At 51.4% G+C, this 57,671-nt stretch carries 44 protein-coding genes (2 of these 44 only partly in view); 26 read left to right on the top strand and 18 right to left on the bottom strand.

Annotation, left to right across the window (positions count from 1 at the left end):
• On the top strand, nt 1–956 hold the 3' portion of the coding sequence (locus tag ABDW72_RS07330; RefSeq protein WP_347157856.1) for an IPT/TIG domain-containing protein. The gene continues 784 nt to the left of window position 1, outside the view; the window shows 956 of its 1,740 coding nt (coding positions 785–1,740); its start codon lies beyond the left edge, outside the window; the stop codon is at nt 954–956.
• Here ABDW72_RS07330 and ABDW72_RS07325 read toward each other — a convergent pair whose 3' ends face one another.
• Both ABDW72_RS07325 and polX read right to left on the bottom strand, forming a co-directional pair.
• The gene (locus ABDW72_RS07325; protein ID WP_347157855.1) at nt 957–1,934 is read right to left on the bottom strand and encodes a glycosyltransferase family 9 protein; all 978 of its coding nucleotides are present in this window, start codon (nt 1,932–1,934) and stop codon (nt 957–959) included. It lies immediately after the preceding gene.
• A gap of 66 nt (nt 1,935–2,000) precedes the next feature.
• The gene (gene polX / locus ABDW72_RS07320) at nt 2,001–3,704 is read right to left on the bottom strand and encodes a DNA polymerase/3'-5' exonuclease PolX (RefSeq protein ID WP_347157854.1); all 1,704 of its coding nucleotides are present in this window, start codon (nt 3,702–3,704) and stop codon (nt 2,001–2,003) included.
• A 137-nt stretch (nt 3,705–3,841) separates the two neighbouring features.
• On the opposite strand from polX, the gene ABDW72_RS07315 reads away from it, so the two are divergent.
• The 6 genes from ABDW72_RS07315 to ABDW72_RS07290 all read left to right on the top strand — a co-directional run bounded on the left by ABDW72_RS07315 (nt 3,842) and on the right by ABDW72_RS07290 (nt 8,672).
• Complete coding sequence (locus tag ABDW72_RS07315) at nt 3,842–4,249, top strand: hypothetical protein (protein ID WP_347157853.1); 408 nt, start codon at nt 3,842–3,844, stop codon at nt 4,247–4,249.
• Between the two features lie 176 nt (nt 4,250–4,425).
• Nucleotides 4,426–4,830, top strand: a complete 405-nt coding sequence (locus ABDW72_RS07310; protein WP_347157851.1) for an EVE domain-containing protein — start codon at nt 4,426–4,428, stop codon at nt 4,828–4,830.
• Between the two features lie 116 nt (nt 4,831–4,946).
• Nucleotides 4,947–6,425 carry a hypothetical protein gene (locus ABDW72_RS07305; RefSeq protein WP_347157850.1) on the top strand — a complete coding sequence of 493 codons (1,479 nt, stop codon included), beginning with the start codon at nt 4,947–4,949 and terminating at the stop codon, nt 6,423–6,425.
• Nucleotides 6,426–6,632: 207 nt separating this feature from the next.
• Nucleotides 6,633–7,181, top strand: a complete 549-nt coding sequence (gene pyrR, locus ABDW72_RS07300) for a bifunctional pyr operon transcriptional regulator/uracil phosphoribosyltransferase PyrR (protein ID WP_347157849.1) — start codon at nt 6,633–6,635, stop codon at nt 7,179–7,181.
• A 9-nt stretch (nt 7,182–7,190) separates the two neighbouring features.
• Nucleotides 7,191–8,114, top strand: coding sequence for an aspartate carbamoyltransferase catalytic subunit (locus tag ABDW72_RS07295; protein WP_347157848.1), 924 nt, complete (start codon nt 7,191–7,193; stop codon nt 8,112–8,114).
• 174 nt (nt 8,115–8,288) lie between these two features.
• Entirely contained in the window at nt 8,289–8,672 is a 384-nt protein-coding gene (locus tag ABDW72_RS07290; protein ID WP_347157847.1) for a hypothetical protein, read from the top strand.
• A 167-nt stretch (nt 8,673–8,839) separates the two neighbouring features.
• Here ABDW72_RS07290 and ABDW72_RS07285 read toward each other — a convergent pair whose 3' ends face one another.
• Together ABDW72_RS07285 and ABDW72_RS07280 are read right to left on the bottom strand one after the other, a co-directional pair.
• Nucleotides 8,840–10,210 (bottom strand): OmpA family protein, encoded by a 1,371-nt coding sequence (locus ABDW72_RS07285; protein ID WP_430438148.1) that lies wholly within the window; start codon nt 10,208–10,210, stop codon nt 8,840–8,842.
• 489 nt (nt 10,211–10,699) lie between these two features.
• Nucleotides 10,700–11,992, bottom strand: coding sequence for an aminopeptidase P N-terminal domain-containing protein (locus tag ABDW72_RS07280; protein ID WP_347157846.1), 1,293 nt, complete (start codon nt 11,990–11,992; stop codon nt 10,700–10,702).
• Nucleotides 11,993–12,429: 437 nt separating this feature from the next.
• Here ABDW72_RS07280 and moeB point away from each other — a divergent pair, with 437 nt between their 5' ends.
• Nucleotides 12,430–13,503, top strand: coding sequence for a molybdopterin-synthase adenylyltransferase MoeB (moeB, locus tag ABDW72_RS07275; RefSeq protein ID WP_347157845.1), 1,074 nt, complete (start codon nt 12,430–12,432; stop codon nt 13,501–13,503).
• Here moeB and ABDW72_RS07270 read toward each other — a convergent pair whose 3' ends face one another.
• Nucleotides 13,504–14,496, bottom strand: a complete 993-nt coding sequence (locus tag ABDW72_RS07270; protein WP_347158057.1) for a glycosyltransferase family 9 protein — start codon at nt 14,494–14,496, stop codon at nt 13,504–13,506. It abuts the gene before it with no gap.
• Between the two features lie 300 nt (nt 14,497–14,796).
• Between ABDW72_RS07270 and ABDW72_RS07265 the strand changes: the two genes are divergently transcribed.
• From ABDW72_RS07265 to ABDW72_RS07220, 10 genes are all read left to right on the top strand, one after another.
• Nucleotides 14,797–15,549 carry a hypothetical protein gene (locus tag ABDW72_RS07265; RefSeq protein WP_347157844.1) on the top strand — a complete coding sequence of 251 codons (753 nt, stop codon included), beginning with the start codon at nt 14,797–14,799 and terminating at the stop codon, nt 15,547–15,549.
• A 134-nt stretch (nt 15,550–15,683) separates the two neighbouring features.
• A complete protein-coding gene (locus ABDW72_RS07260) occupies nt 15,684–16,916 on the top strand; it encodes a M16 family metallopeptidase (protein WP_347157843.1) in 1,233 nt (410 codons plus the stop codon).
• 85 nt (nt 16,917–17,001) lie between these two features.
• Nucleotides 17,002–17,646: an O-methyltransferase gene (locus ABDW72_RS07255; RefSeq protein WP_347157842.1), complete on the top strand. Its 645-nt coding sequence runs from the start codon at nt 17,002–17,004 to the stop codon at nt 17,644–17,646.
• Nucleotides 17,647–17,928: 282 nt separating this feature from the next.
• Entirely contained in the window at nt 17,929–18,690 is a 762-nt protein-coding gene (gene tpiA / locus ABDW72_RS07250) for a triose-phosphate isomerase (protein ID WP_347157841.1), read from the top strand.
• Between the two features lie 121 nt (nt 18,691–18,811).
• Entirely contained in the window at nt 18,812–19,234 is a 423-nt protein-coding gene (locus ABDW72_RS07245; RefSeq protein WP_347157840.1) for a hypothetical protein, read from the top strand.
• Nucleotides 19,235–19,435: 201 nt separating this feature from the next.
• Nucleotides 19,436–19,807, top strand: a complete 372-nt coding sequence (locus ABDW72_RS07240) for a 7(1) septoil knot domain-containing protein (protein ID WP_347157839.1) — start codon at nt 19,436–19,438, stop codon at nt 19,805–19,807.
• Between the two features lie 7 nt (nt 19,808–19,814).
• Nucleotides 19,815–20,645: a 50S ribosomal protein L11 methyltransferase gene (gene prmA, locus ABDW72_RS07235; RefSeq protein ID WP_347157838.1), complete on the top strand. Its 831-nt coding sequence runs from the start codon at nt 19,815–19,817 to the stop codon at nt 20,643–20,645.
• Between the two features lie 29 nt (nt 20,646–20,674).
• Nucleotides 20,675–25,459 carry a hypothetical protein gene (locus ABDW72_RS07230; protein ID WP_347157837.1) on the top strand — a complete coding sequence of 1,595 codons (4,785 nt, stop codon included), beginning with the start codon at nt 20,675–20,677 and terminating at the stop codon, nt 25,457–25,459.
• A gap of 152 nt (nt 25,460–25,611) precedes the next feature.
• The gene (gene plsY, locus ABDW72_RS07225) at nt 25,612–26,256 is read left to right on the top strand and encodes a glycerol-3-phosphate 1-O-acyltransferase PlsY (protein WP_347157836.1); all 645 of its coding nucleotides are present in this window, start codon (nt 25,612–25,614) and stop codon (nt 26,254–26,256) included.
• Between the two features lie 92 nt (nt 26,257–26,348).
• Entirely contained in the window at nt 26,349–27,710 is a 1,362-nt protein-coding gene (locus ABDW72_RS07220) for a dipeptidase (protein ID WP_347157835.1), read from the top strand.
• Between the two features lie 57 nt (nt 27,711–27,767).
• Here ABDW72_RS07220 and ABDW72_RS07215 read toward each other — a convergent pair whose 3' ends face one another.
• The 5 genes from ABDW72_RS07215 to ABDW72_RS07195 form a co-directional block, all read right to left on the bottom strand.
• Nucleotides 27,768–28,421: a porin family protein gene (locus ABDW72_RS07215; RefSeq protein ID WP_347157834.1), complete on the bottom strand. Its 654-nt coding sequence runs from the start codon at nt 28,419–28,421 to the stop codon at nt 27,768–27,770.
• A 164-nt stretch (nt 28,422–28,585) separates the two neighbouring features.
• A complete protein-coding gene (locus ABDW72_RS07210) occupies nt 28,586–29,251 on the bottom strand; it encodes a porin family protein (RefSeq protein WP_347157833.1) in 666 nt (221 codons plus the stop codon).
• Between the two features lie 467 nt (nt 29,252–29,718).
• Nucleotides 29,719–30,306, bottom strand: a complete 588-nt coding sequence (locus tag ABDW72_RS07205) for a porin family protein (protein WP_347157832.1) — start codon at nt 30,304–30,306, stop codon at nt 29,719–29,721.
• Nucleotides 30,307–30,542: 236 nt separating this feature from the next.
• Entirely contained in the window at nt 30,543–32,081 is a 1,539-nt protein-coding gene (locus tag ABDW72_RS07200; protein ID WP_347157831.1) for a YifB family Mg chelatase-like AAA ATPase, read from the bottom strand.
• 131 nt (nt 32,082–32,212) lie between these two features.
• Complete coding sequence (locus ABDW72_RS07195) at nt 32,213–32,875, bottom strand: hypothetical protein (RefSeq protein WP_347157830.1); 663 nt, start codon at nt 32,873–32,875, stop codon at nt 32,213–32,215.
• A gap of 172 nt (nt 32,876–33,047) precedes the next feature.
• Between ABDW72_RS07195 and ABDW72_RS07190 the strand changes: the two genes are divergently transcribed.
• Nucleotides 33,048–34,898, top strand: a complete 1,851-nt coding sequence (locus tag ABDW72_RS07190; RefSeq protein WP_347157829.1) for a patatin-like phospholipase family protein — start codon at nt 33,048–33,050, stop codon at nt 34,896–34,898.
• Nucleotides 34,899–35,154: 256 nt separating this feature from the next.
• On the opposite strand, the gene ABDW72_RS07185 is transcribed toward ABDW72_RS07190, so the two are convergent.
• Nucleotides 35,155–35,439 (bottom strand): hypothetical protein, encoded by a 285-nt coding sequence (locus ABDW72_RS07185; RefSeq protein WP_347157828.1) that lies wholly within the window; start codon nt 35,437–35,439, stop codon nt 35,155–35,157.
• A 231-nt stretch (nt 35,440–35,670) separates the two neighbouring features.
• Between ABDW72_RS07185 and ABDW72_RS07180 the strand changes: the two genes are divergently transcribed.
• The 4 genes from ABDW72_RS07180 (at nt 35,671) to ABDW72_RS07165 (ending at nt 43,720) form a co-directional block, all read left to right on the top strand.
• Entirely contained in the window at nt 35,671–39,447 is a 3,777-nt protein-coding gene (locus ABDW72_RS07180) for a S8 family serine peptidase (RefSeq protein WP_347157826.1), read from the top strand.
• Between the two features lie 150 nt (nt 39,448–39,597).
• Nucleotides 39,598–41,808: a tetratricopeptide repeat protein gene (locus tag ABDW72_RS07175; protein WP_347157825.1), complete on the top strand. Its 2,211-nt coding sequence runs from the start codon at nt 39,598–39,600 to the stop codon at nt 41,806–41,808.
• Nucleotides 41,809–41,849: 41 nt separating this feature from the next.
• Complete coding sequence (locus ABDW72_RS07170) at nt 41,850–43,019, top strand: adenylate/guanylate cyclase domain-containing protein (RefSeq protein ID WP_347157824.1); 1,170 nt, start codon at nt 41,850–41,852, stop codon at nt 43,017–43,019.
• Nucleotides 43,020–43,120: 101 nt separating this feature from the next.
• On the top strand, nt 43,121–43,720 hold the full coding sequence (locus ABDW72_RS07165; RefSeq protein WP_347157823.1) for an HD domain-containing protein: 600 nt from the start codon (nt 43,121–43,123) through the stop codon (nt 43,718–43,720).
• On the opposite strand, the gene ABDW72_RS07160 is transcribed toward ABDW72_RS07165, so the two are convergent.
• The 6 genes from ABDW72_RS07160 to ABDW72_RS07135 all read right to left on the bottom strand — a co-directional run bounded on the left by ABDW72_RS07160 (nt 43,698) and on the right by ABDW72_RS07135 (nt 52,839).
• Nucleotides 43,698–44,150: a Crp/Fnr family transcriptional regulator gene (locus ABDW72_RS07160; RefSeq protein WP_347157822.1), complete on the bottom strand. Its 453-nt coding sequence runs from the start codon at nt 44,148–44,150 to the stop codon at nt 43,698–43,700. The genes ABDW72_RS07165 and ABDW72_RS07160 overlap by 23 nt on opposite strands.
• Before the next feature lie 9 nt (nt 44,151–44,159).
• Nucleotides 44,160–46,898: an NTP/NDP exchange transporter gene (locus ABDW72_RS07155; protein ID WP_347157821.1), complete on the bottom strand. Its 2,739-nt coding sequence runs from the start codon at nt 46,896–46,898 to the stop codon at nt 44,160–44,162.
• A 364-nt stretch (nt 46,899–47,262) separates the two neighbouring features.
• Nucleotides 47,263–47,835, bottom strand: a complete 573-nt coding sequence (gene lpcA, locus ABDW72_RS07150) for a D-sedoheptulose 7-phosphate isomerase (RefSeq protein ID WP_347157820.1) — start codon at nt 47,833–47,835, stop codon at nt 47,263–47,265.
• A 9-nt stretch (nt 47,836–47,844) separates the two neighbouring features.
• Nucleotides 47,845–48,180 (bottom strand): hypothetical protein, encoded by a 336-nt coding sequence (locus ABDW72_RS07145; protein ID WP_347157819.1) that lies wholly within the window; start codon nt 48,178–48,180, stop codon nt 47,845–47,847.
• A gap of 131 nt (nt 48,181–48,311) precedes the next feature.
• Nucleotides 48,312–50,150, bottom strand: a complete 1,839-nt coding sequence (locus ABDW72_RS07140) for an ABC transporter ATP-binding protein (RefSeq protein ID WP_347157818.1) — start codon at nt 50,148–50,150, stop codon at nt 48,312–48,314.
• A 1,009-nt stretch (nt 50,151–51,159) separates the two neighbouring features.
• A complete protein-coding gene (locus ABDW72_RS07135) occupies nt 51,160–52,839 on the bottom strand; it encodes a hypothetical protein (RefSeq protein WP_347157817.1) in 1,680 nt (559 codons plus the stop codon).
• 200 nt (nt 52,840–53,039) lie between these two features.
• Here ABDW72_RS07135 and upp point away from each other — a divergent pair, with 200 nt between their 5' ends.
• The 3 genes from upp to ABDW72_RS07120 all read left to right on the top strand — a co-directional run bounded on the left by upp (nt 53,040) and on the right by ABDW72_RS07120 (nt 57,276).
• On the top strand, nt 53,040–53,696 hold the full coding sequence (gene upp / locus ABDW72_RS07130) for a uracil phosphoribosyltransferase (protein ID WP_347157816.1): 657 nt from the start codon (nt 53,040–53,042) through the stop codon (nt 53,694–53,696).
• Nucleotides 53,697–53,914: 218 nt separating this feature from the next.
• Complete coding sequence (locus ABDW72_RS07125; RefSeq protein WP_347157815.1) at nt 53,915–54,322, top strand: hypothetical protein; 408 nt, start codon at nt 53,915–53,917, stop codon at nt 54,320–54,322.
• Between the two features lie 485 nt (nt 54,323–54,807).
• A complete protein-coding gene (locus ABDW72_RS07120; RefSeq protein WP_347157814.1) occupies nt 54,808–57,276 on the top strand; it encodes a LysM peptidoglycan-binding domain-containing protein in 2,469 nt (822 codons plus the stop codon).
• Nucleotides 57,277–57,358: 82 nt separating this feature from the next.
• Here the strand turns inward: ABDW72_RS07120 and ABDW72_RS07115 are convergent, their stop codons facing one another.
• Nucleotides 57,359–57,671 carry the 3' portion of an MFS transporter gene (locus tag ABDW72_RS07115; protein WP_347157813.1) on the bottom strand. 1,025 nt of this gene lie beyond the right edge of the window, so the window shows 313 of its 1,338 coding nt (coding positions 1,026–1,338); the start codon falls outside the window, past its right edge; its stop codon occupies nt 57,359–57,361.

Below are 57,671 nucleotides of genomic sequence, written 5' to 3'. Positions count from 1 at the left end.
TCTCGAGCTCCAACACCAAGCTTCAGCTCGTAGTCCCCTATCCCTATAACAACACCGATGCGTTTGATGAAGCTTCGCCTGTGGTGGTAAGAGCGGGCCAGAAAGCAGCTGCATCTGCCTTTACCTTCACGCTGCACTCTAATTTCGGGAAGGCCAGCGCCTTAACCTTCGCCCTGCACTCATCGAATCTATCTGCTTTTGAGTACAATGGCAAAGGCTACTTTTTCGACTTCGATCGCGTTATCAGCTACTCCATTGCCTCCGGCACCTGGCAAGTGGAAAGCGCCTACCCCGGTAAGCCACGGACTGGAGGCGTCTGGCAGCGCGTCGGCAACAAAGCATACCTGATCGGCGGCACCAATGGCCAATACTATTTTGGTAGTGTATGGGTGTATGACTTGAACACTAGAGAATGGCAGCAAAACCCAGAACCAACCTTTGCGGTAATGAATGCCGCCAGTGTTGTGCTGAATGACAAGATATACTTTACCGGTGGAACCAACAGCGAAAACAGCTACATGCTGTGGCAGTATGATCCGGCCACACAATTATTTGTGCGCTTAGGTAATGCGCCAGGAAAAGGAAATTATGGGCAGGCATTTACCCGCAAAGAGAAGGCTTACTTTCTGATGAACGGCGCCGTAATGGAATATGACCCCGCTAACAACTCCTGGCTGGCTGACAGCTATTTCAACCAAAGCAGCAGCCAGGCTTTCACCATCGGCAACGACGATGCTTACCTGCTGACATACCAAAGACCGGTAACGCTATACCATTACCAACCAACCACGCACACCTGGGAAAAAGCCGCTTACGTACCGGACTGCTCGGCCTATTATACACAGGCACATTCCTTCTCAGGCTTTACCAGCAGTACATCGCTGTACTTGGGGCTATTTACCGCTAACTCCCTTACCAATAGCTGCAACAATAATTTCTACGTTTACAAACCTTAGTTATAGTTCTTCAAACGAGATGTCGCGCATGCACTTGAAGTGGCCTTTGGGGCACTTGCTGTAGCCTATTTTAGAGCAGGGGCGGCAGCTGAGGCCCTCCACTTCCAGCACTTTATAGGTGGTCCGGAAAGGGTACATGCCAAACTCTGGAATGGTATTGCCCCACACGCTGATAATCTCTTTCTGGAACGCCGCCGCAATATGCATCAGGCCGGTATCATGGCTCACCACCTGCGCTGCCTGCCGCACCAGCGAGGCAGACCCGTTGAGGCTATACTTGCCACAGGCGTTGTAGATGGTTGTGTGTTGCGCGTTTTGTGTTGTGCGTTCTTTGAAGTAGGCGGCAATTTCATCTCCGGTGGCGGCATCCTCCTTGCCTCCTAAAAGTATAACCGGCCCGTTCAGGCGCTCACACAACGCGATGATGCGCTCCGTAGGCAAACGTTTGGTATAGTGTTGCGCACCGATGGCGAACGCGGTGTAGCTATGCTGGAATGGTTCCGGCAGTGTTTGCAGGTCCACTTGCTCCTGGGCAGGTATAAAGTAGTTCAGGCCCTGGCCATCGTCCTGCACACCTAAGGCAGCCGCGGCTTCCAGGTACCGTTGCACGATGTGCACGTCAGGTAGGCGGTTCAGCTTGAAATTCACTATCAGCCATTTTTCATAGTTGAGCTTGTTGAAGCTCCTGTTCGGCTTACCTAAGCGGGTTTTGATGAGGCGCGTGCGCAGGTTGTTGTGCAGGTCTACCACGTAATCAAAGTTTTCCGCCTTCAGTTGCTGCACCAAATCGCTTAGCTTCTCACCCAGCACATGCACTTTGTCCACGTACGGGTTATTGGCGACTATACTCTGAAAGGCCTTTTTGGTGCAATAGTGCACCTTCGCCCCCGGCACCTGCTGCTTAATGCCGCGGATAACCGGCGTCGTCAGCACGATATCGCCGATAGACGAAAAACGAAGGATGAGGATCTTTGGCATTTTATACTTTCAGGCACTCTGCCGCAAGTTTGAACTTGTAGCAACAACAACTTATACTTTACTTACCTACTTTATCTTCTCCTTCCGCTCCCGGAAATACCGTTCTACTTCTTCCACCGATTTCGTATTGAATGTCATCTCTTTCGTTAAGCCACCTTTACGGCCAACCAGCACGCCATACTTCATGTCGGCATAGCCGCTGGTGTGGTGCGCGTCGGGGTTTATACTTAGCATCACACCTTGTTCTAGCGCATACTGCACCCAGCGCCAGTCAAGGTCTAACCGCCAGGGATTGGCGTTTATTTCGATGATGACGTTGTTGGCCGCGCAGGCATCGATGATCATTTTATGGTTGATAGGATAGCCCTCGCGGCGCAACAGCAGGCGACCGGTGGGGTGGCCCAGCATCGTAGTGTATGGGTTTTCGATGGCGCGCAAAAGCCGCTCGGTGGCCTTCTGTTCGTCCATGTTCAGGTTACTGTGGATAGAAGCTACGATAAAGTCGAAGGTAGCCAGGATGTCTGGGGTATAATCCAGGGAGCCGTCGCCGAGAATATCCGACTCGATGCCTTTAAAGATCTTGAAAGGAGCCAGCTTCTGATTTAGCTCATCAATTTCCTTTTGCTGGCGCAGCACGTCACCTTCGCGCAAGCCACCGGCATAGGAGGCCGTTTTGCTGTGGTCGGAGATGCCGAGATACTGGTAGCCCAGGTCGCGGCAGGCAGTAGCCATCTGCTCTAATGTATGAGCACCGTCAGAATAGGTGCTGTGGTTGTGCAGAATGCCTTGCAGGTCGGATAGCTCCAGGAGAGTCGGCAGCTTGTTCTCCATCGCCAGTTGCAGTTCGCCCGCGCCTTCGCGCAGTTCCGGTACCACGTAGGCCATCCCGGCAGCGGCATACACGTCTTCTTCCGAGGCATGATTTTCCTCCTTCAGCACTGCCTGCAGGCTTTTGCCAGCAGCAAACACCTGCGTCAGGTGCGCTTCCGAAGCAGAACGCCGCAGCAGTTCGTTGCCGAAGCAGACACTTGGCGTTAAGTATATTTCTGTCTGCAGATCGCTTACCGTATGCAGGCCGCGCCACACCATGGGACCGGATGCTTTCGCGTCCTGCACCAGCACCTCCACTTGGTTCAGCTTTTCAGCTACCTCGCTCAGCGCATCTGTCGCCACTACAAACTGCAGCTTCTCCACAATTTCTATGTAGCGGCGCACTTCGCCGGTTACGGCAACCTGCGCCTCCGGCAGCACCTCCTCTATCCGCTGCAGCAGCTCCCGGGCAGCAGGTTCGGCCTCGGCATACAACAGCTTGCCGCGGTTCTGCTGGGCAAAGAGTAGCGCCTGCTTGATGTTTTCCTGCGTTTTGGCGCCAAAGCCTTTTACCTTGCTCAGCTTGTCCTGCTCGCAGGCCTCCAGCAGATCTTCCAGCGTTTCGGTGCCTAGGTCTTTCCAGATAAGGCGCACTTTTTTAGGGCCAATGCCTTTGATGCCGAGCATTTCCACTACGCCTGGTGGTGTGGCCGCGTACAACTGGTCCAGCTCCGGGAAAGAGCCTGTCTGGTTGATATCGATAATTTTAGCAGCAATGCCTTTGCCTACACCGCTGATGCTCTCCAGGTCTGCCTGACTTTTATATGCCAACGGCTCCTCTACCAGTTCTAATGCTGCCACAGCATTGGTGTAGGAGCGCACCTTGAACGGGTTCTCGTCGTGCAGCTCCAGCAGCTCAGCGGTCAGCTTAAACAGCTTTATAATGTTCTTATTTTCCAAGGCGTTCTATCGTATACTACAAAGATAAGAAAACCATGTAAACCCTGCCTGCCGGGCTTTCATATTCGGTCTCTTCTATATAAAACAGGAATTGCGTACCTTAGCCATGCAAAAAGCCTCCGGGCAAACCACCTACTATGAAACACGCATCGCTGCTTTGTGTCTTGTGCCTGCTGCTACTGGCAAATACCTGTAAGAAAAATGATACCCTGGAGGCCTCGTTGATGGATAAAACATGGCTGCACTCCTTTGAAGAAGATGCCGGCGACACCACCGTTTACCGCCCCAACACCTACGATTTTCCACCTTCCAGGGGCCGGACAGGCTTTACGCTGGAGCCCGGCGGGGTAATCAAGCGCTACGAAATTGCGCCTACGGATGGGCTGGAGGAGCACGAAGGAACCTGGCAACGCAAGGAGAAAAACCAGGTGGAGGTACACATGAAAGACAGCGCGGTGTTGCCGCAGGACTATACGCTGGAAATTGTTTCGGTAGACAAGGACGTGCTGAAAGTGATCCGGCAGCCCGACGCGGAGGACAAGTAACGTTCTAGCAAGTATAGCCCGGATGTAGAGCCGGCAGTACAAAGCTCCTGAAGAAAGATGTTACTCTCCCACTTTTAGCTGCGGGAGCAGAAAAGCGTCTTAAGTTCGGACATCGCTTTAGAATTATCAGTTCGACCTGTTTTCTGAATTTATTTACTACTCTTATACTTATATACATGCAACACTGGCTCGTAAAATCCGAACCTGAAACATACTCCTGGGCTGACTTGGTAAAAGAAGGCCACGCCTGCTGGGATGGCGTCCGCAATTTTCAGGCACGCAACAATTTGCAGCAGATGCAACCCGGCGACCTGGTGCTGTTTTACCACAGCGTATCGGAAAAAGCCGTGGTGGGCATTGCTAAAGTAGACAAAGCCGCTTACCCCGATCCTAGCGCCGACGATCCGAAGTGGATGGCGGTAGACCTGGTGCCTTTCCGGGGCTTTAAAGTGCCTGTTACCCTGGAGCAGATCAAGCAGGACAAGCGCCTCGAAAACATTTTGCTGCTGCGCCAGTCGCGCCTTTCGGTCATGCCACTCACCGGCGAAGAATTTGATGTGCTGCTGGCCTTAGGCAATTAATAGTAGCGGCGCGAAAAAAGCAGGCGCTATAACAACGAATGACAGCTAAAAGGAGTACAAGCTTTTAGCTGTCGTTTATACTATTCCAGTACTTTCTAGCACCGACACACCCGCTTATGGCTAAGGTACGCCACCTGCTTTCAATGCTTCTCCTGATGGTTTCGGTGCCGCTGTGGGCGCAGGAACCCCAACAATCTGTGCGCCTGGAGCTACCCTTTAAAGAAGAGGAAACCTATGTAGAGGTAATCCCGGTGCCTGACAGCAGCCTGCTGCTCTACCACAAAAGCAGCAACATCTGGGCGACCAAAGCTACTTTCCACTTCTCTAAGTATGACCAGAAACTCAACCAAAGCTGGACTAATACCGCAGAACTAAAAGCAGAACAATACTACATCCGCTCATTCACTGAAGCGCCTTATACTTACCTGATCTTTGGGGGCATTGATCCGCAGGCGTATACTATTGTGCGCGTAAACCTGCTAAATGGCGCTACAGTCACTAAAGACTACAAGCTAGAGATGCTGGATGCCATTTATGAGTTTACGGTGCTGCAGGGCCGCTATTTTATCATTGGCAAGAGCAAGAACGATGAAAGGCCGCTGCTGCTGTACCTGAACCCTGCCCGAGACGAAATAAAGCCGCTGCCTGCCGTATACGGCGATGAATCGACCTTTTCTGATCTGTTAGCCGACCCGGTGCATCACCGCATGGATGTGGTGATCGCAGAATCGAACGGGCGTGTCGCACGGCTGCAGGTAAAAAGCTTTGACCCGGAGGGCGAACTTATTGTTAACCGCTTTGTGCTGCCTTATCAGAACTACAGCCTGTTAAATGCCGAAGTTACGCCCGGCGACAGCACCAGCAAATTGCTGGTAGGCACTTATGGCAGCCGCGATATACGCTTTGCTCAGGGCTTTTTTACAACCCCGGCTGTTACTGACAACGACCCTCCAAAGTTCTATAATGTACTGCAGCTAAATAACTTCCTGAAGTATATGAAGCCGCGGCGGCGGGAACGCATCCGTCGCCGGGAGGCCGCGCGGCTGAAAGCCGGCAAAGAGCCCGGCTACCATTACCGCATGCTGCTACACGACCTGATTACCACGCCTACCGGTTATATAGTGGCCGCCGAAGTATACTACCCGCAGTTTCACAGCAATTCGTATCCCAGCATCAACCGCACCCTTAGCTTCGACCATAACGGCCCTGACGGCTACAAACATACCCAGGTGGTAGCAGTTGGGTTTGATAAGGCCGGAACACTGCTTTGGGACAACAGCTTTCCGCTGCAGGAGATTGTAACGCCCCGGCTTACCCATGCGGTAGAGATCGGCTACTGCCCTGACGGACGTGTCGTGATGGCATACCCCGACGAGGAGAAGATCGTTTACCGGATTATGCAGGAAGATACTTACCAGGACGAAGATACGGAACTCAAGATCCTTACCTATAATAAAACCGACAAAATAACGGAAAGCGGCGAGGTGGGCATTACGTACTGGTATGGCAACCACTTTGCCGCATTTGGCTTTGAGCGTATCAACTCGCCCGAAGGAGTACGAAACGTCTTCTACATCAACAAGATCAGTTTCTGAAGTTGTAACTGGTGCAGCAGCGCTTACTCTTCAAAACAAAGAAGCAGCTGACATCATCGCTGCTAGTGCTTTACTCTGCCGACGAGGAGCAAAGTCAATTCCAGGTGTGTTTATACTTACCAGCGTGTAAACAATTTATACATTCGGCCCTTCAGCAATTTAACTATCAAACTTAACTGTCTATATTTGCAGTTATACTTCCGGCTTATGCAGAAAAGACTCATCGTTAACCACCAACTGCTCGATATTATGGTGATGCGCCTTTGCCACCAACTCATTGAGAACCATGGCGACTTTTCTGATTCTGTGATACTGGGCCTGCAGCCTCGCGGCAAATTTGTGGCACAGCGCCTGCAAACCACCCTTGCCTCTATTCTTGGCAAACAGGTACCCACGGGCTTGCTGGACACCACCTTTCACCGCGATGATTTCCGCCGCCGCGACTCGCCCCTTACTGCCAATGCAACCAGAATTGATTTCCTGATCGAGGGCAAAAAAGTAATCCTGGTTGATGATGTGCTGTATACGGGCCGCTCCGTGCGGGCTGCTATGGACGCAATGATCGCCTATGGCCGGCCTGCCGGCGTAGAGTTGCTGGTGCTGATAGACCGTTTGTATACCCGCCACTTGCCCATACAGGCTACCTATGTGGGCCGCCAGGTAAACTCGTTGCAAAGCCAGCGGGTGCTGGTCGAGTGGAAAGGGCAGCAAGCGACGGAAGATAATATCTGGCTTATTACCAAAACTGAAGAATAAACCGCCACCATGCAAGAGCTCAGCGTCAGGAACCTGTTAGGCATCAAAGAGATCACCCCGCAAGACATTCAGCTCATTTTTGAGACCGCGGATAATTTTAAAGATGTTCTGAACAGGCCGATAAAGAAAGTGCCCTCGCTGCGCGACATCACCATCGCCAACGTCTTTTTTGAAAACTCCACCCGTACGCGCCTCTCTTTCGAACTGGCAGAAAAAAGACTTTCGGCCGATGTAATCAATTTCAGCAGCAGTGGCAGCTCCGTTAAAAAAGGCGAAACACTACTGGATACGGTCAATAATATCCTAGCGATGAAGGTGGATATGATTGTGATGCGCCACTCCAGTCCCGGCGCACCGCACTTCCTGAGCCGCCATATCAAAGCCAACATCGTGAACGCTGGCGACGGTACCCATGAGCACCCGACACAGGCTCTGCTCGATGCTTTCTCAATCCGGGAGAAGTATGGCGAGGTAGCTGGCAAAAAAGTAGTGATCATCGGCGATATTCTGCACTCACGCGTAGCATTGTCTAACATTTTTGCACTGCAAAAACTGGGTGCACAGGTAATGGTTTGCGGCCCCGTAACACTGTTGCCCAAGTATATTAAAGAACTGGGCGTATTAGTAGAGACGGACGTGCGCAGAGCATTGGCGTGGTGCGATGTGGCAAACGTGCTGCGCATCCAACTGGAGCGTATGCAGATGAAGTATTTCCCTTCGCTGCGCGAGTATACCTTATACTATGGTATCGACAAGAAAATGCTCGACAGCCTGGACAAGGAAATTACAGTAATGCACCCTGGCCCGATAAACCGTGGCGTAGAATTGAGCTCCGATGCCGCCGATTCGCAGCAAGCGATCATCCTGAACCAGGTGGAAAATGGCGTAGCCATCCGGATGGCTGTTTTATACTTGCTGGCAGCCAAACAGTAGCTAAAAATTTCCCAAGCAGCATATAATTATTCCCAATTAAGGAAAAATACTCCTGCCAATAATTTAACATATAGTATAATTTAGATATTATTTAAAGCTTTTCCGTTTCTGGCACGTCACTTGACAATGGGGTAACGCAGCGTTTGCTGCCTAATTTCAACCACAGCCAAGAACATGAAAAAGCACCTCACTTTTGTAGCCATCACCGCCCTGGCTTTCGCTGCCACTTTACAGCCCACGCTGGCGCATGAGCAACTGACATCTGCCGAAAAGGAAACAGCCATCGCCATCCTGGTTACGCCGGTAGATAAGACTACCATTCGGGAGCTACAACTAAGCGAGTTACAGTATATACAACTGAAAGACCTGTACCAGCAGTATCAGACGGATCTGGAAACCATGCATACCGCTTTGATGAATAACGCTGCCCTGTTGGAGGTAAGAACTCAGGAATTGCATAAGAATTATTACGATGCGCTGAGCCATGTGCTGTCACAAACCCAGATTGCCCGTTACCTGCATACAACAGGCAATTGCCCTGAAACAGCAGGTGTTTAGTATAAAGCCTGGTTATACTTATAGTATATAGTTCCCGGCTGATAACCCGGCTATACTTACCAGCGCGTTGTTGCCACAAACACGTTTTATACTTTGCCTGAAAATAAAAAAGCGCCGCAGTTACCTGCGGCGCTTTTTGCTGTAGCAAATGCTTACAAGCAAGTGCTTTACTCCATATTGAGTTTCATATCAGGCGTATTCATCTCGAAACCAACCCTACGGTTCTTAGCCCGGGCAGTCTCTGTTCTACGTCTTGACAAGCGCTCGTTTACTTTTACAAGTGGTTGTGATTCGCCATAGCCTCTGGTTACCAGTCGGTCTGGGTTCTGCACGCCTTGTGCCACCAAGTATTCTTTTACCGCTTCTGCTCTACGCTCAGACAGTGCCTGGTTGTATTCGTCAGAACCGATGTAGTCAGCATGGCCTTTAATCAGCAGCACGTGGTCAGGATATTTCTGCAGTACCATCACGATGCTATCCAGCAGTTGCTTGTAGCCTTCCTGTACTCTGGCCTGGTCGAATTCGAAACGTACTTTCTCATCCAGTAGCTTCAGTGTCGCCTGGTCTAATTCAGGACATCCACCTGTTGCAGCTGTACCAACTGAGTTAGGGCAAGTATCCTGGTAGTCTGGCACGCCGTCACCATCTGTATCGATCGGGCAACCATCAGCACCTACTTGTACGCCTGCTGGGGTATCCGGGCATTTATCATTCGGGTCAGATACACCGTCACCGTCTGTATCAGGGCAACCTTGCATTGCAGCTGTACCGGCTTGGTCAGGGCACTGATCGTCTTTATCAGCTACACCATCACCATCGCGGTCAGGACAACCTTGTGTGGCAACAGTACCAGCCTCTGTCGGGCACTGATCCTGGTAATCCGGCACGCCATCCGCGTCTGTGTCGATGGGGCAACCCTGCTTGTCTACCTGTACACCAGTTGGCGTGTCAGGGCATTTATCTCTTTTATCCGGCACACCGTCCATGTCTGTGTCTGTCGCTTTACCGAGGTTGAAGCCAAGGCCTACATTGTGCATCAGGAAACGATCGTTGTCACCAACGCCATCTACACCGTCAAACTTATCGTTGCCGGTAAGCACATAGTTAGACTCGATGAAAGCGCTTACAGCATCAGAGAAGCGGAAGCGAATACCAAGGCCACCCATGGCAGCAGCAGTGATAAACTTATCATCCTGCAAGGTAGTACCAGTCATTTGAGTGGCATCTGTATTAACCCAGGCACCACCACCGGCCACCTGAATGTATGGCCCGATAAAGGCATCTTCCTTCAGGATGTTGCCATACATTTTCAGGCGCAGGCCCAGCATAGCCGTACCAAAATGCGCATCAAACTTAGCAGGTGCAGTGCCCTCGCCGTTGGTGTGGTTGTAGGTTAAATGCAGGCCGGCATCAAAAGACGGGCTGAGATAACGGTTCAGATTCAGACCTCCGCCCCACTCCAATTTATCGTGATCCCAGAACTGGTCTTCTAAATCGCCCTTGTATTGCAGAGCACTACCATATATCTGGAGATTCATTGGCTGATCGGAACTCTGTGCATGCACTTGGTTCGTTGCAAGCCACATGGCTGCAAACGCTAGTGCCGTTTTACATAGTTTTGTAAGTTGTGTTCGCATGATGTTTAAAGTATATTTTGATATGACAATACGTGCATGAACCGAAAGGAGTTTATCCTAATGTTAAAAATCTAACAAAACGGCTCAGCCAAACTTATTAAAAATAGGGTGAAAACAGGGAGAGAAGCATGGTTTGGTTATCAGTATCACTGTTTTATAGTTTCTTAGAAAAGCGATGCAAAATTTTGATTATCAGTGTTGCTCTTACATCAAAATAAATGTTACGATTTTCCGGGTTTTCAAAAAACATGTACTATGTTAACTAAAACTGATTTTGACCGACAAGGTTGTAGTGAGGCAAAAAAATTACTGTAGACGCCTAAATATATAGTAAATGCAATAAAAAAATATGCCGGTAAACGGCTGCTTCTGCTTGCCGGCAGGTGCAGTTTACCGCTGCTGCATCAGCCGCTCTATATCGTCGGCCTCCAGCGGGATGTCTTTCATCAGATCGATTGGGCCATTTTTCGTGATCAGGATATCATTCTCTAACCGGATGCCGATGCTTTCCTCCCGGATATAGATGCCCGGCTCACATGTAAACACCATCCCTGCTTCAAAAGGCCGGTATTTGCTGCCCACGTCATGCACATCCAACCCCAGCAGGTGCGAGGTGCCATGCATAAAATACTTTTTGTATAAGGGTTTGTCAGGGTCCTGGTGGTGCACGTCGTTCTTGTTCAGGAGGCCTAGCCGGATCAGCTCGTTCTCCATGACAGTACCCACAAACTTGTGGTACTGGTCCAGCGTGTTGCCTGGTACCAGCATCTGTGTTGCTGTTTTCATCACCCGCAGCACCGACTCGTATACATCGCGTTGGCGTGGAGTAAATGTGCCATTTACCGGTACCGTACGGGTCAGGTCAGCGGCATAGTTGGCATACTCAGCTCCAAAGTCCATCAGCACCAGATCGCCATCCTTGCACTCCTGATCGTTATCCACATAGTGCAGAATGCAGGCGTTAGCCCCCGAGGCGATGATCGAGCTATAGGCCGGCCCTCTGGAGCGGTTGCGCAAAAACTCATGGTACAGTTCTGCCTCGATCTCATACTCCATTACGCCCGGTTTAATAAAGCCAAGCAGCCTTCTAAACCCTCTGTCCGTAATTTGGCAGGCTTTTTTGATGAGCTCGATCTCTGCCTCGGATTTTACGGCACGTAACTGGTGCATAATAGGAGCACTGCGCTCGTACTTGTGCAAAGGATAATGCTGCTGGCACCAGGTAACAAAGCGGGCATCACGGGTTTCTACCTCTACCACTGCGCGCAGGTGTTCGTTGCTGTTCAGGTATACATGCTCCGCTTCCAGCATCAGAGCGTTGAAAACCGATTTGAATTCATGCGTCCAGAGCACGGTTTTGATGCCAGATACCTCCTGCGCCTGCTGTTTAGTAAGCTTATACCCTTCCCAGGTCAGGATATGGTCGCTGGTTTCGCGCACAAAAAGCACTTCCTGCATGCGCTCATCCTTAGCTTGCGGAAAAAGAAGCAGAATACTTTCTTCCTGGTCTATACCCGACAGGTAAAACAGATCGCTGTTCTGCCGGAATGCCATTGTGCCATCGGCATTGGTCGGCATCACGTCGTTGGACTGGAAAACAGCAAGGGAACAGGGCTTGACGTGTTTGACGAAGTTGCGGCGGTTATGGCGAAATAACTCGCTGCTGATAGCCTGATATCTCATAGTTGTGCTGTGTGGTTATCATTCAGTTGCTGCTTAAAACTACAAAAAAATGTATGGATAGCAATTGCAGTACGCCTCCTGCAAAACAGAACGCGCCGAAGTATAACCGCTATATAGCGCTTGGTGAGAAGTTTACGTTTTAGCCGGCATAGGAAAAAAATGGTGCAGGAAACACACTTTTGCAGCGCCAGGTTGCAGGTGGTACAGGAGCGACGGCAAACAGCTTTGTTGTCCGGGCCATTGCAACATTGTTAACTTTATACTAGAGGATCGTTGCGATAGCGGTTTATTCTTCAGTTTTAGCCACTACGCTGCTGTTGCAGCTTTATTCCTTTACGGACATAGGCATGCTGCTCTGCTTCTACTTAAATTTAAGGCTTGAAAGCAGCGCAGCGAAAGGCACCTAAAAGACGTAACCTGCAATAAACACGAACGACATGTTAAGTATAGCAGAGAAAGAGCGCTATAACCGGCAGATCATACTTCCGGAAGTAGGCGAGGCAGGCCAGGAAAAGCTGAAGCGGGCCCGCGTGCTGGTAATTGGTGCGGGCGGCCTGGGCTGCCCTGTGCTGCAGTACCTCACGGCCGCCGGCGTTGGCACCATAGGTATAGCCGATATGGATGTGGTGAGCGAGAGCAACCTGCACCGGCAAATCCTTTATACTTCAGCGGATATAGGCGAGCCGAAAGTACGCACAGCCGCCGCGAAATTGGCGCAGCAAAATCCGTTTGTCGCGTTTCGGGTACACCCACAAGGCATAACGGTAGAAAATGCCCTGGAACTGCTGCAGCCGTACGATGTGGTGGTAGATGGCTCCGATAGTTTCCCGACGCGCTACCTGGTGAGCGATGCCTGCACCATCCTGCAGAAGCCACTGGTGTTCGGGGCTATCTCACGTTTTGAGGGGCAGGTATCGGTGTTTAACTATAACCATGGCCCCAGCTACCGCTGCCTGTTTCCGGCCCCTCCGGCTGCAGGCGAAGTCCTAAACTGCGCCGAAGCAGGCGTATTGGGGGTACTGCCTGGCATTATTGGCACATTACAGGCAAACGAAGTGCTCAAGATCATCTGCGGCTGGGGCGATGTGGCATCTGGCAAACTGCTGTTGTTTGATGCGCTATCGCTCAGCCTCTCGTCCTTTAAATTCTCCCGTACAAAGATGGCAGATGAGGTTAAAGTGCTTCAGCCAAGCTATGGTGTTACGTGTGCTGTAGCGCAGGAGCTAACTGCTGCTGAGTTAAAAACCTGGCAGGCGGAAGGCAGGCAGGTACAGTTGCTGGATGTGCGCGAGCCGCAGGAGTATGAGCACTTTAATATCGGAGGTGAACTGGTGCCGCTTTCTAAACTCTCTGAAAGGATGGAGGAGTTGCAGTTACAGCCGGAAGTGGTGGTACATTGCCAGTCGGGTATGCGGAGCAAAAAAGCAATTGGCCTGCTACAAGCGCGGTTCCCAGAGGTGCTGTTTTATAACCTAGCCGGCGGATTGGCGGCATGGCAGTCATCCGCTTAGTTAAGACTTTGCGGCAAGCAATGCCACAGCGTGCCGTACCAATTGCGCCTCACTTTGCTGCGCCAGGCACACCGGCTCCCCAAAGCGGCAGGTATTGGAGCGGCAGGGCGCACACACCAGGTTAGGAACCCGCATCACAAAAGCTACCTCTCGGTTGTAAGGGCCCGTATTTGCCTCATCACCCGCACCAAAAAATACGATCATCTTTTTGTTTAAGCTGTTGGCCACATGCGCCGGACCGGAGTCAGTTGTCACCACCAGGTCAGCGGCTGCCAAAGCCTCTACCAGTGCTGTGAGGGATGTTTTGCCGGCTATACTTGCCAAGTTCGGCGGGTTTCCGGCCTGGGCCATGATGCGCTCGGAAAAAGTAGCATCCTTCGGTCCGCCGATCAGCACAAACTGCGCCTTTAGCTGCTGGTGCAGCGCCTGGTACATGGCTACCGCTTTGGGCAACGGCATGCGCCGCGACTGCGCCTCTGAGTTAAAATTAAGTATAACGGTAGGCTGCTGCGCGGCCGCTTTTGCTGTTGGTTTTACCTCTAGCCGCACAGGTACCTTCTCCAGCGGATAGCCCAGGTACTGCTCCAGCAAGTATACGTACTCATCGGCGCGGTGGTGCGCCACTGGTTTGGCATACGCGTGTGTCAGCAGCAGCGAGCGACCCTCTTTTCTATAGCCAACTCTAACCTTTGCACCGGTAGCCAGGCCCATCACAGCCGCCGACAGCGAATCAGGCAGGCTGAAGAACAGGTCATACTTGTTAGCGGCCAGTTGCCTGCCAAACCGAAGCAGCCCCCGCAGCCCCGGGTATTCTGCCTTGGAGAAGGGATATACAGCGGATATGGCCGGCAGAAACGCGGCAAGCCCGCTATATTCCTTTTTAAGGATCACATCGATGGCTGCCTCCGGAAAAGTGCGGCGCAGTTCTACCAGAAAGCCGGTGCTCATCACCATGTCGCCGAGCCAGTTGGGCAGCCTTACCAGAATCTTCATTGTCACCGTTTCTATTTACCGGGCGCCTGGCAGTAGTGCCCGGCAGCAAATAAACAGCTTTCAGGGCAGATTAAAAAGCTATCTCCGTTGTGCCGCGCCTGTTTAAGAGGTATAAGCGTGGCAGCAGATCCTTCCCCATCCCGCCAGACGTTTTAACTTAATAATTGAAATAAAAACTGGAAATCGTTGTTTTGTATCTTAATATTGAGTTCCGGTTACCTGCCTGGTACTCCTCCTGAACTTATACTTAGTATGCGAAAAGGAACCTTGTGAAAGTGCCACCATACCGGTTTGACTGATATGAGAAAAGCGATACTTCCGATCAGCCTGTTAGTTTGCCTGTTAGCAAGCCTCACAGGTTGTGTTTCCACATACATGCCTAATGTGCCCAACGTGCCGATGTTTACCGAAAAAGGCGAACTGAGCGCCGGGGGCCACATCACCCCGAAAGGCAACATTACGTTTAATACCGCTTATGCCGTAACAGACCATTATGCGGTGCTGCTAAACGGCTCTATGCTTAACACGGAGCGCCGCAAGCGCGATTTCCGGCACACCCTGCTAGAAGTGGGCGGCGGCTACTTTACCACCTTTGGCCCGCAGAATAACAGGGTGCTGGAGATATACGGTGGTATAGGCGGGGGCAGCAGCGACCGCACCGAAAAGCACGAAGACGAAAAGGGCGTGATGACCTTTGAGCGCTACGAGGCAGATTACAGCAAATACTTTGTGCAGGTAAACTTCAGCTCCAAGCGTAAGAAATCGTTGCACCTGTTCAGCCATGATTTCCCTTTAAACTATGGCACAGCCCTGCGCACCAGCTACATCAATATGAATAAATTTCTGGTGAACGGAAAGCCCGGAGAAGAGGAAGACAACATTTTCCTGGAGCCGATCTTTTATACCCGCCTGGCCCTTAACCGCTCAGTGCAACTGCAGTATACCAGCGGAAGCAACTTCGGCCTGAAGAACCGGAAGTCGCTAACAGCAGGCTATTCAGTGTTCTCGCTGGGTTTCGTGATCAATGTAGGCGGCCTGGCCAAGGATAGGTAAATAACTTCTGTAGCAGCTTATTCCCCTGGCTTAGTCGCCTCGCACTCGCACTAAAGGCCAAACAATTTCCTGCGGGCCAGATGCAAGCATTAGCCCATTAAATTTCGTACCTTTGCAGGCTAATTTTAAATTGAATGCCTGATTATCATATCCATACTTTACCGAACGGCATTCGGGTCGTTCACAAGCAAGTAAATCATACCAAAATAGCCCATAGCGGCTTTATCCTGGACATCGGCAGCCGCGACGAGCTGCCCGACCAGCTGGGACTAGCGCATTTCTGGGAGCACATGGCTTTTAAAGGTACGCCTAAGCGCAAGTCGTTCCATATCCTGAACCGGCTGGAATCGGTAGGTGGCGAGCTGAATGCGTATACTACGAAAGAAAAGATCTGCTTTTACAGCTCGGTGCTGGACAAGCACTTCGAGAAGTCGTTTGAGCTGCTCTCTGATATTACCTTCCACTCCATCTTTCCGGAGCGCGAGATAGAGAAGGAACGCGGCGTGATTCTGGAAGAAATGTCGATGTACCTGGACACGCCGGAGGATGCCATTGTAGATGAGTTTGATGCCGTCGTATACGACGGGCACCCACTCGGCAACAACATCCTGGGCACTACGGAAAGCGTTTCGCGCTTTGTGAAGCAGGACTTCCTCAACTTTATCAGCCGCAACCTCAGCACAGATGCGCTTATCTTCTGCTCGGTGAGCAACCTGCCGTTTGAGAAAGTGGTAAAGCTGGCCGAGAAATTTCTGGGTAATGTGCCGCAGATACAGCAGCACCGGGCACGCGTGCCTTTCCGCAACTATGTACCCAAGGCAATTACCATCGAAAAGCCGATCTCGCAGGCGCACTGTGTGCTGGGCTGCCCGGCCTATGCCCTGAGCGACGACCGCCGTATTCCGTTCTTTATGCTCACCAACCTGCTGGGTGGCCCGGGCATGAACTCACGCCTGAACTTAGCAGTGCGCGAAAAACACGGACTGGTGTATACCATCGATGCCAACTACGCGACTTACATTGATACCGGGCTGCTCTCGATTTACTTCGGTACGGAGAAAAAACAGCTGAAGCGCACCACATCGCTGGTGCTGAAAGAACTCCGAAAACTTCGAGAAAAGTCGCTGGGTTCGCTGCAGCTGCATACTGCTAAAGAGCAGCTGATGGGCCAGCTGGCCATGGCCGAAGAAAGCAACATGGGCCTGATGATGATGCTCGGCAAAAGCATCCTGGACCAGGACAAAGTGGAGCCGCTGAACGAGATATTCGACCAGATCCGGAAAATAACCGCCGCTGACCTGTTGGAGATCGCTAACGACGTGCTGCGCGAAGACCACCTGAGTTTCCTGAACTACGTGCCGGCTTAATGGCTAAATTGTCAACCTGTTAAAGGGTTGATTTAACAGATTGCAATCAGCCAGTTAACCATGTAACCACTCAATAATCCAAACGATGGAATTCCTGGACGATGAACTACAGCAGTACGCCGATGTGCATACCACGCCTGAGAGTGACCTGCTGCACAAGATAAACCGCCAGACGCACCTGAGCGTGCTGAAGCCGCGCATGTTATCGGGGCACATGCAGGGGCGTATACTGGCTATGTTCTCGCAGATGCTGCAGCCGAACCAGGTACTGGAGGTGGGCACTTACACCGGCTACTCGGCCATTTGCCTGGCCGAGGGGTTGCAGCCGGGTGGCACACTGCATACCATCGACAAGAATGAGGAATTGGAGGAGCGGGTACGTGGTTATTTTGCCGAAGCAGGCCTCACCGAAAGTATAAAGTACTACATCGGCAACGCCCTTGAAATCATTCCCACCATCCAAGTCACTTTCGACCTGGTGTTTCTGGATGCCGATAAGATCAACTACAGCCACTACTATGAGCAGGTCATCGACCAGGTGCGGCCCGGCGGCTATATCATCGCTGACAATGTGCTCTGGAGCGGCAAAGTGCTGGCCAAGTATAGGAAGAAGCTCGACGAAGATACCCAAGCCGTGCTGGACTTCAACAAAATGGTACACGACGATGCCCGCGTCGAAAACATCCTGCTCCCCATCCGCGACGGCCTGCTGGTAGCACGCAAGAAGTAAATTCCACCTGCACCCGTCTTGTTGCAGCCTACTACTTTCTTAGCCGCAGTACGCTTCTATTCTCTTTTAAGCAGTATTAGATAGCTGTTCCGATAACCAAAGCACCAAAGGCTATATGCCGGGCAGCCCGCTTCCGTATACCTGAAAAGATTATTGTTATCGGCCCCCGTTTGAACCGTGCTTACCGGTAACAGTAACGAAAAAACAAATAAATCCTTAAATTGCCGTTAGCCCGCTTTAGCGGCAGATTAGGTGTATAACATCATCAACCAAGTATAAAACATGAGAAAGAAAATTGTTGCAGGCAACTGGAAAATGAATAAAACCTACGAGGAGGCGCTTTCGCTCGTATCGGAGATCGATAACATGGTGAAAGATGAAGTGAACGACGATGTAACCGTTATCGTAACGCCTCCTTTCCCGTACTTGCAAAGCGTAAGCAAGCTGGTGCAGGGCAACAGCAAAATGCATCTGGCAGCCCAAAACGTGAGCGAACACGAGAGCGGCGCTTATACCGGCGAGGTGTCGGCGGCGATGCTCAAATCAGTAGGCACCGAATATGTGATCATTGGCCACAGCGAACGCCGCATGTACCACCACGAAGATGCGCAGATGCTTTACAAAAAAATGAAAGAGGCCTTACGATATGGCATAAAGCCGATCTTTTGCTGTGGTGAGCCCCTGGAAGAACGTGACGCCGACCGCCACTTCGAGTATGTAGGCCAGCAACTGCACGACAGCCTTTCTTACCTCAGCAACGAAGAGTTTGATCAGATCGTGATCGCCTATGAACCGATCTGGGCCATTGGCACCGGCAAAACAGCCTCAGCAGAGCAGGCGCAGGAGATGCACGCCTACATCCGGGAACAGCTCTCGCGCCTGTTCGATGCCGAAGCAGCTTATAACTGCAGCATTCTGTACGGCGGCAGCTGCAACCCGGCCAACGCGCAGGAGATCTTTTCGAAAGAAGACGTGGATGGCGGCCTGATTGGCGGCGCTTCGCTGAAATCACGCGACTTTGTAGCCATTGCTAAGTCGTTCTAACCTAGTATATAGCAGGCCAAAGTGGCTGCCGGTGCGGGACATCGGCAGCCACTTTGTTTTTAGCGCCGGTGCAACCATGCGCAGCGTTTGAGGGTCGGTATAGTATAAGCGCACATCGGATATGGACATCTTAAAAAAGTATACCTGGCTATTAGCTTTGATCTTGTTGATTTCCTGTAAAAAAGAGGAAGCAGCACCCCAGCTGATTCCCGGTCTGTCAGGAACCTGGACGCTGAAAATGGTGCTTGCCAACGACCACTGGGGCGCCCCGCTCACCTGGCGCGAGGTGCAACGCAGCGACCAGGTGCGGTTTACGGCTGACGGCCAATATTATGAAATGCAGGCGGGCCAGAGCAGCTTCGCCTTAGTAGGTACTTATGAGATTTTGGATGAGGACGAGCTGAAGATCACCGAAACACAGCCGGAGTTCCCGGAATACCCGTCCCATACAGTATACTATTCGCTGGAGCCGGGCAATTACCTGGTCATCACAAAAAAGCAGTTTGAAGGAGAGGTAGCGCAAAAGTACCAGCTGGCAGAATAAAATTACATCACCCCGGCTTCAGCTACTCTATTAAATTTGTACAATTCCGCTGCTGTTGGTAACTTGATGCCCGGTGGAATTTTATAGGAAAGACGCTTGTTTGTTCCGTGAAAAGCAAAGATTTGCTTGTTAATCAGCCGCCGATGCAATATTGGCGGCTTTTTTGTTAGGCATATAGCTATCTTTGAGTAAATTTATACTATGCAAATCTTATTTTCTCTCTGGCTGGCTCTGATGCCGCTTGCACGGCCTGTAATACCCGCTGCTGCACCTGCCACTACTACTGTGGCGGCCGGCTACTGTAACATTTACGGTGCCGTGTACCTGGAGCGTGACCCCAAGTATAAAAGCGACGCCGAGTATACGGTTTTCCTGGACGAGGACGAGGCGTATGCCAACATGATCGTGTATCGGGAGAACAACAAACTTTTTGCCGATGCCACGGCCGTTTGGTACCTCACGCCGACCAAAGCCTTTGCCGACCATGTGCTGTACGTAACCGATAACCGGAACCTGGCGGATTTTACTGTGCATTATACCCTTACACGTTCTTTTGCCCAATGCCGCGAATAACAACACCATGGATTTTATAGAAATAACCTTACACGTAAACGCAGATTTCGCGGATATTTTAACAGCCGAACTGGGAGAGTTGGGCTTTGATGCTTTTGTGGAGGCAGAAGATGGTCTTAGTGCTTACATCGAAGAAGACAAGTATAGCCAGCAGGCGCTGGACGACACCCTTGCCCGCTACGCCCACTTGGTAGAGGCAACCTACACCGTTCAGACGATTGCACGCCAGAACTGGAACGAGGAGTGGGAGCGCAACTTTGAGCCCCTTTATATTGGCGATCAAGTATCTGTGCGAGCTTCTTTTCATGCTAAGCCAACCCAGGCGAAGTATGATATTGTGATCAACCCGAAGATGTCGTTTGGCACCGGCCATCACGAAACAACCACCCTGATGATCGAAAACCAGCTGACGCTGGACCACCAGGGCAAGCGCGTGCTGGACATGGGCTGCGGCACCGGCATTCTGGCCATTATGGCCGGCGAACTGGGTGCCGCCGAAATAGTGGCTGTAGAAATTGAGGACTGGACGGTAGAAAATGCCCGCGAGAACGCAGCACTTAACCACTATGGCAGCATAGACGTGCGCCTGGGCGGTGCCGAAACCATCCACGGCGAAAAACCTTTTGATATTATACTAGCCAACATCAACCGCAACGTTTTACTGGAAGATATGCCTGCTTACAAAGCCGTGCTGCACCCGCAGGGCTGGCTGTTGTTAAGCGGTTTTTACACCGAAGACCTCCCGGTGATCCGGGAACGCGCAGAAGCCTTAGGCCTTCATTTCGTGTCGCACCGGGTGAAGAATAACTGGGTGTCGGCTGTGTTTAGAGCGAGCTAATTATTGTACTATTTCTTTTACCTGATGCTATGAGGCATAAACTTTTACCCCTCCTCTTTTTTTTCACGATCATCACCGCCCAGGCTCAAACCCGACTCAGCGACAAGCCCGCTGATTTTGTGGCAGATGCCAAAGCTATGTTGCTGGCTGGCAAAGTAGCCAATGCCGACGCCCTTGGTACCAGCCTGGAGGAAGCCTGGAACAGCGGCAAGCTCACGGCAAAGCAGCAGAATCAGGTCATTAACATTGCCCAGGACATGTACCGCAAACGGCTGCGCACCAATCCGCACTTCGCCGCTTTCTTTACCATGGTAGCAGCCGGCGTAAACAAGCAAAACCTGCGCGGTAATACCCTAGACGAGATGTTGGACGTTACGGCCAAAGCCGTGCAGAAAGAAGACCCGAAGGTGCTGGAGAGCTTTTTGAATACGGCTAGTCTTTACCTGAGCACCAACCGCCTGTTCCAGAACTCCTACTATCACCTGAGCAGCACTGGCGGCTTCAGCTTTGCCTACGAAGGGACCAGCAAAGCTTCTGCCTCGCCTGAGCCTGGCAGTGAAACTGCTATCTCCTGGGACGACGAGGTAGACGAAAAAGGGCAGCAGCAGGAAGACGACGGCTGGGGCACCATCTCTCCTACTCCCAAAAAAGAAGATAAAAAGAAAGCAGAGAAGAACCGTAAGGAAAGTATAAAGCAGCAGTTTCAGCCGCAAATGCCTGCTGTAACAGGGCCTGTACTAAAACTGCAGAACGCCACGCTCACCTTCGTTACGCCCTGGGACTCCACGGCGATCAACAAAACAAACGGGCAGCTGATGCTGGGCACCAATGTATTTGTGGGCGAAGGCGGCACGTTCGATTGGCAGGCCAACGGGCAACCAGCCACGGCTACCCTGGGCAAGTATAACTTTACCACCTCGTTTGCCGGATTCAAAGCACCGGACGTAACCGTTACCTATGCCTCCGTGCTGAAAGCGCCGGTAGATGGCGCCCTGGAATGGATGAGCAGCAAGCGGAAGACCAGCGCCTATCCTTATCCAAAGTTCTTCTCTTTCACCAACGATGCACAGATGAAAACCCTGGGCGATAACATAGCCTATAAGGGTGGCTTTTCGCTGGTAGGCAATATGATAGGCAGCAAGCCGCTGGATGGCAGTTTATCGGAGATCGTGGTGTCGCATGGGGGGCAGCGCAAGTTCCGCTCCATGGCCCGCAACTATACCATCACCGACTCGCTTATACTTGCCAGCCGGGCCGCCATCGCTATTTATCAGCAGAAGGATTCGCTTACGCACCCGGCCATGCAGCTGCGCTTCTCCCGGCCACAACAGGAGCTTACCCTTACCAAAGACAAGGGGCCATATGCCCGCACGCCTTTTTTCGATACCTTTCATAAGCTGGAGATCACGGCAGAGCGCCTGCACTGGAACCTGACTCAACCGGAGATCAATTTCTCTATCCTTAATACCAAAACCCTGATTCCGGTGCAGCTGGAGTCTACGGAGTACTTTTCGAACAACCGCTACCAGCAACTGGTGGGAGTAGCTTCGTTCCACCCGCTGCAGGTCCTGATTGGTTATGCGGCTAAAGCCAAGAGCAATAACTTTTATGCTTCGGAAGTGGCACAGGGCTCTAAAATAAATGAAACAGCCATTAAAGAAGCGGCAGCCAACCTCTCCCGCGACGGCTATCTGGACTATGACCCGGGCAGCGGCTACATCCAACTGAAGTCGAAAGCCTGGCACTACGTGGGTTCTGCCCGCGACATGTCTGACTATGACCACCTCGTGATCAGGTCTGTTGTGCCTTCCGGCCGCAACGCTACCCTGAACCTGGACGATAACAAGCTGACGGTGCGTGGGGTAGACAAGATCACTTTTAACAACGATACCGCCAGCGTGTTCATACTGCCGCGCCAGAGCGAGATTCGCATTCTTAAAAACCGCGACATCGAATTTGACGGGCAGATCTATGCCAGCCGTTTGGCTTTTAAAGGCACGCAGTTCAAGTTCAACTACGATGAGTTCTCTATCGACTTGGCCAAATTAGATACAGTAGCGCTGGTGTCGCGCCGGCGGCGGGCACGCGAAGGCGAAGCCTCTGACCAGGTGCTGACGGGCAAAGGCAACAGCATGGCGGGCAAGCTCTACATCAACAAGCCGGATAACAAGTCGGGTCGCAAGCACCTGCTGGACTACCCCAAGTTTGATGCCGTGTCGGGTGCCAAAGTAGCCTTTAGCCGGCCCGATGTGGCGGGCGGCGCCTACGACAGCACCGTATACTTCGATATGCCGCCGTTTAAGATCGACTCGCTGAGTTCCGGCAAAGGCGCCGTGGCATTTGATGGCACCTTTAACTCCGGGGGTATTTTCCCGGTGATCAAAACCAAGCTGCAGATGATGCCGGACGAAACACTGGGTTTTTACTATCAGCCCTCAGCCAAAGGAATGGCGGCGTATGGTGGCAAAGGAATGGTGTACGATACAGTTATGATGAGCTCCAGCGGTATCCAGAGCAAAGGCAAGATCACCTACCTAACCGCTACCTTGCAGGCGCCTGTTTATACATACTATAAAAATGCCGTTACTACTAAAACCGGCACTTCTGTAGTGATAGCCGAAGGGCAGCACGGAGGAACAGCCTTCCCGGTAGCCTCGCTTGCCGGTTTTTCAATGAACTGGCTGCCCCAGGCCGATACCATGTATATCCAGACAGCCAAGGAGCCGATGAAAATATACAAGGAAGGTTTTGATTTTAAAGGCGTGGCCAAGCTGTCGCCGGGCGGTTTATACGGCAGCGGCATCGTAGATAATCAGGTAGCCACTGTAACAGCGCCGCAGCTGCTATTCAAGCAGCGCGCTATTAGCGGCAACCACGCTACCGTAATCGCTAAATCAGACGTGGCGGGCCGGCCGGCCATCAAGGCGCAGGACATGGCCTTTGCCTACGACCTGACCAAAGGCCTCGTGAACTTTGCCAGCGAGCAGCGCGGCACGGCCAGCATCGAATTCCCGAAAGCGCAGTATAAAACCTCAATGAGCAGCGCCCGCTGGGACATGAACAAGCAGAAAATAAGCCTGAAGGCGGATGAAAACGGGGGTAAGAACTGGTTCTACTCCCTGCACCCGCAGCAGGACTCTTTGCAGTTTATGGCCGCCAGTGGTGAGTATGACCTGAAGAAGAATACCTTGCTGGCCGGTGGTGTGCCCTACATTGCTGTGGCAGACACGTACATTGTGCCGGACAGTGGTAAAGTAGCCGTAGCGGCCGATGCGACCATTCAGACACTGCGCAATGCCAAAGTGCTGGCCGACTCGGCACAGCAATACCATAAGCTATATGCCGGCAACATCGATGTGCTCTCGCGCAAAGCCTTTAGCGGCAATGCAATCTTGGATTACACCAACGCTGCTTCCGACTCGTTCCGACTGGCTTTCGGCGACTTTGTGTATGGCAATCCGCAGAAAAAGAAGAAGCCCGTTTATACTTATGCCTCTGCCCAGGTAACGGAAGAGAACGCCTTCTATATTTTCCCTCGCATCCTGTATCGGGGCAAAATTGCGCTGAACGCCCCTACGAAGTACATGGATTTTGATGGCGATCTGAAGCTGAATTTTACCGGCAACCCCGCTGACTCAGACTGGTTTTCGTATAAAAAGGATACCCTGAATCCTGATAACGTTCGAATTCCGGTCATCAAACCGAAAGCTGCAGACGGCACACCGCTGCACACCGGCCTGCATATTGCACGAGGCTCCGCCAAGCTCTACAACACGTTTGTATCGAAGAAACAAGCCGAAGAAGACCTGGACTTGTTTACAGTGGATGGACTGCTATCGTACGACAAGAGCAAAAGCGAATTTAAGATTGGCCAGAAAGACCGCGCCTACGCTGACGCGTATGAGGGCAACGTGCTCCGCTATAACGAAGCCTCCAACACAGTGCAGTTTGAAGGCAAGCTGAACATGCTCAAACCAACGAAGAACTTTAAGGTGGAAGCCTCCGGCAGCGGCAGCGCCAACGTAGACAGCGCCCGCTACAACCTTGATACCTTCCTGGCCTTTGACCTGGACATGCCGGCACAGGCGCTGACGGCTATGGCGGGGAATTTACGTGGCGATGGGGCTGCAGGCGCGGCAGATAACAACGATGCCATGCTGTACAAACTGGGCGAGTTTATCGGCGACGGGCAGGTGCGCAAGTATGCCCAGCGGTCCGCTACCGAGTATGTGCCATTGCCCAAGCTGTCGAAAAAGCTGGTGCGCAGCCTCATCTTAAGCCAGGCGAACCTGCGTTGGTCTAACGAGCAAAATGCCTGGTACAGCGTGGGCAAGATCAACCTGGCCAGCATCCTGAAAGGCGATATCAACGCCGTGATGGACGGCTACCTGGAAATGCGCCAGGACATGAACGGTGAGCCGGCCGTGAATTTATACTTGCAGGCCGATCCGTATACCTGGTACTACTTCAGCTTTGCAGAAAATAACCTGTCGCTGGGCTCTTCTGACGACAAATTTAACAAAGCAGTCAGTTCCAAATCGAAAGGCAGCCGCGGCGCTTCGCTCAACTATGGCTTCTTTCCTGCCGAGGCCATCGAGAAGAACCAGTTTATGGAACACTTCAGCACCACGTACCTGCAGGGCAAGAGCGGCTTTAAAGTAGCTTCTGAGCAACAGGTAGTAAAAGAGCCTACAGGTAACTTCGACTACATGGAAGACCAGCCGAAGAAAACCAAGAAGAGTAAAAAGAAAAAGGACAAGAGCGATCCATTTGGTGTGGATGCAGAAGAGGGGACAAATAACCAGAAGCCGTAAACACCGCGTATATACCTAATAGAGTAGCACAACTTTTGGAGTTTAGATTCGGGTTTAGCTATATTTGGGATCTTCTGCCACTCTGAAAATACGCCTGCAGGCTGCCAGAAAAAGCTTTTGGCAAAGCCGGGGTTGAGAAAAAACAACTATTTATGGACATATTTCTGATAGCTATACTATGTGTGGCCGCTTACCTGATTGGTTCTGTGTGTACGGCGGTGTGGGTAGGCAAAGCCTATTATGGCATTGACATCCGGCAGCACGGCAGCGGCAACTCCGGCGCCACCAACACCTTTCGGGTGCTGGGCAAAAAGCCGGGTACGGCCGTAATGCTGATCGATATTTTTAAAGGGTGGCTGGCTACATCGCTGGCTGGCCTGCTGATCATCTTCCATGCCATACCTGCCGAGCAACTGGTCGTATTTCAGCTGCTTTTAGGTGCGTTGGCGGTGGTAGGGCATATTTTCCCGGTATACGAGCGCTTTAAAGGCGGCAAAGGGGTGGCTACGCTACTGGGAATGGTCCTGGCCATTCAGCCATTGGTAGCCCTGATGTGCATCCTTATTTTTGTGGTGGTACTTCTCACCTCCAAGTATGTATCGCTGGGCTCGATGTTGGCGGCACTGGCTTTCCCGATCCTGCTCCTGCTGCCACGCTTCCATCCAGATAATCCCATCCTGATCATTTTTGGCTTTGTTATTTTTGCCGTTGTGGTGCTCACTCACCGCAAAAACATCAACCGGCTAATCCAAGGCGAAGAAAGTAAGGCTAACATCCACCTCGGCCGCAAACGATAAAGTATACCGCTACCGGCTAGCGCTAAAAAAGCCATCCTGCAAAGCAAGGGTGGCTTTTTTTTGTAAATTAGCCCAAATCCATTTCTGAAACCATGAACAACTATATCTCCGAAAACAAAGACCGCTTTCTGAACGAGCTGCTCGACATGCTCCGCATTCCGTCTGTTAGCGCCGATCAGAAGTTTAAGCCCGATGTGCTCCGCACAGCCGAATTTGTGAAGCAAAAGCTGAAAGAAGCCGGTGCGGACAATGTAGAACTGGTGCAAACAGCTGGTAACCCGGTGGTGTATGGCGAAAAAATGGTAGATCCAGGCCTGCCAACCGTGTTGGTGTACGGCCATTACGATGTGCAGCCAGCCGATCCCTACGAGCTCTGGAATTCGCCTCCGTTTGAGCCGGTGATTAAAGACGGTAATATTTATGCCCGCGGTGCCTGCGACGACAAGGGCCAGATGTACATGCACATCAAAGCCTTCGAAACCATGATGCGTACCAACACGCTGGCCTGCAACGTGCGGTTCATGATCGAGGGCGAGGAGGAAGTAGGCTCTGTAAACCTGGGCACTTTTGTGAAGGAGAACAAGGAGCGGCTGCAGGGCGATGTGATCCTGATATCTGATACAGGTATGCTGGGCAACAACACGCCTTCGATAACCACCGGCCTGCGTGGCCTGAGCTACGTGGAAGTAGTGGTAACCGGCCCGAACCGTGACCTGCACTCGGGCTTATACGGTGGTGCAGTGGCGAACCCGATCAACGTTTTGTGCCAGATGATCGCATCGCTACACGACGAGAACAACCACATAACCATTCCCGGCTTTTACGACAACGTGCAGGAACTGAGCCAGGAAGAGCGGGCCGAGATGGCACGTGCTCCCTTCGACCTGGACAAGTATAAAAAGGCCTTGGACCTAAGCGATGTAGCAGGTGAAAAGGGCTACGTGACAATGGAGCGAAACGCCATCCGCCCGACACTGGACGTAAACGGCATCTGGGGCGGCTATACCGGCGAAGGCGCCAAAACCGTTATCCCCTCCAAAGCCTTTGCCAAGATCTCCATGCGCCTGGTACCGCATCAGACAGCCGATGAGATTACGGAGAAGTTTAAGAAGCATTTTGAAAGTATAGCCCCTGCCGGTGTAAAGGTAGAGGTGCGGCCGCATCATGGCGGCGAGCCCGTAGTAACGCCAACTGATTCGGTCGCTTACCAGGCGGCTTCCAGGGCTTACGAGGAAACCTTTGGCGTGAAGCCGGTTCCGGTGCGCAGCGGTGGCTCCATCCCGATTGTAGCTATGTTCAAATCAGAGCTGGGGCTGAGTTCGATACTGATGGGCTTTGGTTTGGATTCAGACGCAATACATTCGCCAAACGAGCATTTTGGGATATTCAACTTCATGAAAGGCATCGAAACCATCCCGCTGTTTTACAAGTACTTTGCCGAGATGAGCAAATAAGATACGTATAACCATCAAACAAAAAGCCTCCTGAACACGTGTTCAGGAGGCTTTTTATTAACGCATCAGGTTGGCTTTCGTGCGCGACGGCCGCAGATAACCAACGCTAAGTTGCCACATCGTATTTTTCTGATCCAGTATAGTAGAGAAAGACCGGAGACCACCGGTGTTGCGGAAGCTTACAAAGAAGCCATTGTCCATCATAAAGCCGAGGCCAACGACATACCCATAATCCCAGCGGTTATAGTCGTTGAGGGTATACTCCTGCGGGCCAAGCACCACCGGTGAGGTCCCGCTGCCAGCCTGGCTGCTGATCCTGTTCGTGTGGCTGTCTTCGTTAACTAAATAGCCCAGGTATGGGCCTGCCTCCGCAAAAAGCCCTCGTTTGTGCACCCGCAGCAACACTGGCACATCTACATAATGCAGCCGTATATCACCCGCTACATATGCACTTGGGCTGATCGTGTGCTCTTCATAAGTGAATCCCTTTTGCGTATAATTTAGCTCCGCCTGCAGTTCCAGCGCCGATACAAAATCATAGTTAAAGAGAAAGCCAGCTGTGAAGCCGGCCAGGTGATTCATATCACCGGAAGCATCGCCTGTGGCTTTAGAGAAACCGCCACCGGCTTGAGCACCAATCCGCAGGAACTGTGCCTGCACAGCCAATAAAGGTGCAAGTATAAAGAGGATTAGGAGCCAGGTTCTTTTCATGAGGAGTATAGCTAGATAAAGTAAAGCAGTTACAGTGCTACCTGCTTTACTTTACTGGTTGCGGTGCGGTTTAGTTGGTTTCGATGATGGGTATAAAAAAGCCGGCCCTGCTACAGGAGCAGGGCCGGCTTCATAAAGTAGTGCTAAAGAGCACCTGTTGGTTTTTATTCGCCGGAAGGAATGGTGAAGCCCAGTGTCAGCATGATAACAGAGTGGCGGGCATTTCTCAGGTCATCCCCATAGTCGCCGTAATCCACATCTTTTTTCAGGAAGTCGCTAAAACCACCGTTATAGCGAACGCCTAAGCTAACCACGCCTGTTGTAAAGCCTACACCTGCAGCATAGCCAAGTTCAAACTTTCGCATGCCATCCGTGCTCTTTGAGTCCACAGTTGAGCTCTGGAGTTGGTCGTTGATGTATGTTTTGGTCGTATTGTTCAGGCTTAACAGGTACGACGCCTGTGGGCCGCCTTCAAAGTAAATAGGACCAGCTTTGATATGTAGCAGCACTGGCAGGTCGATGTAGTTGTAGTTTACCTTGCCTTCGCGGCGATAGGTTTGTCCCAGCACATCAAAATCCTCGTTGCTGTTCTTAAAGCCTTTCTGCGAATAAAGCAGCTCCGGCTGAATGCCAAAGAAGTCATCAACAATAGCAAAGTTGTACGTAACACCGGCATGAAAACCGAGTTTGTTATCAAACTGGCTCTCGTCTTTTAAATCGCCGGAAAGATTAGAAAGGTTCCCCCCTACTCTTACACCAAACCCAGATTGCGCCTGTGCGGCCGTAAAGGTGCCTAGCACCAGTGTAAATAAGAATAATAGCTTTTTCATAATTTTCTCATGGTTGATGTATATGCTCTTAGAGCAGTATACAGATTAATAAACTAGTTAAAATTTTGCATTAAATACTTACGCTTTCATCACAGTTAATCAGGCATTCTTTTCTAAAAGTTTTTAATAACAGTTTTCGCATGCATGCAAAGAACCAATATGCAACAAGCGGGCCAAAATATATTAATCAGCTATATAGGCACTCTAAATATGTACAGGATAGCGTTGCAACTGCATGGCTGGTATATATACGTTGGCAACAGCATTTGTATCGTTACCTGGGCAACAAGCAGGCCACCGGATAAAAGAGACTTCTCCGCTACGCTTTTAAAGGTTATCTGATGTTTATAAAATAGTACTTATACTTAGCTCTTTCTCTTCTACGAGGGCAACAGTGGCAGGTATACAAAAAGCCCGGTATTAGCCGGGCTTTTTGCTATAGTTTATTCTGTATTCAGAAAGGAGCCCTATCTGGCAGGCAGCGTATAGCCTAGTGAAAGCATAAATACGCTGTTCTTGTAGCTTGCTGCGTTGTCGTTATCGTTCAGTTGCGAGAAATCACCATTATAACGCACGCCCACACTTACGCCAAGCGGTGTAGCCAGGCCTATACCTGCGGCATATCCAAAGCTCGTGTGCTTATACATGTCCAGGTCATCTACCAGGGTTGTACCGTTATTTTCAATTTCACCGGCTACCCGAAACGACACTTGCGGACCCGCCTCAAAGTATAACGGGCCGGCATTAACGTGCGCTAGCACGGGCACATCAATATAACTCACCTTTACCTTGTAGCTGTCGTTTTTGGATTCGGCACCTTTTTGTGAGTAAAGCACTTCCGGCTGAATGGCAAAGAAGTTATCGCTGGTTAACGGAAACTGCGCCGTTACGCCTGCATGAAATCCCCAGAGCCTGTCTTTGGCAATGCCTTTATCGCCGGTAAAACCGGAGTAGTTAGCACCTGCTTTTACACCAAATCGGGGTGCCTGCATTTGGGCCTGTGCAGCCACTGTGGTTCCCAAGGCCATAACGAATAATAAAAAAATCTTTTTCATAGGTTGTCATTTTAAGTGAAGGGCTTGCGCCCGGGCAGCTAAAATTTAAAGGCAGCTGCTATTTTTAGGGGTAATACGAAAGGTCCTTATCAAAGTATAAAAGAATTGCACTGTTTTTTACGACTACAAAGCTGATGCAAAGACAATCTCCTGACTTCTAGGCAAATAAAAAGCGACAACTTTTGGACTGTCGCTTTATTAAATTTAGGCTAAATTACTACTTATGGCCGGTTATACTACCCAGCCCACCCTTCCCGGTCCAGGCTGCGGTACTGAATTGCTTCTGCTATGTGCTCGATCTTTATTGCATTACTTCCGGCGAGGTCGGCAATGGTGCGGCTCACTTTCAGGATGCGGTCGTAGGCGCGGGCCGAGAGGCCGAGGCGCTCCATGGCAGTCTTCAGCAGCGTACGGCCGGCGTCATTTATCTGGCAAATATCCTTTACCATCTGCGAGGGCATCATAGCATTGGAGTGGATATCGGGATAACTTTTGAAGCGCTCCGACTGCACTTCCCGCGCCTGCACCACCCGCTCCCGAACCGAACGGCTGTCCTCGCCTTTGCGGGCGCCTGTCATCTCATCAAACGTAACCGGCGTAACCTCTACATGTAGGTCGATGCGGTCCAGCAGCGGGCCACTTACTTTGTTCAGGTAACGCTGCACCACGCCGGGGCCGCAGACACATTCCTTGTTCGGGTCGTTGTAATAGCCACAAGGGCACGGGTTCATGCTGGCTACCAGCATAAAGTTAGCCGGAAAGTCGATAGACGATTTCGCGCGCGAGATGGTAACACGGCGCTCTTCCAGGGGCTGGCGCATCACCTCCAGCACGGTGCGCTTAAACTCCGGCAACTCATCCAGAAAAAGCACACCGTTGTGCGACAGGGAGATCTCACCTGGCTGCGGGTTGCCTCCGCCGCCTACCAGCGCCACGTCTGAGATAGTATGATGCGGGGCGCGGTACGGCCGGGTGGAAAGCAGCGAGGCCGCCTCTCCCAACTTACCGGCCACGGAATGTATCTTGGTTGTCTCCAGTGCTTCCTGCATCGAGAGCGGCGGCAGAATAGACGGCAGGCGCTTGGCCAGCATCGTTTTGCCGGCTCCCGGCGGACCGATCATAATTAGGTTGTGCCCACCTGCGGCTGCAATCTCCAAGGCGCGCTTAATGTTTTCCTGGCCCTGCACATCAGCAAAGTCAGCGGCATACTGGTCTACACTGTTCATAAAAATATCGCGCGTATCCACCGTTAGGGGCGCAATCTCACGCTTTCCATCCAGAAACTCGATGGCTTCCTGTATGTGCTGCACGCCTATCACTTCCAGGTTATTCACAATGGCGGCCTCTTGTGCATTCTGTATGGGAAGTATAAAACCTTTGAAACCTTCTTTGCGGGCTTGTATGGCAATGGGCAGCACGCCTTTTATCGGCCGCAGCGAGCCATCCAGCGACAACTCGCCCATGATCATGTAATCCGGTATTTTGTCGGTCTGCATCTGGCCCGAAGCTGCGAGAATACCCATGGCAATGGTCAGATCGTAGGCAGAACCTTCTTTGCGGATATCAGCAGGTGCCATGTTGATCACCACTTTCTGGCGGGGCATTTTGTAGCCATACTCTTTTAATGCCGACTCGATGCGCTGCTCTCCTTCTTTTACAGCATTGTCAGGAAGGCCAACCAGAAAGTATTTGGTGCCCGCCGACACGTTTACTTCTATAGTAATAGTATAGGCGTTTACACCTTGCACGGCGCTGCCAAAGGTTTTGATAAGCATTTGTTTTCAGTTGGAAGTATAAAATTTACACACTTGTGGAGCCGGAACAAGGTTTTAGTTCAATTAATTCCGTGTTGCTTCCAAAAGCACTAACCAGGAGTGCGGCTTGCAAAGCAGCCGACAAGTATGCGTTAACGTTTCCCCAGGCGCGTCAAGTCAGGGTGCACCGGCAGGTACGACTGCGTCACATCCTCTCCTTTCTGGTGCACCGTGATGGCGGTGCAGGTGCTATCGGGCACCGTTACCTCAAAGGCAATGCCCTGCGCCTGGTTATCGTAAATGTATACCTGCTGCTTTTGATCGTTAGTATAGTAGGCCAGCGGCTGCAGCGGGCTAAATGCCTCCCGGATTCGCGCCAGGGCCACCCCCGTGCTGATGCCTTCGGATGTCTGGAACGCAGGCGAGGTAACCTGCACCTGCTGCACTTTGGCCGGACTGCCGGTGCCGTCGAAGTTGTTTACGGTGTAAACCGCTACATACTCCCGAGGATTGCTTTTTCTGCTGACCCAGAACGAGAGCGCCTTGCCCATGGCCGCGTCACCGCTGTCAGGTTTGCCCAAGGCCTGGTTTAGTTCCTCCGCCGTCATGTTGAGGTGAACCTGGCCAATGCTTTCGCCTGGTATGATCAGAAAAGCAGAATCAGGTGCAGTGGGTTGCGCCGGTGTAGCCGGCACTGTTGAGGCAGTTGTATCTCCGGCAGGGGCCGTATTGCGTTCTGTCTGGTTGCTTGTATCATGTTGCGGCTGACAGGCAACCAGGGGCAGTACCAATAGCAAGTATAAAGGATATCTCATACTGCCATAACGTAAAGGCAGTGCAAACTGTTAGTGGGTTAGCACCAACTTTGTATCCACCCGCTTGCACTATAACTCTACTAACTAAAAAAACTATACTACGGATTATATTTATATCATTTTCCTAAAAAATATAATTTAGTAAAGTCCCTTTTCGTCTTAATCGATTTACATGGATGCTCACAACATTGCCGCTCCGCACAAACATAGCCCCAATAACGTGTTGAGTTATGCCTGGGTAAAGAAGAACCTGGCCCACCTGTTCCCTAACCTGGAGGAGCACGTACTCGATGATCTGCTTCAGAAATTCAGATGGCGGTCGCTAAAGCGGGGCGAGGTGTTGTGCCGCGAAGGAGATGCAGGTGATAGTTTATACTTGTTAGTATCAGGGCGGCTGAAAGCGCTGATTGGCGCCGACACGCCCCATGAGCGCCAAGTAGGCGAAGTATCGCAGGGCGAGTGTGTGGGCGAGATGGCGCTGATGACTGGCGAGCCACGCACGGCTACCATTCAGGCAGCGCGCGACTGTACGCTGGTGCAGTTGCTAAAGTCTGACTTTGATACGCTCATAAGCCTGCACCCGCAGGTGGTGCTGAGCCTGTCGCGTATGGTTATCAATCGCCTGAACTATACGATGCACCATGCTGCGGCACCTGCTAAGCTCAGCAATATTGCCCTGGTGCCCGCCACCAATAGTCCCGAAATCAACGTGTTTATCCATCAACTAGTAGCTGAACTGCGTCGGCAGGGGCCATTCCGACACTTACATGCAGGTTTGCTGCCTGAGGAGTTCAAAACGAAAGCAGACAGGAACGCACCTATCTCCTTAGCGCTAGGCAACTGGCTGGCTGAGCAGGAACTGGAGCAGGAGTTGGTGGTGTATGAGGCAGAAGCCATAAACTCATATTGGACACAGCAGTGCCTGCGCCACGCCGACAAGATCATTATCATCAGCCAGGCATCCGAGTCGATTACGCTTTCTGCTATCGAAAACACCGTGTTCCACGACAACGACCATCATGCCCTACAAAGGGAGCAGGTCTTTCTCTACCCCGAGGCAACGGAGCAGCCTTCACTGTCGCGCCAGCTACTGGCATTGCGGTCAGTAAACCGTCATTACAATATCAGGCAGAACGATGGGCGGCATCTCAGCCGCCTGGCCCGCATGCTCCTGAACCGCGGTATAGGGTTGGTGCTGGGTGGCGGCGGGGCTAAAGGCTTTGCGCATATTGGTATATACCGTGCCCTGCAGGAAGCCGGCGTACCTGTTGATATGGTATGTGGCACAAGTATGGGGGCCATTATTGCGGCTGGCATTGCGCACGAGTGGGATGCAGAGCAGCTCAGGAGTAAAGTTAAAAGTGCCATTGTTACTGATAAACCCCTCAACGATTATACCCTTCCGGTACTCTCGCTCCTAAAAGGACACAAGTTTCAGCAGACTTTAAAAAAATACTTCCGCGACCAGTACATCGAAGATCTGTGGCTGAACTTCTTCTGCATCTCCAGCAATTATACTTTGTCTGAGATGGTCATACACGAGGAGGGACTACTCTGGAAAGCGGTGGCGGCTTCGGCCTCTATCCCTGGCGTACTGCCCCCGATGGTAAAAGGCAACGACCTGCTGGTAGATGGAGGTACTTTTAACAATTTTCCGGTAGATGTGATGAAAGAACATTATGGTGGCAAACTTATCGGCATCAATTTACTTATAGACAAAGCGTACGAACTCGACTATACCACTTTACCGGGTGGCTGGCACCTGTTCTTCTCCCGCTTCCTGCCTTTTCTGCGGCGCTACAAAAGCCCAAGTATATCAGCCATCATCTTAAAGTCTACCACGCTGCCTAGTATCGTGCACCAGCGGCAGCAAATAGATGACCTGGACCTTTTCATGACGCCACCAGTGGGCAACTTTAGCCTCCTGGCTCTCAACAACTATGACAAGATTGTGGCGACAGGCTATGAGTATGGAAGCGCGTTTCTGCAAGAAGCCCCACTGCACAAACTTACCGCCAAATAAGCTTTCGGATGCCAGCAGAAATGTTTACCGTAGCCCGGCTCCTCTAAAGAGGCTGCATATTAAGTGAGAACAAGAAGTATGGGTAATTCACATAATAGCTTTATATGGTAACTGCTGTACATACGACCAACCAATACTTTTAACTCGACATATATTACTGCTACCTAATATATTGTGCTAGCTAACTAAATATAACACGTTGATGAATACTTTGTCCTTTAAATAAACTACCTTCCGTAAGTCATAAAATATAGAGCTATTTTGCTTTTAAATATAATCTTACGATTACTACAACTGCGTTCTGTTTGCCGTTTGCGTTGTTGAGCAGTTGTTGCCTCCCACCACAAGCCTGTACCGGAAATAAGAAGGTATAGGGGTTCTCCTTTAAGAGCCACCTGAAGCATATCCATGCAGGGGTAAACAGCGCTGAAATGTTGTCTATCTTACCTGTACAAGGCATCACCTGCGTCATTCTGTTTCCGCTACCATCATTTTCCGCTACCCTCTTGAAAATGATCTCTGCCTGCCTTAAAGCAGCCATTTTGCGCTGTTATTGATATTTGGTGATTATACATTGTATTCCCGTACTACAATCCCGACGGATATGACATTCTTTTTTACTGCTGCAGCCCAAAGCTCAGAAAGGCCTTCCCCCGGTGCCCGGCCTGGCACTACCAGCTATCGCTTGTGTTTCCTGCTCCTGTGCTGGAGTTTGCTTCCGCTTGAGGCTTTTTCTCAAACGGAAACAGAGATTATTCCAATGGTAGAATGTGTGCGGTGGTTACCAGCAGAAGGTAAGTATGAGGCGGTATTTGGCTACAATAACCCGAGCAAAACAGATGTGACAATACCGCCTGAAAACAGCACTCTTTCCTGCGCCGGCGCAAAAGTTAACGGAAACGATAAAACCTTTAAACCAGGCAGGGTGTTTTCGGCTTTTACCGTGCAGTATGACTGTCCGGAGCTGACCTGGACCGTTACAGGGCCTAGCGGCAAGCCTAGATCTGTCACAGCGAATGGCAGCACGACAGCCTGTACTACTGGGGGCAACATTACTCCTGTCATCAGTTCTCCTATAAAAACCAACACCAAAATAGGCTCTGAGTTAACCATTTTGCCAGGTTCCGGGGCCATTAATACAGATAACGTATACCAACTAGAAACCACAGGAGGCATACAGTATGTATTTATCCGGCTAATAGCTGTTGACAACAGAACAGACGCTTTACTCACCGACCTAAGCAGCAAAGGATTCAGACAAGCCAAAGTATCCGGCCTGCAAATTACAGGTTGGTTGCCTGTTAGCGAATTAAATAACTTAAACAGCCTGGCAAACCTGAACCTGGCTATGCCAGTCTTTACGCCTTTAGCAAATGGTGGTGCTGTCACCAGCCAGGGCGATAAAGCACAGCGCACCGACCTTACTCGCACCGCCTTTGGCGTGCAGGGCGAAGGCATTAAAATTGGTGTACTATCTGATAGCTATAATGCCCGGCCCAACAATGAGGCGCTACGGGATGTGCTGCAGGGCGACCTACCGGGCGTAGGGAATCAACTGAACCCACTGCCGGTACAGGTGCTCAAAGACCTGCCCTCCCGCTCTGGCTTGGGCTCCGACGAAGGCCGGGCCATACTGCAGATCATCCACGATGTGGCCCCGAAAGCGGCGCTGGCTTTCCGCACCGGCTTCGATGGTCCCATTGACCTGGCCCAGGGAATCCGGGAGCTAAAGGCGGCAGGCTGCAACATTATTGTGGATGACATCACCTACAGCTCCGATTCCTATTTTCAGGATGGGGTGGTGGCGCAGGCCGTGGATGAAGTAGTAGCCCAGGGCGTTACCTACTTTTCGGCAGCGGGCAACTTCGGAGACCGCTCTTACCAGGGCACCTATACACCGCTTGTGCTGCCGGACGGCCGCAATGTGCATAACTTTAGGGGCGGAGACTATAAGCAACGCCTCTTCTTGCCGGAGGGCACCTATTCTTTGGGGATGGAGTGGTCCAGCAACACAGAGCAGGACCTGGACTTCTACCTGACCGATGACAACGACAACATCATTATCGGGTATAACCGCAAGAGTACCTATCCTTTTGAGGGCATGGCCTTTAACGTGTCTGCCGGGGGTGCTGTTGCTAACATTATGGTTGTCAATGCAAGCACGACCGTTATCGATCCCAGCCTTGTATTTAAGTATATCATCTTCCGCGGCAGTGCGGGCATAGCCGAGTACCGCAGCGGCACCGCCACCATTACCGGCCATGCCAATGCGGCAGGAGCGATTGCCATTGGAGCCGTGCTGTATCAGAATACACCTGCTTATGGCGTCGCGCCACCTACCATCGCGTCTTTCTCTTCCAGGGGAGGTACGCCTATTCTGCGGGATGCCACCAACGGCGCCGTGAACATCACCCGCGAGAAGCCTGATTTTACGGCACCAAACGGCGGCAATACTACCGTGCCGCTGGGTGGGCAGAATATCGACGGAGACAGTTATCCTAATTTCTTCGGCACCTCTGCCGCTGCACCCCATGCCGCTGCCGCTGCTGCGCTGCTGATTGGGGCAGCTAAAAAGTTTGAGGGCACGAACCTGACACCTGCTGCAGTGCGGCACCTGCTGCGCTCCACTGCCTTGGATATGGGCAGCCCGGGACAGGACAATGCAACCGGCTATGGCTTTCTACGACCTGACGTGGCTATCTCCACCTTTGCCACACCTACTCCTATCGCTGTATGCCTGACCACGCCAGAAGGTATAGTAGCTGGCAAGCCTGTTGTCATCACTGGCCATTATTTCAAAAGTGGCTCTTCCCTTTACATAGGCGATACCAAAATTACTCCTGCAACTGTGAGCGAAACGCAGCTGCAGGCAGTACTGCCAGCTATTACCGGCAACCCTGCCATCCGGGTATACAGTCCACCAATCAGCAGCAGCGGGAAAGATGGCGGTTATTCCAATACCTTATACTTGTATCCTAAAACGGTTATCACGATCAAAGCCAACAACACCAGCAAGCGTTACGGCGACAGCATGCCTACTTTTACAGCCACACTCACCAATGCCCCGGCCGGTCTGACGAAGAATGATATTCGCTTTACAACGCTGGCAACCGATATCAGCGATGTTGGCGCCTATACGATTACTCCTTCTATTATCGAAACAGACCTCACCAGACCCATACTTGCAAACACCGATGCTTATGAGTTTGTGTATGAGCCGGGCACACTCCTTATCGAAAAAATTCCGGTGCTCGTCCAAGCGAATGATGTGGCCATTACGGAAGGAGCGCCTATCCAGGGCTTTACCTATACTTATACTTTCCCGACGCCCATCAACAACACTGCTGACCGGATTCAGCTGATTCGCGATAACCTGCTTCGGGAGCACCTGGCATTACAGACAAACAAAGTAGCACTGGTAACAGAAAGCGAGCTGCTGCAGCTCAATGCCATCCAGAACAGGAGCTTCCTGATCAGTGCCGCGGCAGAAGCCAATAGTACCCGCATTCTGAACGGTACCCGAATTATGAACATAAGCAGCAGCCTGCTTAATGAACTGGCTAGTGCAGACATAAATGCTTCGCGCATCATCAACAGCACGTTCCTGATGAATGCGGCTAAGATCATGAATTCTTCCCGCATCATCAACGGCACCCGGATTATTAATAGCACTAGGGTAATGAACAGCAATACCGTAGGGGAAAACAACAATGCTCAAAGCATTTTTATTCTGGATGCTACAGATGAGGTTCTGTCTAATATTTATTCGATCAACTTAATTACCGGCTATACTTTGGGAGCTTACCTGTGGTCTCCGGCCTCGCTGCTGTCTAACAACGTGGACGTAAGCTACGGCCCGCCGGGGAACTTCTTTGTTAACCCGATTGGTACCGGGGTAAAGGCTGTAAAACCGTCACTGGATTGTGTACAGCTATCCACCAGGCCCGGATATTACGTTGCAAATTTCTCCTACAACAACCCCAATGCCATGACAGTCGGGTTGCCAGAGGGCAGCGATAACAACCTGATCTATGCGGGAAAAGGCTCCCTGTGCTTTGTCAATAACACCCGCAAGCCTACGGTTTTCAAGCCGGGCAAGAACTACGCGTTTTCCGTTGAGTTTGATGGCAGCAAGTTAACCTGGGACCTGTCGAGTTTTCAGGGAACAAAGAAAACCTCTATTGCCTCCTCGGCCAGCTCTACCTCCTCTAGATGTAAAGTCGACCGGGTAATTACCAGCACCCAATGTCCAACACTGTCAGCTAGTACCGCAAGTAACCTGGCTGGCAGCACGGGCTTGGGTGAACAGGAGATCGGGGTATACCCGAACCCTGTGGAAAACACGTTGACCATCGACCTGAGGGGAGTGGCAGATACGGAAGTAAGCTTACTGGTATATGACGTGCTGGGCCGCGTGTGTCTCCGGCAGCAACAGCTCACCAAAAACGCAGCGAACGAGATCAGTATGGAGGGGCTGCCATCGGGCCTTTACCTGGTGCAGATGACGTATGGCGCAGTGACCAAGCAAACACGAATTGTCAAGCGCTAGCAGGGGATTAGTAAAGTATAACATTCGAACTGAAGTAAACCCGGCGTAGGTGGCTTTGAGAAGAGCTCCTGCGCCAGGATCCGTTCAGAGGTATAACGCCTGGTTATACTTCTGAAACCTTTAAAACAGGAACAATTAAACACAGGCATCATGAAAAAGCTACTCTTGCTATTGTTTGCTTTACTGTTGCAAACATTAGCTTTTGCACAAGCAGCCACCACCCTGGATAGTCTGCAGCAATTACTGGCAACAACCCGCGATACTACCCGGGTAAACGTGCTGCTGGAATTAAGCAAAGCCTATAACGGCGAGGATAAGGCGAAAGCCATTGCCTATGCCCAACAAGCGCTCAAGCTAGCGCAGCAGCAGCACTTCCTCCGCGGAGAGGCCTATGCTCTGAAAAGCCTGGGCCTGGCGTATGTGGCAGAGGGCAACTACCCGCAGGTGTTAGGCTACTGGCAGCAGTCACTCAACATTTTTCAACGGCTTGGCGATAAGGTGGGCGAGAGCAACATGCTCAACAACATGGGCGTGGTATACTCTATTCAAGGCTGGGATGCCAAAGCCATAGAGTTTTACCTCAAAGCCCTGAAAGCCGGCGAGGCAAGTGGGGACAAATTGCGCATCTCGACCGCACTCATAAACATTGGCGCTCAGTATTACCAGAATCCCAGCACCTTTCATAAAGCGTTGCCATACTATCTGAAAGCCCTGCCACTAAGCAAGGCCCTCGGCGACCAGCTTAGCCTGGGCACCCTGATGGTAAACATTGGGGAGATATACCTGGAGCAGCACGAAGATAAAAAAGCCTTAGGCTATTTTGAGGAAGCCATCCGCATACTGGATGCCTCGGGCAACAAGGACAAGGTAGCCTATACTCTCAACAACGTGGGCAAGATATTTACCCGGCGTGGCGAGCTGAATAAAGCCATGGAGCAGCACCAGAAAGCCCGGCGCATAGCCACGACAGCCTCTGCTAACCTGGAGCTTGCACAAACGCTGAACTTTATCGGCAACCTGCAGCTGCGCCTGAAAAGACCCGCACAAGCCTTGGCTACCTTCCGGCAAGCCATGAACGTGGCCCGGGAGCTCGGCGCTAACTATGAGCTCAAAGATGCTTATGCGGGCCTGGCACAGGCGTACAGCCGGCAGGAGGATTTCCGAAACGCTTATACTTACCAAAACCAGCTGCTCACGCTGAAGGATACCCTGTACAATGCGGAAACGAACAAGAAAATAAATAACCTGCAGGCAAACTATGAGAGCGAGAAAAAACAAGGGCAGATCGATTTACTAACCAAAGACAAAAAGCTGCAGCAGCTCAGCCTGCAGCGCGAGCAGGTGATGCGTAATGCCCTGCTGGCGGTGCTGGGGCTGAGTATCATCATTGCCCTGGTGCTGCTCCTCAACTACCGCAACAAGGCAAAAGCTAACAAGCTGCTGCAAAATAAAAATGAAGAGATCAACGCGCAGAAAGAAGAGATAGCCGTGCAGCGCGACCACCTCGAGCAAACCTACCATAACCTGGTTAACACGCAGGAACAGCTGGTGCAGTCCGAGAAAATGGCCTCGCTTGGTCAGCTTACGGCCGGAGTGGCCCACGAAATCAACAACCCCATCAACTTCGTATCGGCTGGCATCGACTCTCTCCGTGCTAATTTTGCCGACATTATGAAAGTAGTAAATGGCTACCTGGCCCTGAAACCTGACGCAGACAACCGGGTCCCGCTACAGCAGCTGGAGCAGCTTAAAAAAGAGCTGGAAGTGGACGAACTGATTGAGGAGTCGGAGCAGCTGCTAAGTAGTATAAAGAACGGCGCTACCCGTACCAAAGAGATCGTGAAAAGCCTGAAGAACTTCTCGCGCCTGGATGAGAGCAGCCTCAAGAAAGCTGACATACACGAAGGCCTTGACTCTACACTCGTTATCCTCAACAACCAGCTCAAAGGCAGGATCAAGATCGTGAAGAACTATGGCGACCTGCAGGAAATCAACTGCTATCCGGGGCAGCTGAACCAGGTATTCATGAACATCCTCAACAATGCGGCGCAAGCCATTCAGGGAGAGGGAACCATCGCCATTAAAACCTATACCGAAGATGATTATGCCGTGATCAAGATCAGAGATACCGGACCAGGCATGAGCGAAGAAGTAAGGAAGCACATTTTTGAGCCTTTTTTTACTACCAAAGATGTCGGCGAAGGCACCGGGCTAGGCCTGTCTATTACCTATGGCATTATCGAAAAGCATCATGGAAAAATCGATGTGACCTCGGAACCGGGAGTAGGCACCGAATTCACGATCCGCATACCGCTGGAGCATACCAATACCTCTGAGGCAATGCCCCTGGCCACTGTTTAACCTGTAACATAAGACGCAAGATTTAACAATTATAATTAAGTATGATGGAAAGTATAAACTTAGAACAGTCTGTGGATGCGCCCGCTGAAGTCTATGAAAAACCTTCTATCCTTTATATCGATGACGAAGAGGATAACCTGGTTGTCTTCAGGTCCGCTTTTAGAAGGCATTATAAAGTACTTACAGCCATTTCCGGGGAAGAAGGCCTGGAGATCCTCAAGGAGAAGGACGTCAGCCTGGTGATTACCGACCAGCGCATGCCCCGCATGACGGGTGTGCAGTTTTTGCAGAGCCTGCCCGAAGACAAAGACATGATCCGCATGATCCTGACCGGCTACAGCGACATGGAATCTATTATAGAGGCGATCAACACAGGCAAAGTATACCGCTACATTGTAAAGCCCTGGGACAAAGAGGAACTGAAGATCACGATGGATAATGCCATTGAGGCGTTTCATCTGCGCCGCACCAACAAGCACCTGATCCAGGAGCTGAAGGAGGCGAACGAAGACCTGGAGCAGAAAGTGCAGGACCGCACCCTGGAAGTAAACCTGCAGAAAGAGCAAATAGAGAAACTGCTGCTTAACATTTTACCTGCAGAGGTAGCGCGGGAGCTCAAGGAAAAGGGTGTTGCCACGCCGCACTATTATGAAAGCGCCACCGTAATGTTTACCGACTTTGTGGGTTTTACCAGAATTGCGGAAGCGATGGACCCGCATCAACTCGTAGCTGAGCTGAATGATTTCTTCATAGCCTTTGATCTGATCGTGGAAAAGCATAACCTTGAAAAGATCAAAACGGTTGGCGATGCCTACATGTGTGCCGGCGGTATTCCGGTACCAAGTATGACACATGCTGTAGATGCCATTCTGGCTGCCAATGAGATTCAGGCGTACATGCAGGAAGCAAACGACAGGCGTACTGTATTGGGGTTGCCGCGCTGGGAACTGCGCATTGGCGTGCATACCGGGCCGGTGGTAGCAGGCGTTGTAGGCCAGAACAAGTTTGCGTATGATATCTGGGGCGACACGGTAAATATTGCCAGCCGGATGGAGTCTTGTGGTGAAGCAGGTAAAGTCAACATTTCAGATGCTACCTTCGACATGGTCAAGAACTGGTTCAGCTGTCTGTACCGGGGCAAAGTAGCAGCAAAAAACAAAGGCGACGTAGATATGTACTTCGTTGGCAACAGGCTGGAACAAGCTATATAGCCACAGCGCCGTTGCCCCAGGTAACGTTAGCCGTATTGATCAGAGCAGCGGGTATGCTGCTACAGGTAAATTGTATAAGTATAAACGCTTGATCTAACACCATGGCACCCATTCCGTTCCTAACGCTGCAACAGCATATGGTGCAAAAGCTCCGAAAAGGGCTGCCGCCTCAGCTGACCTACCATTGCCTTGATCATACCCTGGATGTGCTGAAGCAGGCGGAGATCATCGCCCTGGCCGAAGGCATTTCGTGTGCCGATGACATGCTCACGCTGAAGGTAGCAGCTTTATACCACGATGCAGGTTTTATAACCACCTACCAGAACCACGAAGCCTATGGTTGTGAACTCGCCCGGCAGGAGTTGCCGGGCTTTGGCTTTGGTCCGGAACAAATTGAAACGATATGCGGCCTGATCATGGCGACCAAAATACCCCAGAGCCCCCGCTCTCACCTGGAGCAAGCCATCTGTGATGCCGACTTGGACTACCTGGGGCGGAAAGATTTTACCAGAATCGCCCGCCAGCTTTTTCTGGAGTTGCACACGCTGCGCATGGTGGCTGATGAAGAAGAATGGGACGTGCGGCAGGTGCTCTTTCTGGAAAAGCACCAGTACTTCACTGCTTATTCGCGACAAAAGCGGGAAAAAAACAAACAGGCACACCTAGCTGCCTTACGCACTAAAGTAGGTCTAGCGCAGTAGGCAGGTGGGTGGCAACAAACCGGGCGTCCATCTGCCGCAGTCGTCGGCTTAATGTTTTAAGGATTCCTTTCAACACTTCCGCATTGTTGATCAGGATCTCATAGAAAGGCTCCTGTGCTAGTTTTAGCAGCAACGTGTCTTCCAGGGTAGTGGCGCTGGCCGAGCGGGGTTCCGTGTCCAATATCGATAGCTCTCCCAACAATTCATTCTCCTCGAGCACGGCAAATGTGTGCTCCTCATCATGAATTTTCACCTGGCCCTTAAAAATAATATACATAGAGTCTCCTACATCTCCTTTGGAGAATAGCTTTACCTGTGGGCCAAGGTGAATTTCCTCCAATACCCCGGCCAGTTCAATAAGTTCGGTTTCGGGAGTATCGCTGAATATACCTGATGACCGTAGCATCAGGACCTTTTCGATGAGCAGCATAACTTAGTTTTATGAGAGTACAGCTAAAACATGGGCCTTTGTTTCTTGAAAAACAGGGTCTTCGGGGAGCTGGTCAGCAGCTGTCAGTACCTGTTTCAGCGATGGAACACTCAAGGCAGGTATCAGGTAGCAGGCGATGGATTTAGTCCATGCAGCGCAGTGCATGTGTTCATTCTGGAGAATAGACGTGATCACTGTGGGTGCTTCTTTTTCGGACAGAGCAGGCACAGGCAGCTTTCTTTCCGTCATATCCAGCAAAAAGTCCAGCACCTGGTCGGTTTGTCTGAAATAACGTTTCGGGATAAGGTGTTCCAGAATTTCAATTGCATTCGCTATCCTCTCCGGGTTTCCGAGCTGCAACAACTTCCATACCCTATCTATACGCTTCCGGTCGTAGCAAAGGGCGTAGCCTTTCAGCAGCAGTTGCAGGTCCTGCTTTACCTCGCTTGCGAGCGCATCGGAGAGCAACTGCATGGAAGGAGTGCCCTGTAGTGTGCGAAAGGCTTCCATTTTATACCGGCAGCCAGTCAGCTTGTCCTGTAGCCAGTTCTTCACCAGTTGCTTATCAGCCGGGTGAAGGACGGCCTGCTTTAGCCAGAGTGCTTCTAGCAGCGCATCGGGTGCTGTCTGCTGCCGGGCCAACAGTTGCAGCAGATAGGCTGTAGAGTAGTCGCCCTTTACCTTGCCGGCAGCAAGCACCACCGCCTCCAGGGTAGCAGCAGATACTATTTCAGGCGCTAAAGCCTCAGAGGCAAATACGCCATCGCCAAACAGCACCAGCGATTTCTGAAGGGCATACCAGGCCTTGCATTCCATGGCCTTTTGCACCATCTGTTCTACCAGAGTGATCTCCCGCACTTTGCCTACTGTTTCGATCGCCCGCTTGCCAAGGTCCTCTGTACTGATTGCCAGCACATGTTCCAGCAGCGGCTGAAAGTTTCGGTAGGGTGCTTCGTTCAGAATGTCCAGCACCAAGTGTTTGTCCTGCAGGTCGCTGCTGTTAACCAGCCGGTCGAGTGTCTCTTGTACTACCTCGTGTGCGGCAGGATCGTTACGCAGCAACAGGCCCGTACAGGCGGCTTTGCAAGCGGAGTAGTTTAGCTTGGAAAGCGCCTCCTGCTCCGTAGCCTGTACCGAAGGTATAAAGTAGTAGTATACCTTCAGCAGTTCCGGCCGGAGCTCATCCTGGGGCTGCTCCTGTAACTGCCTGGTAACCAGCGGAAGCACATCTTTCATATTTTTCTGGATAACCCTGTAGAGCACATAGCGCCGGACAAGCGGAAAGTGACTGTATAACTGATCCAGTAACAGCCCTTCCAGGCGTTTGTACCCTGAACGCTCCAGCAGTTCCAGTGCCAGTATAATGTCTTTAGGGTGTTTGCTCTCTAGCTTTTGCAGAAGTAGTTCCCGCACCGGGGCATCGTTCAGAAAAAGCTCTGTGCCCGTAAACCAGCCTTTCCGAATGGCCAGCACCAGCGTCTGCAGGTATTCTTTTTTCACCAGGTAAATGGAGGCGATCCAGAGCAGGAGGAGCCCTACCAACACCTGTGCAATAAACGGAATGCTGATGCCCCCCCGAAGCTGATCGCACAGCAGCAGAAACAGGCCGGAACCCAGCAGGGCAAAGGGCAGCATATAACCTTTTGCCAGCAAGTGCCCTTTCAGGCGGATATGTGGCTCAAGCGGTTGAAAAAGCACAAAAAAAGCCGGCTCCTGCACAGCCGATTTCAGCACCTCCGACAGCAGCACCATCACCCCGAAAGTATACAATACCGTCGTGCTGCTCTCACCGGGCAACAGCAGCGCGCTGGCCGTAAGCAGCAGCACCAGCGGCGACAGAAGCAGTGCATTGCTCAGCCCCAGCTGGCTGATCACGCGGCTGCTGAACATAAGCTTAAAGAAAATAGCCAAGATACGGCCTACCGCAAAGAAAACGCCGATGAATACAGCCAGCTCCGGACTGTTGCGGAACCGCGACTTGATCTCGACCAGCAATGTATAATCGATCAGGGCGTAGGCGCTGAAAGCGAGTAGGGAAAACAAAGCAATGTAAAAGATTAGCCGGTTATGGAAAATGCGCATCAGGATAGAAGGATTCTCCGTTGCTGCATCCTCCTGGTGGTGTGGCTGGTGGCTTTTTAGTGTCGCATCAATGGCATGGTGCTGAAACCGCTGCAGAAACAGGTAAGCGCCAACAAAGGCAAGTATAGAGATCCAAAGCAAATTGGTTACGCCTATCAAAGGAGCCAGCAAAGGCACCAGGGCATAGCCCATCAGCTTGGCCGGTATGTCGCCCGAACCTACCACAGAGAAAATGCGCTTGCTTTCGCGCACGTTAAAAATAATGGCGGCCATTCCCCAGAAGGCATAGCCCACCAGCATATACACCACCATGTTCCAGGCAGATAACAGAAAAGGCAGCCACCGGTAAGGCAGGAAGGTAACGGCCGCCCAAGTAACCAGCAGTGAAATAGCTGAAAACAGGATGATTACCTGCAGCAGCCGGCGGGGAGAATAGGCATGCTCGAGCCTGGCATAGAACTGGTTCGCCAGTAGCAGCAGCACAGCCGATAACAGGTATACAATAGGAATATACTGCGCCTCAAAAGTGTGCAGAAAGAGCGTGAGCGTGCTGGTAAAGAGGAAAGCGGTGGCAATGCCCAGGAAGAACTGCACGAGGAACAGTTGGCGGACCACTTTGTACTCTGTGGGCTTAATATTCAGCAGCGCATAAATTCTATGTCGCATGAGTTGCCCTTCTCCGAATTGTAGACAGCAATGCACGTCAGAAACAAAACCGAAGTGGCAGCAGCGTTGCAACTCCGGCACAGCACTTCAGCCTGATTTCTGAAGATGCACCAGCAGCAGGTAAGCGCAAGTCAAAAAAAGCCTGCCCTATTTACAAGCTAAAGTACAAAATTAAAATGAGATGGTACAGCTACTTGCAAGATTGTGCAGAAATAGCTGAGAGACAAAAGAGCCGGGCAGCGGAGTATACGAAAGGCGCACTGTCCCGGATAGTAAGGTCTTAAATACAACAGGGAGAAGCATTATACTTGTAGTACAACTTCTCCTCCCTCGGGTATGCTGTTTTCTAAGAACTGCTGCCGGACTATACCAGTTTTTGTTCCAGCAGTAGGATAAATATGTGAATGACTTTTATGTGGATCTCCTGCACGCGGTCGGCATAGCCGGTGTGCGGCACGCGTACTTCTACATCGCAAAGCGAGGCCAGTTTGCCGCCATCTTTGCCCGTAAGGCCCACTACTTTCATGCCCCTGGCTTTGGCTGTTTCAGCAGCTTTCAGTACGTTGCCGGAATTGCCACTGGTGCTGATGGCCAGCAGCACATCGCCGGAGTTGCCAAGAGCCTCCAGATAGCGGGAAAATACGGCATCGTAGCCATAGTCGTTGCCCACGCAGCTCATGTGGCTGGCATCGGAAATGGCAATAGCCGGAATCGCTTTGCGGTTGTCGCGATAGCGACCAGTCAACTCCTCGGCAAAGTGCATGGCATCGCACATCGAGCCGCCGTTGCCACAGCTCAATATCTTGCCACCGGCTTTCACCGATGCTGCCATTAGATCGGCTGCACGCTCAATGGCAGCAATGTTTTCAGGGTCAGAGAGAAAGGCGTTCAGCACTTGCTGTGCATGTGTCAGTTCTGCCAGTATGGTTTGATTCATGTATGGTTTTTAAGCCGCCTCGGCCTCACTGGCTCTGGCTTGTTTGTGGCTGTTATTTCTAAAATCCTGCCTTTTTTCGTAAAGGTCCGCTTTTAACTCATTTATCTTTAGCTGCGCCTGGTGTTGCTCATACCGTATGCCAGCAATGTAGAGGCTACTCACCACCAGTTTGGCTACAAATATACCCGCACCTACACCCAGGAGCATCTTGTAAAATGCAAGCACCTGCGCCTCTGTGGAAACATTAAACATAAAATTTTCCTTCATTAAAGATGTCAGGAGAAGGATAGCTAGCACCACGTAGGCCAGCGTTACTACATTCAGAAATACGTTGAGAGCTCTCATGGGCAAACAGCAGGTCTAAATACAACATCATGATTTTTATAAAGCTAAAAAAAAGTATCACTTTTCAGAAGCCTCCCTTGTAAATTCATGTTGTAACCCACTATTTTACTTTAAATTATACTATTTAATCGTTATACCGTCAGCTGCATCTGTGTTAATCGGGCATACAGTCCGCTGTTTTGTACTAATTCTTCGTGGTTGCCGCGCTCCACAATGCGGCCCTGCTGCAGTACCAGAATCTCGTCGGCATGCTGAATGGTACTCAGCCGGTGCGCGATCACGATAGAAGTTCGGTGCTGCATGAGGTTGGTCAATGCCTCCTGCACCAGCTTCTCCGACTCGGTGTCCAGGGCTGACGTGGCTTCATCCAGAATAAGGATGGGCGGGTTCTTCAGGATGGCGCGGGCAATGCTCAGGCGCTGCCGCTGCCCTCCCGATAGCTTACCGCCCCGGTCGCCAATAACCGTCTGGTAACCCTCCGGCGCCTGTATGATGAACTCATGAGCATTGGCAATCTTTGCGGCTGCGATCACCTCTTCTTCCGTGGCATCGGTTTTATTAAAAGCGATGTTGTTGAAGATGGTGTCGTTAAAGAGGATAGACTCCTGCGTCACCACTCCGATCTTGTCCCGCAGCGATTCCATCGTATAATCTCTAATGTCGTGCCCGTCGATGAAGATGCCGCCGCTCGTTGGGTCGTAGAAGCGCGGAATCAGATCGGCCAGTGTAGATTTTCCGCCGCCGGACGGCCCCACCAGTGCCACTGTTTTGCCTTTCTGAATGTGGATGTTGATGTCCTGCAGCACCGGCTTGTCGCCATACCCAAAGCCTACCTGCCGAAACTCAATCTCCTGGGCAAAGGCAGGCAATACCTTGGCGTTTGGCTTGTCCTGTATCTGTGGCACCGTATCGATTACCTGCAGCACCCGCTCACCCGACACCAGCCCGCGCTGAATGTTGCTGAATGACGATGACATGGCTTTGGCCGGCACCAGCACCTGCGAGAACAGGATAATGTAAGTGATAAACTCGGCCGGTTGCAGCTCGGATTGATTGTTGAGCACCAAAGAACCGCCATAGTATAGCAGCCCTGCCACCACAGATACCCCCATAAACTCTGACAGTGGCGAGGCCAGGTCGCGCTTGTTGGCAATGGAGCGCTGAATGTGGGCGTAGCGGTCGTTCTGTTCGTTGAACTTGTCAAGTATAAACGGCTCGGCATTGAACGCTTTGATCACGCGCATGCCGCTGATCGTTTCGTCAATGATCGTCAGGATGAAGCTTAGCGAGTTCTGCCCCTGCTGGGCCTTGCGTTTCAGCTGCTTGGAAATACCCGAAATAATTCCGCCGGAAATAGGCAACAGGATCAGGGTGAACAGCGTCAGCTTGGCGGACATGGTAAAAAGGATGATAAAGAAGGAGATGATAGAGATCGGCTCCCGCACCACTACCGTTAGCGTGCTCACCACCGAGTTTTCCACTTCCTGAATATCCACTGTCAGGCGTGTCATCAGATCCCCTTTGCGCTCGTTGTTAAAGTAGCCCAGTTGCAGCTCCGTCACCCGTTTGTAAATACTGTGGCGCATGTTCTTCACCACATGCGCTCGCAGTGCCCCGATTACCCGGAAAGCCAGGTAGCGGAATAGGTTGGCCAGAAACACCGAAGCGATGATGATGCCGCATACAAACAGCAGCGCCCCCTGCTTGCCCTCGTGCAGAATCACCTGTCCGAAGTAGTAGTTGAAAAACTGCTTGATAAAGTCGATGGTAAGGCTGAATTCCGGTTTGGTAGCCACCATTTGAGCTGCCTCGGTGGTGCCCACCTCACCAAACAGTACGTTGAGCAGCGGAATGATCAACGTGAAGTTGAACAAGCCGAAAATGATGCCCAGAATAGTATAAAGCGAATACAGGGGCACAAACCGGCTGTAAGGTCTAGCGTATTGTAGTATGCGGAGGTACGTCTTCATGTAGTTATGTGTAGCTGCCAGTATCGCCTTTGGAGCAGATGCTTTGATTAGTTGTCAGCTCTGTGGCTCCACTCTTCGGCGCCACCATGTTTATTTTACAAGTTATACTTCAGCCAAGGAGCTACTGCCCCTCAGCCGCTGCAAAGATACTTATTTTGTAAGGGAATAAAGTAAGATGTGGTGTGATGCGCAGTTTTTCTATCAGACCAACTTGTTTATTGTGGCTTGTGCTAAGTCTTCCTTTATCCCTCTGGCTGATTTTGCTCGCTGCCGCTTCATACTTTATCTAATAAGCTATACTTGGTAGTTACTGCTTTATACTTTATTCAAGAGGCTATACTTGGTAGCCGTGGTTTACTACTTTATCTAGCAGGCTATCCTTGTTAGTTGCCGTTCCTCCTCAGTTTTATACTTGCCTTGTTACATCTTTGGCTTTGGTGCGCTCTGGCCCGCGAGGGCACGTCCACGGGCATCGCGCGGTGGCGTGAACCTGCTCCTCGCTCCGCTGCGGGCTGCCCTTACGGGCACCGCAACCCACCAAGGCGCTCAACCCAAGGACTGGAATCCTTCCGATAGCTACAGTTTATACTTATGCTCAAGTATAAACGAGTGTCCTAACGCGAATCTCCAGATTCGTGACTTGAGGTGAATAGAAAGCCTCTGAATTCACTGGGCCAACAGGACAAGACAGCAACTACGAAGCGAAGCTTATACTATAGCACGTATCCTTCAACTCGCTCCTACAACAGAACTCCCCTCCTTATACAAGCGAGAACGCGAGTTCGAAGCTTGCGAGCGCAGCTCTAAGGGGCAGGGATGGTTGGACCCGGAACTACAACGCTTATACTTTACCAAAAGCAACAGCAGAATTCCCCTCCTCGGAGGGGCTATGGGTGGGTTCAGGATGTATACTACTAGATTATAACTCTTTGGCAAGGAGGAGCACAACGCAAAACAGGCTATACCTGCTTTCACAAGTATAGGCTGTATGGTACAGAATCCTTAAATGCTAAAACTCGTTCAGCCGCTGCGGAATGTTCCAGCGGAAAGCGACTGAAGTATAGGCCGTGTTACTGTCCAGGGCATTGTCAGTGGCATCAGCACGGCGCAGCACCTGCTTGACATCGAGGAATACGTTGTGCCGGAGCATAAAGGAAGCGGTCAGATCCAGGTACAGCTGGTTGGTTTTGATACCCTGCCCGATCGTGTTGCCATACTCCTGCACGCGGTTATCATAAGAGAGCAGCACATTATTGCCATAGTTCAGGGTATCGGTGGCGGTCACTACATCCTGCCCGTAGCGGGTGGCAATAGCTTTGCCTGTAAGCCGTAGACGTGGCAGGGGCTGGTAGTGCACAATGCCGATCAGCTCAAATAAATTAGCCCCAATGGGGTGTGCCAGCGGTTGGTTATAGTGCTGGTAATTGGTAAACTGATCCAGGTGCTGGTAAGTATAGGGCCGGATCACATTCACTTCGCCCTGCAGGTCCAGGTTGCTCAAACCGAAAGCATCGATGTACTTCGCCCCAAACTGCGCGGCCTGCTTGTTGCCCCACCAGCCCTTGCTGGCTTTCACCTCTCTCAGCAGAAACTCGTCGAGCAGCAGTTGCCCGTACAGTTGCACACGGTTGTAAATGTTCCAGCGGAAATCGGCTCCCAGCATGGCATTGTCCTGGCTACCAAGCGCCTGCTCTATACTCCGGTAAAAGATAATGGGGTTGAGGTACTGCAGCTCAAATCGGCCTTTGCCCCGCGCAAAGATCACCTGCTCAAAAACGCCGATGTTCAGGTTGTCTGTTACGTCTACGCCCAGGCGGTGGAGCGCCATGTACTTCTTCGGAAACAGCACATCATTATTCTGGCGGTGGTAATCGGCTGTTAGCTCCTGAAAAAGGTTCATGTAATGAATGCGCCATACATGGGTGTTCAACTTCAGGAAGAAAGCCGGTGGCGCATAGTCCGAGTAAACGAGAGAGCGGTAGCCGTCGCCAATAAACTGGCGGTCGTGGCCGAGCTGTATCTCCACGTGCTTGCTCAAGGCATAGTTCACATAACCGCGGGCTGTAAAAAAATCATAGCCATCTTCCTTAAAGCGTTTCCAGAACCCCTCGTGCGGCACCACATTGTCGCGGCGGATGCGGGCCATCACATAGCCCGGAAAACGGGCCTGGTTTTCTCCAACAAAGGCATAAAAGCCAAACTTCTGATCAATGGTGCCCTCCAGTTGCGCGCCGCGCGTGTTTACGTAGCGCAACCCGTCCGTTTGGTTATCCACCCCCAGTTCCAAGCCCAGCACCGGATTCACCCGTAATGTAAAGTCCTCGTTCTCGAAATGATACAAGTCTGTCTGATTCTCATAGAAGCGGTTAAAAAGCGGGCGGGCGCTGCGGTTATTTTCCTGGGTAGTATAGTTCCAGTTATCGTTAAGCAGGTATTCGGTGTTGAACTGGTCTACGCCGCCGCGGGCATGGCGGGCGCTTACCTCAGCCAACTCCGCCACGTTCTGCCGGCCGTAAGGACGCACCGCCGTCTGCAGCTGTGGCACCTGGTCGCCATACTTGATCTGGTAGCGGTCTATCAGGTGGTACATGTCCCGGTCATATGGCACGTATACATCCTGCGCTTGGGCAGCAAAGTGGAGGGCCAGGCAAAGGCCTAAAGCGCATAGTAGAGGTCTGATAAAATGCATGGTCGTTGGGCAAAGTAAAACAGAAATGCGAAGGTACTCTTTTATGAAAGATTGTTTTGCTAAACAGGCTGATTTTGTGCCTGCTGCGAGCCTCTTTGTACCCCGGCCACCGGCCAGCAGTCTATTTGCCAAAATAATGTGGTGGCTATGGCACATGTACGGCAGGATGAGTATCTTTCGCCTGTTAACCTGAACGCTTTATGCACCGAACCAACCTCCATATCTTAACCGAAACGCCCTCGCTTGCCAATCATTTTATTGCGGAGCTGCGCGATGTGACCGTACAGGGCGATAGCATGCGCTTCCGGCGAAACCTGGAGCGGCTGGGCGAACTGCTGGCTTATGAGATCTCCAAAACCCTGCCCTATACCCAGCAAACTATTACGTCGCCGCTGGCCGAAACCAACACCATGCTGCTGACGGAGCAGCCGGTGCTCGCTACCATTCTGCGGGCAGGTCTGCCGCTGTACCAGGGCATGCTGCATTATTTTGACAAGGCTTACAGTACTTTTGTGGGTGCTTACCGCGTTGAAGAGGAAAACACGCAGCTGCAGATCAACATGGAATACCTGGCCTCTACCAACCTGCACGACAAGATCCTGATCCTGGCTGACCCGATGCTGGCTACCGGCCGCTCGCTTGTAAAAGCGTATGAAGGCATGCTGCGCCACGGCAAACCCAAGCAGGTGCACTTTGCCGCCGCCATTGCCTCGCCCGAAGGAATTGCGCTGGTACAGCGCGAAGTGCCCGAGGCCATGATCTGGCTGGGCGCTCTGGACGAGTGCCTGAACGAGCGCTCCTACATTGTGCCAGGCTTGGGTGATGCCGGCGACCTGGCCTTCGGGCCAAAAGTATAACCTGAACTTTTCCCAATACTCCCCTGTTACACCGCTGCCTGATCCTACGGCTCATTATTACATTTTACTCTAATAGATTATTGATAAATTCATACTAATAATTATAATGGACTGCGTATACTTCTTTATTAGGAGTATTTATTATATTGGAGTACAATTTTAATCCTTGAGACGTGTTGGTGGAGATTTTGAAATACCTTTCGGTATACCTGGTGAGTATGGTTAAGTTTCTAGGGGGCCCCTTGACAGGTGTATCGCTGGGCTTATCTTATGTAGAAACCGTTTTATTAACAATGGCAGGTATGATGACGAGCGTCATTATATTTTCTGTTATCGGCCGTGCCTTTTCCAAATGGGTATCGAAGCGGCGGCGGGCGCAATGTAAGCCTGTTTTCTGCAAGCAAAACCGCCGTATTGTGCTGCTCTGGAAGCGGTTCGGCGTGAAAGGCATCGCTTTTCTGACGCCTGTGATCTTCACGCCTATACTGGGCACTATAGTGGTAGCACTGTTTGGCGCTCCCCGCAAGCACATCTTCATTCACATGTTCTGGAGCTCCCTTTTCTGGAGCGCCACCCTGACGCTGCTCGTAACAGAGTTTGGCAAAGCAGCCGTACACCTGTTTTAGACAAGTATAAACGTTTAAATTGAGGGAAAAAGAAGCTTTTCCCTTTTTTGTTTCTCAGCAACAGCCGGAGCCGTTCGCTGGCCCCTAAAATACGGAGCCTCCTCTTGTGTCAGTACTTCTAATTTCTGCCATAGCAATCTTCTTTTTCCCTACGGCCACTACACACTTCTGCGAACGACAAACGCGAATGCTGCTGCTCTAAGATCTGTGGCTTTCCCGCTGCCGGCATACCCTCTTAATTCAATAAGCTAATAATCTGCTGGTTACTCCGTTTTATACTTGCAGCCCCAACAGGTAGCGCCCCGAAGCCGCAAAAATTAATTGAATAAGTTGGTTAACGATTTTAGATTGCCCGGCAAATTGCGTTAATTTCGCGACAGCAATAATAGCTGCTGAACATATTAGCACATAGCTATTTAACTGCGGCCGTCTAAACGGTAAGTAGAGCCTCTGTCAACGATTTAGCCAAGTATAGTTCCCTAGTTATGAGAAAACATTGCACGCTTCTCTTTTTACTACTGCTGCCGCTGCTGGTAATGGCACAGGAGGTAACCGTTCCTAAAAATGTCTATTTTGCTGACATCCACCTGAAACTTTCGGATGGAGCACAGCAGGAAATTCAGAAGAAGGTGGATGCCCTGCGCCATAACCCCACCTATTTTCAGATAAAGGTGCAACTGGCAGATGCCTACTTCCCGATCATCGAGCGCGTGTTTAAAGAAGAAGGTGTGCCGGATGATTTCAAGTACCTGGCCCTGCAGGAAAGTGGCCTGATCGGCGACGCGATCTCTACGTCTAATGCCGTGGGTTATTGGCAGTTTAAGAAAGAAGCTGCCGCTGACTTTAATTTACGGATGGATAATGTGGTGGACGAGCGCCGCCACATTGTAGAGGCGAGCCGCGGTGCAGCCCGTTACTTTAAGCGCAGCAACAACAACTACAACAACTGGTTTAATGCCCTGCTTTCCTATTACCTGGGCTATAACGGGGTAAAACCGTATACCTCCCCCTCCGACAATGGCGCCAAAAAGATGGAAATCACAGAGAAGTCGCACCCTTACGTGCTAACTTTCCTGGCGCATAAGATCGCCTACGACAATTTTGTGGGGAAGAATACGCCTGCCGTTTCGCTGCGTGAGTTGCGGGCCGCTCCTGGCCAGAGCCTGGCAGACATTGCGCTGGCAACCAAAACAGATTATTCGGAGCTGGAGCGCTATAATAAATGGCTGTTGGGCAACAGCATCCCCTCCGATAAAGACTATTATGTGATGATACCGGTACGCAACGGCAGCAGCGACGGCTTACTGGCATCGAACAATACCACACCTACGAGCCGCCAGACCAGCACGGCAACAGCCACTGCAATGGTTAAGCGCAACGGGTTGAACGCCCTGATTGCCCGCCCTGGCGATACCAAAGACAAGCTTGCACTGCAGGCCGGCCTTTCAACGCGCCGCTTCCTGAAGTATAACGACCTGCACAGCTTCGACAACATACAGGAAGGAGCTGCCTACTACACCGAACCGAAGAAATCCGCTGCCGACACAGAGTTTCACGTGGTGCAGCCCGGGGAAGACATGCAGCAGATTGCGCAACACTATGGCATAAAGCTGAACTACCTGCGCTTTAAAAACCGCATGAGCCGCAACGAGGTGCCTGTACCGGGACGTGTGCTGTGGCTGCAAAAGCGCCGCCCCGCTGTTACGCCAGTAGAAATACGTGACCTGAACAAGCAACAGGTAGCCGCTGCACCTGCCAGCAGCACGCGCGAGCCCCTTGCCACTGCCACAGCAAAGACGCGCAGTACCGTTGCAAGCAAAACAGATAATGCTAAGCCGAAGGAAAATATCTTTACCAGGTTCATTAACAGCCTGAAGGGAAATAAGAAGAAGCCGAAAGCTGAAGTGGCAGAAGTGAAGCCGGCAGTTGTCGAGCAGCGTGTTCCTGTTACGCCGGCACCTGTTCCGGTAAAAGCAACAGCCTCTAAACCAACGCCGGCACCAGCAGTAGAAAAGGAAGTAGCAGTGGAAGAAGATGCAGCACTGCAGCCAGATACTTCCGCTATGGGAGTTTTTGAAGTGCCGGTGGCGGAGCGCAATACCCCGGCTTTATATCCGGGCGCTGCCAAAGCGGTACCTGACACAGCTACGCTGCCGCAATCGGAGGGCTTGGCGGTTGATACTGTTAACTGGCCAACAAAGACGACAGCTACCGTGACAGACCCACTTTTGGAGGAAGAAGCTCCAGCAACAGAATCAGTTTTTAAAGAGCCGGCAACACCAGTAGCCGCTGCACCAGCCAAACCGAAAGCAGGACCAACCAAAACACCGGCTGCCGCAAAACCTGCTCCGACTGCTGTAGCTCCGGCGCCAAAAGCAGAACCAGCCAAACAAGCTGCCCGCCATACAGTGAAACAAGGCGAAACGCTCTACAGTATTTCCAGAATGTATGCCGTGACCATCAACGACATCAACCGTTGGAACAACCTGGGCGAGGAACCCCTGAAGATTGGGCAGGAACTCCTGATTGCCGAACCGCTAACCACACCGGTGCAAGAGGAGACAGTAAAGACACGTACTGCTCCCGACAAGTCCGGCAACGGCACCCATACCGTAACTGCCGGCGAGACGCTTTATCAGATTTCGAAAAAATATACAGTATCAATCGATGAACTGCGCCGCTGGAATAACTTGTCTGATAACAACCTACACCCGGGTCAGGAATTGCAGGTAGAGGCTCCTACTGCCACTGCCGCACCAGCCAAAGCCACAGAAACTGTCCCTGCCAGTAACACCAACAGCAGCGGTAGTGCTTACCACACCGTAGTGGCCGGCGAAAGCATGTATCAGATCTCCCGTCAGTATGGCGTCACGATCAAAGACATCATGCAGTGGAATAACAAGAGCGACTTTTCGGTAAGTATTGGTGAAAAGCTGTTGATCAAGAAGAAGTAACGTTTCTCAACAAGTATAAACACCAAGGCCGGCGCTATCTAGTGCCGGCCTTGGTGTTTATACAAGCTTCTAATTCATTACATCAGGGCGACGCTTCTTTGGCAGGACCGGTAAGGCTGGAGGCTGCTCGCAGGCCAGTAGCAATTTCAGGCAAAATGCCCAGGCGGCGGTAAATGGGCACCACCATCTCGCGCAAGCGGCTGAGCTGGGTAGCAAATGGGATAATGAGCAGGATCAGTAAGACACCGCAGCCCAGGAATGTATAGCCTACACCGATTCTGTCGGCGAGTGCGCCGGCCAGCAAACTGCCGAAAGGCGCCATGCCCAGCGAAGCCATCGAGTAAAAACTCATCACGCGACCCCGCTTATCTTCCTCCACAATGGTTTGCAGGATC

Origin of the sequence: Pontibacter chitinilyticus (assembly GCF_039748935.1) — a bacterium.
Taxonomy (GTDB): Bacteria; Bacteroidota; Bacteroidia; order Cytophagales; family Hymenobacteraceae; genus Pontibacter; species Pontibacter chitinilyticus.
Note: the sequence above shows the minus strand (reverse complement) of the source record. Positions and strands in the feature narration are given on the sequence as shown.

What these genes read in the sequence shown, in the direction of transcription:
- ABDW72_RS07305 (WP_347157850.1), top strand. Translation starts at nt 4,947, where the DNA reads ATGGCTAAGGTACGCCACCTGCTTTCAATGCTTCTCCTGATGGTTTCG.
- ABDW72_RS07245 (WP_347157840.1), top strand. Translation starts at nt 18,812, where the DNA reads ATGGACATCTTAAAAAAGTATACCTGGCTATTAGCTTTGATCTTGTTG.
- ABDW72_RS07165 (WP_347157823.1), top strand. Translation starts at nt 43,121, where the DNA reads ATGGCACCCATTCCGTTCCTAACGCTGCAACAGCATATGGTGCAAAAG.
- ABDW72_RS07220 (WP_347157835.1), top strand. Translation starts at nt 26,349, where the DNA reads ATGAACAACTATATCTCCGAAAACAAAGACCGCTTTCTGAACGAGCTG.
- ABDW72_RS07185 (WP_347157828.1), bottom strand. Translation starts at nt 35,439, where the DNA reads ATGGCTGCTTTAAGGCAGGCAGAGATCATTTTCAAGAGGGTAGCGGAA.
- ABDW72_RS07215 (WP_347157834.1), bottom strand. Translation starts at nt 28,421, where the DNA reads ATGAAAAGAACCTGGCTCCTAATCCTCTTTATACTTGCACCTTTATTG.
- pyrR (WP_347157849.1), top strand. Translation starts at nt 6,633, where the DNA reads ATGCAGAAAAGACTCATCGTTAACCACCAACTGCTCGATATTATGGTG.
- ABDW72_RS07205 (WP_347157832.1), bottom strand. Translation starts at nt 30,306, where the DNA reads ATGAAAAAGATTTTTTTATTATTCGTTATGGCCTTGGGAACCACAGTG.
- ABDW72_RS07230 (WP_347157837.1), top strand. Translation starts at nt 20,675, where the DNA reads ATGAGGCATAAACTTTTACCCCTCCTCTTTTTTTTCACGATCATCACC.
- ABDW72_RS07270 (WP_347158057.1), bottom strand. Translation starts at nt 14,496, where the DNA reads ATGAAGATTCTGGTAAGGCTGCCCAACTGGCTCGGCGACATGGTGATG.
- ABDW72_RS07195 (WP_347157830.1), bottom strand. Translation starts at nt 32,875, where the DNA reads ATGAGATATCCTTTATACTTGCTATTGGTACTGCCCCTGGTTGCCTGT.
- plsY (WP_347157836.1), top strand. Translation starts at nt 25,612, where the DNA reads ATGGACATATTTCTGATAGCTATACTATGTGTGGCCGCTTACCTGATT.
- ABDW72_RS07135 (WP_347157817.1), bottom strand. Translation starts at nt 52,839, where the DNA reads ATGCATTTTATCAGACCTCTACTATGCGCTTTAGGCCTTTGCCTGGCC.
- ABDW72_RS07145 (WP_347157819.1), bottom strand. Translation starts at nt 48,180, where the DNA reads ATGAGAGCTCTCAACGTATTTCTGAATGTAGTAACGCTGGCCTACGTG.
- ABDW72_RS07310 (WP_347157851.1), top strand. Translation starts at nt 4,426, where the DNA reads ATGCAACACTGGCTCGTAAAATCCGAACCTGAAACATACTCCTGGGCT.
- prmA (WP_347157838.1), top strand. Translation starts at nt 19,815, where the DNA reads ATGGATTTTATAGAAATAACCTTACACGTAAACGCAGATTTCGCGGAT.
- ABDW72_RS07175 (WP_347157825.1), top strand. Translation starts at nt 39,598, where the DNA reads ATGAAAAAGCTACTCTTGCTATTGTTTGCTTTACTGTTGCAAACATTA.
- ABDW72_RS07170 (WP_347157824.1), top strand. Translation starts at nt 41,850, where the DNA reads ATGATGGAAAGTATAAACTTAGAACAGTCTGTGGATGCGCCCGCTGAA.
- ABDW72_RS07190 (WP_347157829.1), top strand. Translation starts at nt 33,048, where the DNA reads ATGGATGCTCACAACATTGCCGCTCCGCACAAACATAGCCCCAATAAC.
- ABDW72_RS07290 (WP_347157847.1), top strand. Translation starts at nt 8,289, where the DNA reads ATGAAAAAGCACCTCACTTTTGTAGCCATCACCGCCCTGGCTTTCGCT.
- ABDW72_RS07155 (WP_347157821.1), bottom strand. Translation starts at nt 46,898, where the DNA reads ATGCGACATAGAATTTATGCGCTGCTGAATATTAAGCCCACAGAGTAC.
- ABDW72_RS07140 (WP_347157818.1), bottom strand. Translation starts at nt 50,150, where the DNA reads ATGAAGACGTACCTCCGCATACTACAATACGCTAGACCTTACAGCCGG.
- ABDW72_RS07200 (WP_347157831.1), bottom strand. Translation starts at nt 32,081, where the DNA reads ATGCTTATCAAAACCTTTGGCAGCGCCGTGCAAGGTGTAAACGCCTAT.
- ABDW72_RS07260 (WP_347157843.1), top strand. Translation starts at nt 15,684, where the DNA reads ATGCCTGATTATCATATCCATACTTTACCGAACGGCATTCGGGTCGTT.
- ABDW72_RS07285 (WP_430438148.1), bottom strand. Translation starts at nt 10,210, where the DNA reads ATGAATCTCCAGATATATGGTAGTGCTCTGCAATACAAGGGCGATTTA.
- upp (WP_347157816.1), top strand. Translation starts at nt 53,040, where the DNA reads ATGCACCGAACCAACCTCCATATCTTAACCGAAACGCCCTCGCTTGCC.
- ABDW72_RS07325 (WP_347157855.1), bottom strand. Translation starts at nt 1,934, where the DNA reads ATGCCAAAGATCCTCATCCTTCGTTTTTCGTCTATCGGCGATATCGTG.
- ABDW72_RS07280 (WP_347157846.1), bottom strand. Translation starts at nt 11,992, where the DNA reads ATGAGATATCAGGCTATCAGCAGCGAGTTATTTCGCCATAACCGCCGC.
- ABDW72_RS07295 (WP_347157848.1), top strand. Translation starts at nt 7,191, where the DNA reads ATGCAAGAGCTCAGCGTCAGGAACCTGTTAGGCATCAAAGAGATCACC.
- ABDW72_RS07160 (WP_347157822.1), bottom strand. Translation starts at nt 44,150, where the DNA reads ATGCTGCTCATCGAAAAGGTCCTGATGCTACGGTCATCAGGTATATTC.
- tpiA (WP_347157841.1), top strand. Translation starts at nt 17,929, where the DNA reads ATGAGAAAGAAAATTGTTGCAGGCAACTGGAAAATGAATAAAACCTAC.
- ABDW72_RS07265 (WP_347157844.1), top strand. Translation starts at nt 14,797, where the DNA reads ATGAGAAAAGCGATACTTCCGATCAGCCTGTTAGTTTGCCTGTTAGCA.
- ABDW72_RS07125 (WP_347157815.1), top strand. Translation starts at nt 53,915, where the DNA reads ATGGTTAAGTTTCTAGGGGGCCCCTTGACAGGTGTATCGCTGGGCTTA.
- lpcA (WP_347157820.1), bottom strand. Translation starts at nt 47,835, where the DNA reads ATGAATCAAACCATACTGGCAGAACTGACACATGCACAGCAAGTGCTG.
- ABDW72_RS07315 (WP_347157853.1), top strand. Translation starts at nt 3,842, where the DNA reads ATGAAACACGCATCGCTGCTTTGTGTCTTGTGCCTGCTGCTACTGGCA.
- ABDW72_RS07120 (WP_347157814.1), top strand. Translation starts at nt 54,808, where the DNA reads ATGAGAAAACATTGCACGCTTCTCTTTTTACTACTGCTGCCGCTGCTG.
- ABDW72_RS07240 (WP_347157839.1), top strand. Translation starts at nt 19,436, where the DNA reads ATGCAAATCTTATTTTCTCTCTGGCTGGCTCTGATGCCGCTTGCACGG.
- ABDW72_RS07255 (WP_347157842.1), top strand. Translation starts at nt 17,002, where the DNA reads ATGGAATTCCTGGACGATGAACTACAGCAGTACGCCGATGTGCATACC.
- ABDW72_RS07210 (WP_347157833.1), bottom strand. Translation starts at nt 29,251, where the DNA reads ATGAAAAAGCTATTATTCTTATTTACACTGGTGCTAGGCACCTTTACG.
- moeB (WP_347157845.1), top strand. Translation starts at nt 12,430, where the DNA reads ATGTTAAGTATAGCAGAGAAAGAGCGCTATAACCGGCAGATCATACTT.